This window comes from Streptomyces sp. XY006 (genome assembly GCF_002237655.1).
Taxonomy (GTDB): Bacteria; Actinomycetota; Actinomycetes; order Streptomycetales; family Streptomycetaceae; genus Streptomyces; species Streptomyces levis.
In genome coordinates, this window is sequence record NZ_NOKT01000012.1 from 1 (window position 1) to 57,671 (window position 57,671).

45 protein-coding genes (1 of these 45 running past the window's edge) are annotated in these 57,671 nt (G+C 72.8%); 27 read left to right on the plus strand and 18 right to left on the minus strand.

Annotation, left to right across the window (positions count from 1 at the left end; translation table 11 throughout):
- Positions 1-152: 152 nt before the first annotated feature.
- Complete coding sequence (locus CHR28_RS15365) at positions 153-1,178, minus strand: lactonase family protein (RefSeq protein WP_094054197.1); 1,026 nt, start codon at positions 1,176-1,178, stop codon at positions 153-155.
- A 354-nt stretch (positions 1,179-1,532) separates the two neighbouring features.
- Positions 1,533-3,023, minus strand: coding sequence for an FUSC family protein (locus tag CHR28_RS15370; RefSeq protein ID WP_094054198.1), 1,491 nt, complete (start codon positions 3,021-3,023; stop codon positions 1,533-1,535).
- Between the two features lie 216 nt (positions 3,024-3,239).
- Between CHR28_RS15370 and CHR28_RS15375 the strand changes: the two genes are divergently transcribed.
- From CHR28_RS15375 to CHR28_RS15385, 3 genes are all read left to right on the plus strand, one after another.
- Entirely contained in the window at positions 3,240-3,716 is a 477-nt protein-coding gene (locus CHR28_RS15375; RefSeq protein ID WP_094054199.1) for an Lrp/AsnC family transcriptional regulator, read from the plus strand.
- A 19-nt stretch (positions 3,717-3,735) separates the two neighbouring features.
- Positions 3,736-4,431: an HAD family hydrolase gene (locus CHR28_RS15380; RefSeq protein WP_094054200.1), complete on the plus strand. Its 696-nt coding sequence runs from the start codon at positions 3,736-3,738 to the stop codon at positions 4,429-4,431.
- A 281-nt stretch (positions 4,432-4,712) separates the two neighbouring features.
- The gene (locus tag CHR28_RS15385; RefSeq protein WP_094054201.1) at positions 4,713-5,477 is read left to right on the plus strand and encodes a DUF4142 domain-containing protein; all 765 of its coding nucleotides are present in this window, start codon (positions 4,713-4,715) and stop codon (positions 5,475-5,477) included.
- Between the two features lie 157 nt (positions 5,478-5,634).
- On the opposite strand, the gene CHR28_RS15390 is transcribed toward CHR28_RS15385, so the two are convergent.
- Complete coding sequence (locus tag CHR28_RS15390) at positions 5,635-6,471, minus strand: LysR family transcriptional regulator substrate-binding protein (protein ID WP_094054202.1); 837 nt, start codon at positions 6,469-6,471, stop codon at positions 5,635-5,637.
- 58 nt (positions 6,472-6,529) lie between these two features.
- Here CHR28_RS15390 and CHR28_RS15395 point away from each other — a divergent pair, with 58 nt between their 5' ends.
- Both CHR28_RS15395 and CHR28_RS15400 read left to right on the plus strand, forming a co-directional pair.
- Positions 6,530-6,913, plus strand: coding sequence for a DUF5997 family protein (locus CHR28_RS15395; protein ID WP_094054203.1), 384 nt, complete (start codon positions 6,530-6,532; stop codon positions 6,911-6,913).
- A gap of 271 nt (positions 6,914-7,184) precedes the next feature.
- Entirely contained in the window at positions 7,185-7,673 is a 489-nt protein-coding gene (locus tag CHR28_RS15400; protein WP_094054390.1) for a hypothetical protein, read from the plus strand.
- Here CHR28_RS15400 and CHR28_RS15405 read toward each other — a convergent pair.
- On the minus strand, positions 7,639-7,980 hold the full coding sequence (locus tag CHR28_RS15405; protein ID WP_094054204.1) for a hypothetical protein: 342 nt from the start codon (positions 7,978-7,980) through the stop codon (positions 7,639-7,641). The two genes, CHR28_RS15400 and CHR28_RS15405, sit on opposite strands and share 35 nt — an antisense overlap.
- Positions 7,981-8,264: 284 nt before the next feature.
- Here CHR28_RS15405 and CHR28_RS15410 point away from each other — a divergent pair, with 284 nt between their 5' ends.
- Both CHR28_RS15410 and adh read left to right on the plus strand, forming a co-directional pair.
- Positions 8,265-9,491 (plus strand): GAF domain-containing protein, encoded by a 1,227-nt coding sequence (locus CHR28_RS15410; RefSeq protein WP_094054205.1) that lies wholly within the window; start codon positions 8,265-8,267, stop codon positions 9,489-9,491.
- Positions 9,492-9,607: 116 nt separating this feature from the next.
- Positions 9,608-11,125: an aldehyde dehydrogenase gene (gene adh / locus CHR28_RS15415; protein WP_094054206.1), complete on the plus strand. Its 1,518-nt coding sequence runs from the start codon at positions 9,608-9,610 to the stop codon at positions 11,123-11,125.
- Between the two features lie 72 nt (positions 11,126-11,197).
- Here adh and CHR28_RS15420 read toward each other — a convergent pair whose 3' ends face one another.
- Complete coding sequence (locus tag CHR28_RS15420) at positions 11,198-12,526, minus strand: RICIN domain-containing protein (RefSeq protein WP_094054207.1); 1,329 nt, start codon at positions 12,524-12,526, stop codon at positions 11,198-11,200.
- Positions 12,527-12,557: 31 nt separating this feature from the next.
- Positions 12,558-13,997 (minus strand): endo-1,4-beta-xylanase, encoded by a 1,440-nt coding sequence (locus CHR28_RS15425; RefSeq protein ID WP_094054208.1) that lies wholly within the window; start codon positions 13,995-13,997, stop codon positions 12,558-12,560.
- 416 nt (positions 13,998-14,413) lie between these two features.
- Here CHR28_RS15425 and CHR28_RS15430 point away from each other — a divergent pair, with 416 nt between their 5' ends.
- From CHR28_RS15430 to CHR28_RS15445, 4 genes are all read left to right on the plus strand, one after another.
- The gene (locus CHR28_RS15430) at positions 14,414-15,883 is read left to right on the plus strand and encodes a non-reducing end alpha-L-arabinofuranosidase family hydrolase (protein ID WP_094054209.1); all 1,470 of its coding nucleotides are present in this window, start codon (positions 14,414-14,416) and stop codon (positions 15,881-15,883) included.
- A 122-nt stretch (positions 15,884-16,005) separates the two neighbouring features.
- Positions 16,006-16,485 carry a MarR family winged helix-turn-helix transcriptional regulator gene (locus CHR28_RS15435; RefSeq protein ID WP_256984263.1) on the plus strand — a complete coding sequence of 160 codons (480 nt, stop codon included), beginning with the start codon at positions 16,006-16,008 and terminating at the stop codon, positions 16,483-16,485.
- A 136-nt stretch (positions 16,486-16,621) separates the two neighbouring features.
- A complete protein-coding gene (locus tag CHR28_RS15440; protein WP_179272456.1) occupies positions 16,622-18,265 on the plus strand; it encodes an MFS transporter in 1,644 nt (547 codons plus the stop codon).
- 223 nt (positions 18,266-18,488) lie between these two features.
- Positions 18,489-19,346, plus strand: coding sequence for a hypothetical protein (locus CHR28_RS15445; RefSeq protein WP_094054210.1), 858 nt, complete (start codon positions 18,489-18,491; stop codon positions 19,344-19,346).
- On the opposite strand, the gene CHR28_RS15450 is transcribed toward CHR28_RS15445, so the two are convergent.
- Complete coding sequence (locus CHR28_RS15450) at positions 19,336-20,019, minus strand: VanZ family protein (RefSeq protein ID WP_094054211.1); 684 nt, start codon at positions 20,017-20,019, stop codon at positions 19,336-19,338. The genes CHR28_RS15445 and CHR28_RS15450 overlap by 11 nt on opposite strands.
- Before the next feature lie 162 nt (positions 20,020-20,181).
- On the opposite strand from CHR28_RS15450, the gene CHR28_RS15455 reads away from it, so the two are divergent.
- From CHR28_RS15455 to CHR28_RS15465, 3 genes are all read left to right on the plus strand, one after another.
- Positions 20,182-20,571, plus strand: coding sequence for a VOC family protein (locus CHR28_RS15455; protein ID WP_094054212.1), 390 nt, complete (start codon positions 20,182-20,184; stop codon positions 20,569-20,571).
- A 289-nt stretch (positions 20,572-20,860) separates the two neighbouring features.
- Positions 20,861-25,129, plus strand: coding sequence for a HAMP domain-containing protein (locus tag CHR28_RS15460; RefSeq protein ID WP_094054213.1), 4,269 nt, complete (start codon positions 20,861-20,863; stop codon positions 25,127-25,129).
- A gap of 103 nt (positions 25,130-25,232) precedes the next feature.
- On the plus strand, positions 25,233-27,728 hold the full coding sequence (locus tag CHR28_RS15465; RefSeq protein ID WP_094054393.1) for a SpoIIE family protein phosphatase: 2,496 nt from the start codon (positions 25,233-25,235) through the stop codon (positions 27,726-27,728).
- 33 nt (positions 27,729-27,761) lie between these two features.
- On the opposite strand, the gene CHR28_RS15470 is transcribed toward CHR28_RS15465, so the two are convergent.
- Complete coding sequence (locus CHR28_RS15470) at positions 27,762-28,415, minus strand: TetR/AcrR family transcriptional regulator (protein WP_094054214.1); 654 nt, start codon at positions 28,413-28,415, stop codon at positions 27,762-27,764.
- A 137-nt stretch (positions 28,416-28,552) separates the two neighbouring features.
- Between CHR28_RS15470 and CHR28_RS15475 the strand changes: the two genes are divergently transcribed.
- Positions 28,553-29,464 (plus strand): NAD(P)-dependent oxidoreductase, encoded by a 912-nt coding sequence (locus CHR28_RS15475; protein WP_094054215.1) that lies wholly within the window; start codon positions 28,553-28,555, stop codon positions 29,462-29,464.
- A 54-nt stretch (positions 29,465-29,518) separates the two neighbouring features.
- Here CHR28_RS15475 and CHR28_RS15480 read toward each other — a convergent pair whose 3' ends face one another.
- Positions 29,519-30,520: a pirin family protein gene (locus CHR28_RS15480; RefSeq protein ID WP_094054394.1), complete on the minus strand. Its 1,002-nt coding sequence runs from the start codon at positions 30,518-30,520 to the stop codon at positions 29,519-29,521.
- Positions 30,521-30,600: 80 nt separating this feature from the next.
- Positions 30,601-31,068, minus strand: coding sequence for a MarR family winged helix-turn-helix transcriptional regulator (locus CHR28_RS15485; RefSeq protein WP_094054216.1), 468 nt, complete (start codon positions 31,066-31,068; stop codon positions 30,601-30,603).
- A gap of 218 nt (positions 31,069-31,286) precedes the next feature.
- Between CHR28_RS15485 and CHR28_RS15490 the strand changes: the two genes are divergently transcribed.
- A complete protein-coding gene (locus CHR28_RS15490) occupies positions 31,287-32,000 on the plus strand; it encodes a hypothetical protein (protein WP_094054217.1) in 714 nt (237 codons plus the stop codon).
- Between the two features lie 4 nt (positions 32,001-32,004).
- Here CHR28_RS15490 and CHR28_RS15495 read toward each other — a convergent pair whose 3' ends face one another.
- Positions 32,005-33,519, minus strand: a complete 1,515-nt coding sequence (locus CHR28_RS15495) for an MFS transporter (RefSeq protein ID WP_094054218.1) — start codon at positions 33,517-33,519, stop codon at positions 32,005-32,007.
- Between the two features lie 232 nt (positions 33,520-33,751).
- Here CHR28_RS15495 and CHR28_RS15500 point away from each other — a divergent pair, with 232 nt between their 5' ends.
- Positions 33,752-35,248 carry an MFS transporter gene (locus CHR28_RS15500; RefSeq protein ID WP_094054219.1) on the plus strand — a complete coding sequence of 499 codons (1,497 nt, stop codon included), beginning with the start codon at positions 33,752-33,754 and terminating at the stop codon, positions 35,246-35,248.
- Between the two features lie 56 nt (positions 35,249-35,304).
- Here CHR28_RS15500 and CHR28_RS15505 read toward each other — a convergent pair whose 3' ends face one another.
- A complete protein-coding gene (locus CHR28_RS15505) occupies positions 35,305-35,958 on the minus strand; it encodes a DUF5701 family protein (protein ID WP_094054220.1) in 654 nt (217 codons plus the stop codon).
- A gap of 96 nt (positions 35,959-36,054) precedes the next feature.
- The gene (locus CHR28_RS15510; protein ID WP_094054221.1) at positions 36,055-36,507 is read right to left on the minus strand and encodes an Lrp/AsnC family transcriptional regulator; all 453 of its coding nucleotides are present in this window, start codon (positions 36,505-36,507) and stop codon (positions 36,055-36,057) included.
- 111 nt (positions 36,508-36,618) lie between these two features.
- Between CHR28_RS15510 and CHR28_RS15515 the strand changes: the two genes are divergently transcribed.
- Positions 36,619-37,263, plus strand: a complete 645-nt coding sequence (locus CHR28_RS15515) for a LysE family translocator (RefSeq protein WP_094054222.1) — start codon at positions 36,619-36,621, stop codon at positions 37,261-37,263.
- 72 nt (positions 37,264-37,335) lie between these two features.
- Here the strand turns inward: CHR28_RS15515 and CHR28_RS15520 are convergent, their stop codons facing one another.
- The 4 genes from CHR28_RS15520 to CHR28_RS15535 are packed head-to-tail and all read right to left on the minus strand — an operon-like array spanning position 37,336 to position 42,283.
- Positions 37,336-37,944 carry a sarcosine oxidase subunit gamma gene (locus CHR28_RS15520; protein ID WP_094054223.1) on the minus strand — a complete coding sequence of 203 codons (609 nt, stop codon included), beginning with the start codon at positions 37,942-37,944 and terminating at the stop codon, positions 37,336-37,338.
- On the minus strand, positions 37,937-40,771 hold the full coding sequence (locus tag CHR28_RS15525; RefSeq protein ID WP_094054224.1) for a sarcosine oxidase subunit alpha family protein: 2,835 nt from the start codon (positions 40,769-40,771) through the stop codon (positions 37,937-37,939). The genes CHR28_RS15520 and CHR28_RS15525 overlap by 8 nt, the downstream gene beginning before the upstream one ends.
- Positions 40,768-41,049 carry a sarcosine oxidase subunit delta gene (locus CHR28_RS15530; protein ID WP_094054225.1) on the minus strand — a complete coding sequence of 94 codons (282 nt, stop codon included), beginning with the start codon at positions 41,047-41,049 and terminating at the stop codon, positions 40,768-40,770. Before CHR28_RS15530 ends, CHR28_RS15525 begins: the two co-directional genes overlap by 4 nt.
- A gap of 13 nt (positions 41,050-41,062) precedes the next feature.
- The gene (locus CHR28_RS15535) at positions 41,063-42,283 is read right to left on the minus strand and encodes a sarcosine oxidase subunit beta family protein (protein WP_094054226.1); all 1,221 of its coding nucleotides are present in this window, start codon (positions 42,281-42,283) and stop codon (positions 41,063-41,065) included.
- Positions 42,284-42,380: 97 nt separating this feature from the next.
- Between CHR28_RS15535 and CHR28_RS15540 the strand changes: the two genes are divergently transcribed.
- From CHR28_RS15540 to CHR28_RS15580, 9 genes are all read left to right on the plus strand, one after another.
- Positions 42,381-43,058: a GntR family transcriptional regulator gene (locus CHR28_RS15540; protein WP_094054227.1), complete on the plus strand. Its 678-nt coding sequence runs from the start codon at positions 42,381-42,383 to the stop codon at positions 43,056-43,058.
- A gap of 162 nt (positions 43,059-43,220) precedes the next feature.
- Entirely contained in the window at positions 43,221-45,641 is a 2,421-nt protein-coding gene (locus CHR28_RS15545) for a SpoIIE family protein phosphatase (RefSeq protein WP_094054228.1), read from the plus strand.
- A 278-nt stretch (positions 45,642-45,919) separates the two neighbouring features.
- On the plus strand, positions 45,920-47,233 hold the full coding sequence (locus tag CHR28_RS15550) for an ATP-grasp domain-containing protein (RefSeq protein ID WP_256984265.1): 1,314 nt from the start codon (positions 45,920-45,922) through the stop codon (positions 47,231-47,233).
- 16 nt (positions 47,234-47,249) lie between these two features.
- Positions 47,250-49,298, plus strand: coding sequence for a CocE/NonD family hydrolase (locus CHR28_RS15555; protein ID WP_094054230.1), 2,049 nt, complete (start codon positions 47,250-47,252; stop codon positions 49,296-49,298).
- An 85-nt stretch (positions 49,299-49,383) separates the two neighbouring features.
- Entirely contained in the window at positions 49,384-49,794 is a 411-nt protein-coding gene (locus CHR28_RS15560) for a DUF779 domain-containing protein (RefSeq protein WP_094054231.1), read from the plus strand.
- Positions 49,795-49,923: 129 nt separating this feature from the next.
- On the plus strand, positions 49,924-50,496 hold the full coding sequence (locus CHR28_RS15565; protein ID WP_094054232.1) for a GNAT family N-acetyltransferase: 573 nt from the start codon (positions 49,924-49,926) through the stop codon (positions 50,494-50,496).
- A gap of 245 nt (positions 50,497-50,741) precedes the next feature.
- Positions 50,742-52,226, plus strand: a complete 1,485-nt coding sequence (locus tag CHR28_RS15570) for a cytochrome P450 (RefSeq protein WP_094054233.1) — start codon at positions 50,742-50,744, stop codon at positions 52,224-52,226.
- Positions 52,210-53,217: a (-)-alpha-amorphene synthase gene (locus CHR28_RS15575; protein WP_094054234.1), complete on the plus strand. Its 1,008-nt coding sequence runs from the start codon at positions 52,210-52,212 to the stop codon at positions 53,215-53,217. The genes CHR28_RS15570 and CHR28_RS15575 overlap by 17 nt, the downstream gene beginning before the upstream one ends.
- Positions 53,218-53,437: 220 nt before the next feature.
- Positions 53,438-56,335 carry an ATP-binding protein gene (locus tag CHR28_RS15580; RefSeq protein ID WP_094054235.1) on the plus strand — a complete coding sequence of 966 codons (2,898 nt, stop codon included), beginning with the start codon at positions 53,438-53,440 and terminating at the stop codon, positions 56,333-56,335.
- 42 nt (positions 56,336-56,377) lie between these two features.
- On the opposite strand, the gene CHR28_RS15585 is transcribed toward CHR28_RS15580, so the two are convergent.
- Positions 56,378-57,671, minus strand: the 3' portion of a protein-coding gene (locus CHR28_RS15585; protein ID WP_094054236.1) for an MFS transporter. 188 nt of this gene lie beyond the right edge of the window; the window shows 1,294 of its 1,482 coding nt (coding positions 189-1,482); the start codon falls outside the window, past its right edge — the gene reads right to left on this strand; it ends in the stop codon at positions 56,378-56,380.

Genomic DNA, 57,671 nt, shown 5'->3' on the forward strand with positions numbered 1-57,671 from the left:
CCCCCCAGGTCATCCGTTCGACAGGGGGGAACAGTCATGCCGGGCCCGGAGGCCAGCGGCCCTCTTGCAGGACCGCGGAAAACATAACGGGGGTCGCCCGGGAGCCGGTCGCCGGGAGGGCCGGTCGCGGGGGGCCGGTCGCGGGGGGCACGTCAGCCGAGGACCACGCAGGATGCCGCCGGCACGTGGATCGAGCCGCCGCGTCGCGGGATCCCGGTGGCCGGGTCCACGGCGAACCAGGTCACGTCGCCCGAGCGTTCGTTCGCGACGTACAGGAGGCCGCCGGCCGCCGTGAGGGCGCGGGGCCAGTGGCCGCCGCAGGGGACCGTCGTGACGAGCCGCAGTTCCTCGCCCTCGACGGCGAGCACGGACAGCACGTCCTCACCACGCGTGGCGGTCCACACGAAGCGCCCGTCGGCCGAGACGGCGATGCCCGAGGGGTAGGCGTCGCCCGCCGGAGCGCCGGGCAGGACCGGGATCTCGCTCAGCGGCGTCAGGACGCCGCCGGCGGCGTCCCAGCGGCAGGCCGTGACCGAGGGACTGAGTTCATTGACGACGTAGGCGCGGGTGCCGTCCGGGTGGAAGGCCAGGTGACGGGGCCCCGAGCCGGGCCGCAGGGCCGTCTCCCGGTGCAGGGCGAGGGCGCCGTCCGCGAGGGTGCACACCCGCACCGAGTCGGTGCCCAGGTCGACGCTGACGGCCCAGCGGCCGCTCGGGTCGGACTGCACCTGGTGGGCGTGCGGGCCCTGCTGGCGCGGCGTGCAGGGGCCGGCGCCGGTGTGCCGGAGCACGCTGGAGGCAGTCCGGGCGAGCGTTCCGTCGGGGCGGAGGGGCACGGCGGTGACGCTGCCGGAGCCGTAGTTCGCGGTGAGGACGTGTCCGTCGAAGAGGCCGAGGTGGGTGGGTCCGCTGCCGTCGACCGGCACGGGCGGGCCGGCCGGCTCCGGCCGGTCCCCGCTCACGCGGTACGCGGCCACCGCACCCCGGGTCGCCTCACTGACCGCGTACAGGGTCCGCCCGTCGGGCGAGAGGGCCAGGTAGGAGGGGTCGGGGAGGTCGTCGAGGGTGCCGAGCACGGTCAGCGCACCGGTGGTGTCGACCTCCGCGGTCACGATCCCGGGGCCGCCGGCCGCCGTGAACGATCCGATGAACGCCCGCTGCCGACCGCCGACCGCCACCGCTGACCCCTCTCGCCCGTGTGCCGCGCCGGCCCGGTGGACCGCGCAGCCGATCATGCGCGGTCTAGACCAACGGGTCAAGGGCGCGGGGGGCCGATCGGCTCACGGACCGACCGGAGGCGGACGGACCGACCGGAGGCGGACGGACTGCCTGGAGCCGGACGGACTGCCCGGCGGCTCACGGCCTGCCCGGGCACGTCCGCCGCGCGACCGGCAGCTGACGGACTGCCCGGGCACGTCAGCCGTGCGAGCGGCAGCTCACGCGCCTACCCGCGACGCACGTGCCTACCCACGACTCATGCGCCTACCTGCGCCTGAGCAGCCCTCAGCCACGGCTCGCGCACCACCCCCGGCTCACGCGCCCACCAAGGGCGAGCCCGACGGTGCGCGAAGGGGCCGGGCGAGTTCGGCCAGGGCCCTTTCCAGGCCGTGCAGGTGGGCCAGTGCGGGTTCCGTGACGGGCGAGCCGTCCGCGTGGACGGCGATGTCCCGGCCCTCGGTGAGGGCCTCGACCGCGGCCTCCACACGCCGGCAGGCCGTGGCCAGGCGGGCGTCGTGCGAGGCCTCCGGGTCGGCGGCGACGGCGACCAGGCCGCGGATCTCGCGGGCGCAGTCGTCGAGGAGGTCCAGGACGTGCCGGGCCCGGCGCTTGCGGCCGAGCATAGGGTTCAGCGGGTGCACCAGCGGGGCCACCGAGAGCCGCACCCGGGCGAGGAGCTGCTCCAGCTCGGCCACGCGCGGGGCGGGATCGGCGTCCGGCGCGCCGGCCAGCCGCCGGGCGGTCTCGACGGCACAGGCGTGCACACAGCGCAGGGCCCGCCGGATCCAGGCGTCGGTGATGCTGTGCGTCGTGACGGGCAGGACGAGGACGACGGCCAGCGCGGCACCGAGCGCCCCGACGCCGGTCTCGGCCAGCCGCAGCGCGAGCAGCCCGGGGCTGAGCACGCCGAGGAGGCCGTAGAGCAGCCCGGCGAGCAGGGTCACCCAGAGCATCATCCAGGTGTAGGAGACGGCCGCGGTGTAGAAGATGCCGAAGACGCAGAGGGCGGCGAGGGCGGCCGTGACGGCCGGGTCGCCGTGCACGGGCAGGGCGACGACCAGGCCGAGGGCGATGCCGATGACCGTGCCGAGCAGCCGGCGGAAGCCGCGCACCAGCGTCTCGCCGCGCGAGGTGGTGTTGACGAAGATCCACCAGGTGGCGCCGACGGCCCAGTACCAGCGCTGGCCGGACAGCAGCTGGCCGACGACGAGCGCGAAGCCCGCTCCGGCGGTCGCCTGGATCGCCTGCCGGGTGGTCACCCGGGCCAGGCCCGTGCCGCCCGGCGGGGCGGGTACCACGGGCGGGGGCAGGCGGCGCTCGTAGCACCACAGACCGAACCGCACCGCCGCGGCGGCGAGGACGGACAGCAGGACGGCGGCGTACAGCTCGGGCAGCCGGTCGGTGGTCGCGTGCAGGAACTGCGCCACGAAGAACGTCATGAACGCGAACACGCCGAGGCTGTGCCCGCGCGGGCCCCAGCGGCGGGCGTACACGCCCGCGCCGACCACCGCGAGGAAGGTGAGGTCGCGGGCCACGGGGTGGTCGTGGAGTTCGGCCGCGGCGGTGAGCACCGGCAGGCCGACGGCGGGCAGCAGCGCGGTGGTGACCGCCTGGCCGCGGACCGTGGCGTCGGTGACGGTGAACAGGGCGAGCAGGGCGGCCAGGCCGCCGGTGACGGCCCCGATGAGGGAGTGCCCGGCGAGGCCGCAGACGGCGACCGCGAGCGTGATGCCGAGCACGGCGCGCAGGGCGAACCGCAATCGCGTCCGCCCCGGATCCGGAGCCGTGAACACCCTCTTCAGCACCGTTTACCGCCCCCTTCGCGCATGGATCGGGAATGAGCATGAAAAAGGCGCCGCGGGGTCCGCAGCGCCATCGACGCCTCCATATCAGCACCTCGGGCACCACTGGCTCAACCGGCACCTTTTAGACTGGGCCATTGGTACAGCCCGGTCGGCCGGAACTCGGCCGCCGCAGAGCCAACGGACCGCCTGGGGACTGACGGACGAGGAGGACGCGGCATGCCCGTGGACGAGCTCGACACCCGCATCCTGCGGCTGCTGCTGGAGCAGCCGCGCACGAGCGTGCGCGAGTACGCCCGGATCCTCGGCGTCGCCCGGGGCACGCTGCAGGCGCGGCTCGACCGGCTGGAGCGCGAGGGCGTGATCACCGGTACGGCGCCCGCCCTCTCCCCCGCCGCGCTCGGGCACCCGGTGCTCGCGTTCGTGCACATCGAGGTCACGCAGGGGCATCTCGACGAGGTGGGCGACGCGCTGGCCGCGGTGCCGGAGATCGTGGAGGCGTTCTCCATCACGGGCGGCGGCGATCTGCTGGCCCGGGTCGTGGCCCGGGACAACGCGCATCTGGAGGACGTCGTCCAGAAGCTGATCAGCATGCCGGGCGTCGTGCGCACCCGCACCGAGGTCGCGCTGCGCGAGCGGGTGCCCCACCGGCTGCTGCCGCTCGTGGAGTCGATCGGGCGGTCGGCCCGCCGATGATCTTTGAGAGCATGACGGCATGAGCAGGCTCCGCGGAACTTCGGTCATCTTCGATCTCGACGGCACACTCGTGGACAGCGAGCCGCACTACTTCGAGGCGGGCCGCCAGACCCTCGCCGCGTACGGCGTCACGGACTTCACCTGGGCGGACCACGAGCGCTACGTCGGCATCAGCACCCAGGAGACCGTCGCGGACTGGAAGGACCGCTACGGTCTGCCCGCCACGGTGGACGAACTGCTCGCCGCGAAGAACCGCCGCTACCTGGAGCTGGCCCGCAGCGCCCCGCGCGCCTACCCGGAGATGCGCGCGTTCGTCGAACGGCTGGCGGCCGAGGGCGTCCCCATGGCGGTGGCCTCGGGCTCGTCCCCGCAGGCCATCGAGGCGGTGCTCACCGGTACCGGCCTGGACGCGCATCTGCGCACCGTGGTCTCCGCGGACGAGGTGGCACACGGCAAGCCGGCCCCCGACGTCTTCCTGGAGGCGGCCCGCCGGCTGGGCGCGTCCCCGGCCGACTGCGTGGTGCTGGAGGACGCCGCCCCGGGCGCCGCCGCCGCGCACGCCGCGGGGATGCGGTGCATCGCGATCCCCTACGTCCCGGCGCAGGCCGACGCACCGGAGTTCGCCACCGCGGGTCTGCTGCTGCGGGGCGGGCAGGCGGAGTTCACGGCCCGGGCCGCGTACGACTGGCTCACGGGCGTGGCCGGTCCTTCCTGAAGTCGCCTCGCCCGACCCGTTGACGCTCCCCCGTCCCCTCGCAGGAGCCTGGTCGACACAGCGTTCGGCGTGCTGCTGACCAGGGCGGACGGCGACGGGGTGATGCGGACGGCGGCCGCGGCCTCCTGACGGGCCCGAGCGCCGAAGCCGGGATCCGGCGTCGTGCCGCCCGCGGCGCCGGGTCGCGGACGTCACACGAACTTTTTTGCGGCAGCAGTGATTGTTTCGCTTCCGGCGTCCGTACCTCTGGGTGTTGGGCCGTTCATATCCCAGGAGGCACGATGCGCATCTCGCGCAGCACGGCAGGAACCGCGTTCGTGGGCGGTGCGTTGATCCTCACGCTCTCCGCGCTCGCCTACCCCAGCATGCTGGGCGTGCAGAACGCGGCTTCCGGCCAGGACCGCATCATCGCCAACACCCAATGGGGGCCGCTGACCGAGGCCGACCGGGACTTCGTGGTCCGTGTGCGCGCGGCAGGCCTGTGGGAGTACCCGCTCGGGCAGATGGCGATGACCAAGGGCACGACGCCGGCGATGAAGGAAGTCGCCAAGCACCTGCTCGTGGGACACGGCCGCCTCGACGCCTCGTGCCGCAAGCTCGGCACGGACCTGGGCATCACCCTGCCGAACGAACCGTCCCCCCAGCAGCAGCAGTTCGTGGCGACGGCGGAAGGCGCCACCGGCAAGGAGTTCGACTCGACGGCGGTGACCATCATGCGCGTGGCCCACGGGAGCATCTTCCCGACCGTCGCCAAGATCCGGGCGACCACCCGGAACACCCTCGTGCGGGAACTGGCCGACCAGACCAACGACACGGTGCTGGACCACATCTCGATCCTGGAGAAGACGGGCCTGGTCAATCACGAGCAGGTCGCCTTCCAGATCACCGCGCCGGCGAAGCTCCCCCAGGACCAGACGACGCCGCCGCCTCCCGCGGCGGGCGCGCCGGTCCGGGTGCTGCCGGTCCCCGAGGACCTGAAGGACTTCCAGACGGTCGCCCCCAACCCGTCCTACGCGCAGCCGCAGCCCTCACCGACGGTGGGGTGAGCGGCAACGGCGCCGCCGTCGGACGGCGCCGGAGGTGAGGGGCACGCGACCCCGACCGCGTGCCCTGCCGGGACCCCGGGCCCGTGGGGGCTCGTGCCCGCCGGGCCCCTGACTCGTGGAAGGGCACCCGCCCGCCGGGACCCCGGGCCCGTGCGGGCTACGGCCGGCGGGGCCGGCCCCGCTTGCCGCCGCTCCTGCCGCCACCCTTACCGGCGCTGCTGCTACCGCTCTTGCCAGAGCTCTTTCCACCGCCCTTGCCCGTGCTCTTGGCGCCGCCCGGGGTGCCGCCGCGTCGGGTGGCGCCGGGCTTTCCGGCCGTCGTCGGCTTGCGCCGGGAGCCGTCCTTGTCCGTGCGCCCGGGCTGGTCCGCCGGAGGCTGCACACGGCCCCGGGTGCTGTTGACCGTGCGGCCGCGGACGATGCCGATGAAGTCCTCCACCTGGTCGGTCGTCGCGTCCTCGGGCCAGGCGAGGGCGACGCGCGACTCGGGGGCGTCCTTGAGGGGCCTGTGCGTGAGGTCCTTGCGGTGGTGCAGGCGCGCGAGCGACAGCGGGACGATCAGGACGCCGATGCCCGCCGCGACCAGCTCGACCGCGTCGGCCGTCGTGGCGGGGCGTTCGAAGGCGGGCCGTCCGGGGAGCCCCTGCTCCCAGTCGAGGACGTCGTCCAGGGGGTGGAGCACGATGTCGTCGGACAGGTCCTCGGGCGTCACCTCGTCGACCGCCGTGACCAGGTGGTCCTTGGGGACGACGACGACCGTCTGCTCGGTGTAGAGGGGGATCGCGCTGAAGACCGTACGGTCCACGGGCAGCCGGACCAGTCCCGCGTCGGCCTCCCCGCCGCGCAGCTGCTCGGCCGTCACCGCGGCGGGCACCTGCGTGAGGGTCAGCGGGACGCCGGGATGCCGCTCGTTCCAGACGCGCACCCATTTGTCGGGCATCACCCCGGGGACGTACACGAGCCGGAACGGGGAGGGAACTTCCGAGCCTGTCACCTGGCCAGGTTACCGGCCGTGGTCAGGGCTCGTGCACACGCTCGATACGCTGGATGCCATGACGTCGCACCAGAGCACCCAGACGATGAAGCCCGCCACCGCGGCGAAGAAACTGGGTGTGTACCTCGAGGCCACCCCCGCCGATTTCCGGGAGGGTGTCGTCTCACGCGCCGAGCTGAACGAGCTCCAGGCGAACCCGCCCCAGTGGCTGCAGGACCTGCGGCGCAACGGCCCGCACCCCCGCCCCGTGGTCGCCGCGAAGCTCGGCGTCTCCATCGCGGGCCTGGCCCGCGGGGGTGTCACCGAGGCCCTCACCACCGAACAGATCGAGACGCTGAAGCAGGAGAACCCCGAGTGGCTGGTGCGCGAGCGCGCCACCCAGGCCGAGGTCCGCAAGGAGGCGGCCCGCGTCAAGAAGAAGCACGCCGAGCGCAACGACTGATCCCGCCTCCGGCATGACACCCGTCGCCCTCTCGCGCGGTGAGGGCGCCGGTCGCGCCCGGAGTTGACCGGGGGCTTTCGGACCGGCGCCTTCGCGTGCTCCCTTTCGACCGGGACAGGTCCGGCACAAAACGCCACACCGCGCCACCCCTTCCAGCCCGTAGAAATATCTACGACCATGGCTGTGGCCGGGCGGCACGCGGAACCCCGCGGGTCACCGGCCCGTGTCCCGCGCGCGCCACCGCGGCGCCGCCGACTGTGCTGGGGTGGCCATGCAGAGCGTCATGTGGAAGCAAGCCGTCGAGTGGCTCGCCGCGGCCGCGACGGACCCCCAGGAGTGCAAGCGCGAGTGGGACTACGGCACGGGCACGGCGCTCGTCGAGGCCGGGCGGTACTGGGACGTGCTCAGCGTGCCCGACCGGCTCGGCCTGCTCGCGCTGGACCTGTTGTGGCGTGACCCGTTGCGGGTGCCGGGCCCCACCCTGGTGGACTCCGCCGCGCGCAGAGTGGGGTTCTTCCTGCCACCGGATCCGGTCAGCGAGTGGGTGGGGTTCGGGGTCCGGCACCTCGGCCGGGGCTCCTGGGTCGCCGTGCCGCCGCCGTACCGGCCCGCCGGCCGTCTGGAGTGGCTCGTCCCGCCGGACGGCACCGGTGCGCTGCACGCGCCCGGCGACCTGGAGTCGGCCCTGCGCGAGGCCACCGGCACCCTCGCCGTACTGGCACCGGTCAGCGCGGAACCGGTGGTGCCGGACGGCTGGTGAGCCGGGCCGGAGCCGGGCCCATGGACGGGTCGCCTGCCGGGCGGGCCCCGGCCGTGGCGACCGGGCCCATGTGCGGGCCGGCCGTCCATGAGGGGACGGCGGTCCAGGTCTCGCTCTCGGCCGGCGCGGCGAAGGAGACCCACTGGCCGTCGCGGTGCTCCGGCACCGTGTGGCCTCTGGCCTCCCACTCGGCGACCAGGGCCGCGTAGATCGGCGGATGGCCCGCGTAGGCGCTGGTGATCTCGGCGTACGGACGGGGCGCGGCGTCGCCGTGGGGAAGGCGCCGCGCCGTGTCAGTGCTGTCCATGCCAGGGCAACGGGGCGCCGTGCGCCGGTGGTACGCGGGTGGGACGCCGTCCGTCGGGTCGAGTGAACCCGTCACCCGTACGGCGGCACGCGGGCACCGGACAAACATCCAGTCAGGCGGTCGCCCGTTCAGAGCGGGGGGCGATTCCCGGACGTTCGGGCACTTTCACGCCACGGGCCTTGTGGAGCGGCCGCTTCCGGCTGCGTCGGGCTCCTCGACCGGGCCGGGCGCATCCGGTAACACTGACCCCACGCCGAGAACCGGTACGACGGCAGGGAGAGGCCATGTCACAGCGCCCTGACCTCCAACAGCGCAGGGCCGTGCTGGAGCACGAGTGGTCGCGCTGGGTGCCGCGGCTGAGCGCCCAGGGCGCCCAGCCGGGTGGCACCGCGGCGCTGCGCCACGAGGTGACCGAGTCCTGGGCGCGTTCGCTGATCAGTGTGGATCCCGGCCGGGACAGCGCCCCGGTGACCGACGGGGGCCCGGTGCACCAGCGGTGGACGTCCTCGCCGCTGTACCGGCCGGTGACCGCGCTCGCCGGCGAACTGCGCAGCATCGCCGAGGACGCCGGGTTCGTCACGGCCGTCACGGACGAGTCCGGCACCATCCTGTGGACCTGCGGCGGGGCGACCATGCGCCGCCGCGCCGAGCGCGTCAACTTCGCGCCGGGCGGCCGCTGGGACGAGCAGGCCATGGGCACCAACGCCCTCTCCCTCGCCCTGCGCACCGGCCGCCCCAGCTCGGTCTTCTCGGCCGAGCACCTGGTGTCGGCGCTGCACGGCTGGGTCTGCTACTGCGCCCCGGTGCACGGCCCGGACGGCCGCGTGCTCGGCGTCCTGGACCTGTCCACCACCTGGGACCGCTCGCACCCGCTGGCCATGTCGACCGTACGGACGCTGGTGTCCACGATCGAGGCCCGGCTCGGCCCGGAGGCGGCCGCCCGCACGGGCCAGGTGCGGCTCACCTGCCTGGGCACCGAGCAGGCCACCCGCGAGGGCCGGCAACTTGCCCTGCGACCGCGCCAGTTGGAGATCCTCACGCTGCTCGCGCTCGAACCCGACGGCTTCGCGCCGGAGCGGCTGCGTGCCGCCCTGTACGGCGACCGGCCGGTCACCGCGTCCACCTTCAAGGCGGAGGTCTCCCATCTGCGCCGCGCCCTGGGCGGCGGCGTCTCGCCCCGCCGCTACGCCCTCACCGCCCCCGTGTCCTGCGACGCCGTGGACGTGCTGCGGGCGCTGGAACAGGGCGACACGGACACCGCCCTGCGGCTGTACGGCGGTCCACTGCTCCCCCGCTCCGAGGCCCCCGGCATCGAGGAGTGGCGCACGCGTCTGGACGTGGCCGTACGGGAGGCCGTGCTGGCGAGCGCGCGTCCGGAACACGCCCTGCGCTACGGCGAACGGGCGCCGTACGACGCGGAGATCCACGAGCACGCGCTGCGGCTGCTGGGCCCGGAGGACACCCGGAGGGCCATCGCGGCGGGTCGGCTGACGACGGCCCTGCGCGACTGACGGCGCGGCGCCGGGGACGTCCCCGCCGGCGCCAACCTTGCGCCAACCTGCCGGGAGCACAGTGAGGGCGTCACGACGGCGTGACCGTCACCCGCCCTGCCCCGAGGAGAGCCGCCATGGTGTACGCGCAGCCAGGAACCGACGGCAGCATCGTCGACTTCGCCCGGCGCTACGACAATTTCATCGACGGCGACTGGGTGGCCCCCGTCGAGGGCCGCTACTTCGAGAACCCGACCCCCGTGACCGGCAAGGTCTTCTGCGAGGTGGCCCGCTCCTCGGCGGCCGACGTCGACCTCGCCCTGGACGCGGCGCACCGGGCGGCCGACCGGTGGGGCCGCACGTCCACGACGGAACGCGCCAACGTCCTCAACCGGATCGCGGACCGCATCGAGCAGCACCTGGAGAAGATCGCGGTCGCCGAGACGTGGGAGAACGGCAAGCCGGTCCGGGAGACGCTGGCCGCGGACATCCCGCTGGCCGTGGACCACTTCCGGTACTTCGCCGGCGTGGTCCGCGCGCAGGAGGGGAGCATCGCGGAGATCGACGCCGACACCGTCGCCTACCACTTCCACGAGCCGCTGGGCGTGGTCGGCCAGATCATCCCGTGGAACTTCCCGATCCTGATGGCCGCCTGGAAGCTCGCCCCCGCGCTGGCCGCCGGCAACTGCGTCGTCATCAAGCCGGCCGAGCAGACCCCGGCCAGCCTGCTCTACGTCGTCGACCTGATCGCCGATCTGCTCCCGCCCGGCGTGCTGAACGTGGTCAACGGCTTCGGAGTGGAGGCGGGCAAGCCGCTGGCGTCCAGCCCTCGGGTGGCGAAGGTGGCGTTCACCGGCGAGACCACGACCGGCCGCCTGATCATGCAGTACGCGAGCGAGAACATCATCCCCGTCACGCTGGAACTGGGCGGCAAGAGCCCGAACATCTTCCTGCCCGACGTGATGGCCGCCGACGACGACTTCCTGGACAAGGCCGTCGAGGGTTTCGTGATGTTCGCCCTCAACCAGGGCGAGGTCTGCACCTGTCCGTCCCGTGCTCTGATCCCCGCGTCGATCTACGACGACTTCATGGCCCGCTGTGTGGAACGCACCCGGGCCATCGTCGGCGGTGACCCGCTCGACCCGGCCACCATGATCGGCGCGCAGGCCAGCAACGACCAGTACGAGAAGATCCTCTCCTACCTCGACATCGGCCGGAAGGAGGGCGCCGAGGTCGTCACGGGCGGCACCTCCCGGACGGTTCCCGGTCTGGAGGGCGGCTACTACATCGAGCCGACCATCTTCCGCGGCACCAACGACATGCGGATCTTCCAGGAGGAGATCTTCGGCCCGGTCGTCTCGGTCACCACCTACGACTCGGTCGACGAGGCCCTGAAGATCGCCAACGACACGCTGTACGGCCTCGGCGCGGGCGTCTGGACCCGCGACGGCAACACGGCCTACCGCCTGGGCCGCGAGATCAAGGCGGGCCGCGTGTGGACCAACTGCTACCACGCCTACCCGGCCCACGCGGCGTTCGGCGGCTACAAGAAGTCGGGCATCGGCCGCGGGACGCACAAGATGATGCTGGATCACTACCAGCAGACGAAGAACCTGCTCGTGTCGTACTCGGCGAAGAAGCTGGGCTTCTTCTAGGGGTTCGGACAGCCGTCCACGGAGGGGGGCCGGGGATGATCCCGGCTCCCCTCCGTGGTGCGGGGGAGGATGTCACTGGAACTGTGCGAAGAACCTCCAGATCTCTGCTTTGGTCCAGGTCGTCACGCCGCTCTCGCCGGAGGAGCCGTCGACCGGGCCGGGGATGTGGCCTCCGTCGAACGCGGCCCACTGGACCGGGTATCCGGCACGGCAGCCCGAGTAGGCGGTGGTGACGTGCGTGCGGCTGCCCGCCGCGGGCTCACGCGGGTTCTGCGGGGTGCAGCCGTTGTTCGCGACGAACTTGTCGCGCAGGGACCGTCCCTGTGCGATGCCGAGGACGGAGTCGCCGGTGCCGTGGATCCCGAAGTAGGCGATCGGCTGGGTACCGCCGTCGCATCCGCTGATCTGCGCGCCGGAGATGACCGCGACGGCCCGGAAGACGTGCGCCCGGCTGCAGGCGAGGGCGTAACTCATGCCGCCGCCCCAGCTGAAGCCCGTGGCGAACCGCTGGGCCGGGTTGACGCAGAGGCCGCTCTCGATGCGCCGGATCATGTCGTCGACGAAGGTGACGTCCTCACCGCCCGTGTTGGCCCAGCCGTTGCCCAGGCCCTGGGGGGCGACGAGGATGGCGCTGTTGTTCGACTGTTCCTGCTGGCCGTAGTAGGACCAGGCGCTGCCGCTCGTGCCGCCGGAGGCGACGTCGGTGGCGGTGCCGCCCCGCCAGTGGAAGGCGAAGATCAGCCGGTAGGGCCGGTTGTTGTCGTAGCCGGCCGGAACCCTGAGGATGAAGCTGCGGCTCTTGCCGCCGCTCTGGATGGTGTGGGTACCGCTCGTCAGGGCCGGGGCGCTGCCGCATCCGCTTGCGCCCCCGGCCGACAGCTTGACCATCTGCCACTGCTGGTTGGCGCCGCCCCAGTCGGTGTACTGCACGACGTTGCCGCCGTCGGCGGTGGAGGCGCCCTGCACCTCCACCGCCTTGCCGCTGGCGCGGTTGATCAGCCGGACGTGGCCCGCGTCGGAGTCGGCCAGTCGGAACTGCTGGTTGTTGCCGTTGTGGTCGGCCCACTGCTGGATCGTGGCGCCGTCCGCGGTGGAGGCGCCGGACACGTCGAGCACCTTGCCCGAGTGCCGGGCCTTGAGGCGGTAGTAGCCGCCGCCGGAGTCCACGAACTGCCACTGCTGGTGGGCCCCGTCGCCGCGCGTCCACTGGCCGAGCCGCGCGCCGTCGGCGGTGGACGCGCCGGAGACCTCCAGCGCCTTGCCGCTGTTGCGATTGACCAGGGCATACCAGGCGCTGGTGTCCACCGTCGCCGCCTCGGCGGGCGCCGGGTTCACCGCGGTGAGCGTGCCGATCGCGAGGGTCGCCGCCACGACGGCGGCGATCCGGGACCACCAGGTCATCGATGCTCCTTCCGTGGGTGGACCGGCCGTGTCAGGCGCGGGTCCAGCGCTGGTTGCCGCCGTTCGAGCAGGAGTAGAGCTGGATCTGCGTGCCGTTGGCGGTGCCGCTCCCGACCGCGTCGAGGCAGAGGCCGGACTGGACGCCGACGATGGTTCCGTCGGAGTTCAGGCGCCACTTCTGGTTGTCGCCGCCCCAGCAGCTGTAGATCTGCACCCTGCTGCCGTTGCCGGTGCCGGCGGCGTCCAGGCACTTGTTGCCGTAGACCCTGAGTTCGCCGGCACTGGTGAGCGTCCACTGCTGGTTGGTGCCGCCGTGGCAGTCCCACAGCTGGAGCTGGGTGCCGTCGGCGGTGGCGGAGTTGGGCACGTCGAGGCAGCGGCCCGAGGCGGCGCCCTTGATGGTGCCGCCGTCGGTGGGGGGCGTGGTGGTGCCGCCGTTGAGGGCGTTGAGGACGGCGGTGTAGGCAGGCTTCTTGCTGCCGTCGCTGTTGAACAGCAGCGGCGTGTGCTCCGGCCGCCAGGAGTCGCTGTCGCGGACGCCCCAGACGGTGACGCCGAGGCAGCGCGGGACGGCCAGGCAGTCGTTGACCACGTTGGCGTAGGTCGAGGACGGGGCGCCCTGGATGTCGAGTTCGGTGATGGCCACGTCGACGCCGAGGGCGGCGAAGTTCTGCAGGGTGGTGCGGAAGTTGCTGTTGTAGGGGCTGCCGCTGTTGAAGTGCGACTGGAAGCCGACGCAGTCGATCGGCACGCCGCGCTGCTTGAAGTCGCGGACCATGTTGTACATGGCCTGGGTCTTGGCCCAGGTCCAGTCCTCGACGTTGTAGTCGTTGTAGCAGAGCTTGGCGGCCGGGTCGGCGGCGCGCGCGGTGCGGAAGGCGACCTCGATCCAGTCGTTGCCGGTGCGCTGCAGGTTGGAGTCGCGCCGGGCTCCCGAACTGCCGTCGGCGAAGGCCTCGTTCACGACGTCCCACTGGGCGATCTTGCCCTTGTAGTGGCCCATGACGCCGTTGATGTGGCCGATCATCGCCTGGCGCAGGTCGTTGCCGCTGAGGCTCTGCATCCACCCGGGCTGCTGGGAGTGCCAGGCCAGGGTGTGGCCGCGCACCTGCTTGCCGTTCTGCACGGCCCAGTTGTAGACGCGGTCACCGGCCGAGAAGTTGAACTGGCCGCGCTGCGGTTCGGTGGCGTCGATCTTCATCTCGTTCTCGGCCGTGACCGAGTTGAACTCGCGGTTCGCGATCGTCGTGTACGTCGAGTCGCCCAGCCTGCCCGAGGCGATGGCGGTGCCGAAGTAGCGGCCGCTCTGCGCCGCCGCGGCGCCGAGCGTGCTCTCGGCGGATGGTGCGGCCTGAGCGGCGGGCGGTGCGGCCAGTGCGCCGGCCGCACCGAGGACGCCGACGACCAGCGTCGGCAGCAGGGCGCGGAGTTTCCGGCGGACAAGGGGTCCGGAAAGGGCGTGCAAGCCCATGACTGAGCCTCCAAGGTAGACATCACGAAAGTGTCTGGAGCGCAGGGGAAAGCGTCGTCCGCTACCACCGGGACGGATGCTTTGGTGCGAGCCTCACCGGAACGGCAATGCGCTCAGGATCGACGGGTTCGAAATCTCGAACTTTGGTCGGTCTTTCGAGAGGGATGATTGAGGGATTGACGGTGACTCGTCAATACTCCTCACCGGAGAAAGTTTCCGCCCCCTCATCGAAACATTCGAATACCCGCTGTTTGCAGCCAGAACGGCAAGAACCCTTGACCCGACAGCCCCTCCTTCCTAGCTTGTGGCGTCGAAGATTCGGGGACTCCTCGAAACTTTCGAGCTCCGCTACCACCGGCTCGGCTGCTCCGCGGTTCACCGGCGGCACCCCACACCGCCCCGAAGGAGGCCCTGTGATGTGGCATCGCCACCCGTCCCCGGTCCGTCTCAAACGCTTACTCGCCGTCCTGTCGCCCCTGCTGCTGGTGGCGGCCTTCCTCGGCGCCCAGCCCGCCGCGGCGGCCACCGTGGACCCCGACGCCTCGTACATCCTGGTCAATCGCAACAGCGGCAAAGCCCTGGACGTGTACAACATGGCGACCGGCGACGGCGCCCGCATCACCCAGTGGGCCCGTAACGACCAGGCCCAGCAGCAGTGGCAGTTCGTCGACGCCGGCGGCGGCTACTACCGCATCAAGTCCCGCCACTCCGGCAAGGTGCTGGACGTGCACAACTGGTCCACCGCGAACGGCGGTGCGATCGTCCAGTGGGCCGACCTGAACGCCACCAACCAGCACTGGCGGCTGGCCGACAGCGCGGACGGCTACGTGAGGCTCATTTCGCGCCACAGCAACAAGGCCCTCGAAGTACAGGGCGCCTCCACCGCCGACAACGCCAACGTCGTCCAGTACGACGACTGGGACGGCGCCAACCAGCAATGGCAGCTCGTCAAGGTCGGCGCCGGCAACCCCGGAACGTGCGACCTCCCGTCGGCCTACCGCTGGAGTTCGACGGGCGCGCTGGCGCAGCCCCGGTCCGGGTGGGTCTCGCTCAAGGACTTCACCGTCGCCCCCTACAACGGCAGGCAGCTCGTCTACGCGACCACGCACGACACCGGGACGAGCTGGGGATCGATGAACTTCAGCCCGTTCACCAACTGGTCGGAGATGGCCTCGGCCGGCCAGAACGCGATGTCGTCCTCGACCGTCGCACCCACGCTCTTCTACTTCGCACCGAAGAACATCTGGGTGCTCGCCTACCAGTGGGGCAGGACCGCCTTCTCCTACCGGACGTCGAGCGACCCCACCAACCCCAATGGCTGGTCGTCCGAGCAGCCGCTGTTCACCGGAAGCATCTCCGGCTCCGGAACCGGACCCATCGACCAGACGCTCATCGCCGACGGGTCGAACATGTATCTGTTCTTCGCCGGTGACAACGGCAAGATCTACCGGGCCAGCATGCCGATCGGGAACTTCCCGGGCAGCTTCGGCTCGACCTCCACCGTGGTCATGAGCGACACGACGAACAACCTGTTCGAAGCCCCGCAGGTCTACAAGCTGCAGGGCCAGAACCGCTACCTCATGATCGTCGAGGCGATCGGCGCGCAAGGCCACCGCTACTTCCGCTCGTTCACGGCCACCAGCCTGAACGGCTCGTGGACGCCCCAGGCCGCGACCGAGAGCAATCCCTTCGCCGGCAAGGCGAACAGCGGCGCCACCTGGACCAACGACATCAGCCACGGCGAACTGCTCCGCACCAGCCCCGACCAGACCATGACCGTCGACCCCTGCCGGCTGCAGCTGCTCTACCAGGGCCGCAGCCCCAACTCGGGCGGCGACTACGGCCTCCTGCCCTACCGTCCCGGGCTGCTGACACTGCAGCGCTGACGGCAGGACCCGCGTCCGGCCCCGCTGCCGTACGCCGAGTGGGCGCCCCCGGGAGATGCTCCCGGGGGCGCTCGGCAATCAGTATTTTGACATAGGTTTCTTTTCATAGGTAACTTGGCGGCGTGACCGGAAGCAGTGAGGCTCGCGAGAGCCGGGACGTCGACCAGGTGGCCGCGGGCCTCGTGGCCGGCCTGCCCGCACTGAACCGGCAGCTCAAGCAGCTCATCGACCGGGACCTGCCCTATCCCAGGCTGCCCGAGCGGCAGTTGGACCTGCTGCAGTACGTCGCCGAGCACGACGGTGCCACCGTCCACAAGGCCGCCCACGCGCTGCGCATGATGCCGAACAACGTCAGCGCCCTGGTCACCCGCCTCACCGAGGCGGGCCTGCTGGAGCGGCACCAGGACGACGCCGACAAGCGCGTGGCGCATCTGCGCGTCACCGCGCTGGCGCGCCGGCGCATCGACGAGGTGCACACCCGCGCGGCGGCGCAGCTCGCCTCCGCGCTGCGCACCCTCACCGACGGCGACCTCGACGCCCTCGGCTCGGCCCTCGGCGCCCTCGGGTCGCTCACCCGGAGCCTGCGCGACCGGTCCGCCTGACCCGTCCGGCTCCCCCTTCTCCACCGCCCCCGTCGCCACCGCGGCGGGGCCGGGCGTGCTGCCCCTTCGCGCGGCCCGCCCCTCCTGTCCACGCGCCCCACAGCGCGCGCCACCACGTCCCGAGGACATCTCACCCGTGTCTGTCACCGCTGCCTCCCCAGCGCCCACCCCCGTGTCCGGCCCCCGCCCCGGCGGTCCGCGCGCCAACCCCTGGCTGACGCTGGTCGCCGTCGCCTTCGGCCTGTTCATGGTCGGCCTCGACGGTTCGGTGGTCTCGATCGCCAACGCCGAGATCGCCCGTGATCTGAACGCCACCACCGCCGAGTTGCAGTGGGTCACCAACTCCTACCTGCTCGCCCTCGCCGCCACCCTCATCCTCGGCGGCAAGCTCGGCGACCGCTTCGGGCGCCGCACGCTCTACCTCGTCGGCGTCGTCGGGTTCACCCTCGCGTCCGTCGCGATCGGCCTCGCCGGGTCGATCGAGGGCGTCATCGCCTTCCGCGCCGTCCAGGGCGTCTTCGGCGCGATGCTCATGCCCAACACCCTCGCCCTGCTGCGTGCCGTGTTCCCGCCGGCGAAGTTCGGCATGGCGGTCGGCATCTGGGCGATGATCTCGTCCGTCTCCACCGCGCTCGGACCCATCGTCGGCGGACTGCTCGTCGAGCACGTCGACTGGGAGTCCGTCTTCTACATCAACGCCCCCATCGGCGTCATCGCGCTCGTCTTCAGCCTCATGGTCCTGCCGCAGTCGAGGAACGAGGCGGCCGCCGGCCAGAAGTTCGACGTCCCCGGCGTCGTGCTGCTCGCTCTCGGACTGCTCGCCGTCGTCTTCGGCGTCGTCAAGGGCGAGACGTGGGGCTGGACTTCGGGCGGCACGCTCGGCGCGATCGCCGCGGGCCTCGTCGCCCTGGCGCTGTTCGGCTGGTTCGAGACCCGCGTCGCGCACCCGCTCCTGCCGATGCGCCTGTTCCGCAACCCGGCCCTGGCGATCGGCACCGTCGTCACCGCGCTGAACTTCTTCATCCTGCTCGGCGTGATCTTCTTCGTGATGCTGTACCTGCAGAACGTCCGCGGCTTCACGCCGGTCGAGTCCGGTGTGCGCACCCTGCCGCTGAGTCTCGCCTCCATGGTGGCCTCGCCGCTCGGCGCGAAGCTCACGGAACGCTTCGGTCCGCGTCTGACGATGCCGCTGGGCATGGTGCTGCAGGCCGGAGCCGCGTTCTCGATGCTGGCGTGGAGCACCGACGCGTCGTACCACACCCTGTGGCCGCCGTTCATCGCGCTCGGTCTCGGTGTCGGCATGGTGATGTCCGCGTCGTCCGACGCGATCGTCGGCAACGCCCCGGTGCAGGACGGCGGTATCGCGGGCGGTCTGCAGGCCACCTCGCTCCAGGTCGGCGGGGCGCTCGGCACGTCGGTGCTCGTCTCCCTCATCAGCAGCCGCGTCGGCTCCACGCTCGGCGGCGCGCTGACCGACGCGGGCGTGCCGCACGGGGCCGCCGCCCGCTTCGAGGAGGCGAAGGACGCGGTCGCCATGGGCGTCGCCCCGGTCTCCGAGGCGATGCCGGCACAGCTCAGGGCCGCCGTGACCGAGGGCAGCCACACCGCCTTCATGAACGGTGTCCACACCGCCGTCCTCGTCACCGGTGTCCTCGCCCTCGCCGGCGCGGCCCTCGCGGCGCTGGGCCTGCGCGGCCGGAAGGACGGCCACGACGGGAGCGGCACGCCGGCGACGGACCCGGCCGCCGCCCGGACCTCCGTGGCTGCGACGGCCCCGTAGCCTCCGTCGCGCCGCAGCCTCAGTGGGCGCCACCGGGTACGCGGACGGCTTCGCCGCCGGGGCCCGGTGGCGCCCATCTCACGGGCGGCTCATAATAGTTGTATCCGCTTATCGCGAAAGTCGTCGATTTTCCCGCCGAGAACACCTCCATCGCCGGAAATCGCGAGCCGGCACAGGGACCTCGGAATTGGCCTGGGCAGGCAATTGAGACCGGAACAAGACGATGACAGACCTCGGCTTCGTGGGCCCCAGCCGGCCCGCCAACGACTACAGATTCCTGAGTGTCACCGACGGCGACACCCCCAACATCGCCATGGCGATCCGCATGGTGTCCGTCGACACCCCGGAAAGCGAATTCGGCGGCGCCCCCGACACCGCCCAGGCCGCGCTGAACCGCACCCGGGCCCGGCTGCTGGACGGCACCTACGACGCGCTGCCGCAGGGCTTGCGTGACTATCTCGTCTCCCGGATCACCCCCGACGCGGCGAAGCGGCACCAGGCCGCGGGCAAGGCGGCGGCCGAGGCGCACGCGGAGATGGTGGCCACGCGTCTGACCCGCCCCGACGGATCGCAGCGCAAGCTGGCCGTGATCGCCACGGGCGAGCTCGTCGAGAGCAACGGACGTCTTCTGGCGTACACCGCGCCCTGGTTCAGCGGCGGTTCCGCCGATCCGCTGCCGCCGCGCGACGACCCGCGCCGGCGCACGTTCAACCTGGACATGGTGGCTCTCGGCTGGGCGGCCACCTTCGTCATCTACCCCTCCATCCCGTCCGCCGCCGACCTGAATCTGCTGCTGGACGAGGCCGAGGCGGCCTGGACCCAACAGCTGGGCGCCTGGGCGCAGTTCGGCGAGGATCTGCTGCTGGGGTACGAGTACCGGGCGTGCATCAAGCTCGGCGCCCGCGAGGTGACCGATCCGGCCAAGACCATCGGGCAGGCGTACCAGAGGGTGTGCGTGGACCTGCGGACGCTGACCGAAGTGGGCCTGTACGGCTACCACGACGTGCCGCCCCACCAGCGCCTGTGGATCTGGGAGAGCGACCTGGAGCAGGCGCGCGAGGACCTGCCGATCACACCCTGAGCCTCTCACCCCCCGGTCCCGGCCGGCGCCACCAGCGCCGCGACGCCAGCGCGGCCAGCGCGGCGCCGGCGGCGTTGAGGAGGACGTCGTCCACGGAGGACACACGGTCCAGCCGCAGCACGTACTGGGCGCTCTCCACCAGGGCCGAGCAGCCCGCGCCGAGCGCGAGGATCCGCGGCACGGACGCCAGGGCCGCCCACCGCATCGGGGCGAAGAACCCCAGCGCCGCGAAGATCAGCAGGTTGCCCGCGATCCCGAGCGGCCCCATCGTGACGAGGTCCCGCAAGGGTACGAGGCTCACCCGGGCTGGGGCGGTGCCGGGGGCGGCGCCCGGCATCATGGTCATCCACACGAACGGCACCGTCCCGTGGACCATGCCCACCTCGGCGAGCGAGGTCCGCCACGGCGAGGCGAGCCCGGCGGCCCGTCGGCGGCGGGCCAGCGCCCGGACGACCGGCGCGGACAGCGGCAGCGCGACCAGCGTCATGAGCAGCACGCCGTTGAAGGTGTCGAAGCAGCCGTGCCACCGCCCGGCCGTGCACGCCGGAGCGGCCATGAGGAGCGGCCGCCGCAGCACGAACGCGACACCCGCGAAGCCGAGGATCACCAGGCCCGGGACCACAACCTGGCGCGTACGGCGGAGTGCCGGGGACCGGAGCGTGTCGGTTTTCATGCCCCCAGCGAAGACGGCGGACCGTTGCGACGGCGTATCCGCTTTTCGATACACCCGGGATACACCGTGATGCGCCGGGATACGCCCGCCCATTTCAGGCGCGGCAACGTGCCTCCCCGATAAAGGAATTGAATGTCGAGGCCGCCTTGCTACGCTGACCCGATGGCATCGATCAAGGAGTTCCAGGTCACCTTCGACTGCGCGGAACCCGAGCGCGTCGCTCGCTTCTGGTGCGAGGTGCTGGGGTACGTGCTGCCGCCGCAGGCGGAGGGTGAGAAGACGTGGTCCGCGTGCGTCGACCCCTCGGGTGCCGGCCCTCGTCTGTACTTCCAGCAGGTGCCCGAAGGGAAGATCGTCAAGAACCGGGTGCACCTCGACATCCGGGTCGGCACGGGACTCGTCGGGGACGAGCGCGTGGCCGTGCTCGAGGCCGAATGCGCCCGCCTGGTCCAGCTCGGCGCGACCCGGGTGCGGCTGCTGGCCGCCGACGAGGAGAACGAGTCGTGCCTGCTGATGCAGGACGTCGAGGGCAACGAGTTCTGCCTCGACTGAGCGTCGCGACGGCAGCGCGATCATCCCCCGGACGGATCCGTCCGGGGGATGACGCATGTTCCGGACCGAAGGGGGGACTCGGCCGGGTTCGGGGTGCGCGCATACCCAGGTGACCATTCCGGGCAGGCTTTGTGAGGGACTGGAAACGTGGGTTAGCCTGCGGCGTATTTCTCATCGAGCAGATCCGTGACTGCACACACGCATGCACGACAGCCGGGCCGCCGCCGCGGTCCGGGCAGTTCCGAGTCCTCGGCCACGGGGGCTCTTGGGGAGCGGAACGAGGGTGCGCATGACCAGCGAGAGCGCCGGGGCCGTGGACGCGGTGCCGGGCGACCAGGAGCTGCGGCGGCTGCTGGCCGGCCTGACCGCCGTACGGGACGGGGACTTCGGTACCCGGCTGCCCGACGACGCCGACGGCCTCATGGGCGACATCGCCAAGGTCTTCAACGGCATGGTCGACCAGCTGTCCGTGTTCACCTCCGAGGTCACCCGGGTGGCCCGTGAGGTGGGCACCGAGGGCACGCTGGGCGGGCAGGCCGAGGTGCCGGGGGTCTCGGGCACCTGGGCCGACTTGACCGACTCGGTCAACGCCATGGCGGGCAATCTGACCACGCAGGTCCGTGACATCGCCCAGGTGGCCACGGCGGTGGCCAAGGGCGACCTGTCGCAGAAGATCGACGTGCCCGCGCGCGGCGAGATCCTGCAGCTGAAGGAGACCGTCAACACGATGGTCGACCAGCTGTCCGCCTTCGCCGACGAGGTCACCCGCGTCGCCCGCGAGGTCGGCAGCGAGGGCCGGCTCGGCGGCCAGGCCCAAGTGCCCGGCGTGGCCGGTGTCTGGCGTGATCTGACCGACTCCGTGAACCACATGGCCGGCAACCTCACCAGCCAGGTCCGCTCCATCGCCCAGGTCACCACGGCGGTGGCCGAGGGCGATCTCTCGCAGAAGATCACCGTCGACGCGCGGGGCGAGATCCTGGAGCTGAAGTCCACCATCAACACGATGGTCGACCAGCTCTCCGCCTTCGCCGACGAGGTCACCCGCGTCGCCCGCGAGGTCGGCACCGAAGGACGCCTCGGCGGCCAGGCGGACGTCAAGGGTGTCAAGGGCACCTGGCGCGACCTGACCGACTCGGTGAACTTCATGGCCGGGAACCTCACCGGCCAGGTCCGCAACATCGCCCTGGTCGCCACCGCCGTCGCCAAGGGCGACCTGTCCCAGAAGATCACCGTCGACGCGCGGGGCGAGATCCTGGAGCTGAAGTCCACCATCAACACGATGGTCGACCAGCTCTCCGCCTTCGCCGACGAGGTCACCCGCGTCGCCCGCGAGGTCGGCACCGAAGGACGCCTCGGGGGCCAGGCGCAGGTGCGCGGGGTGTCGGGCACCTGGAAGGACCTCACCGACAACGTCAACGTGATGGCCTCCAACCTGACCGGCCAGGTCCGCTCCATCGCCCAGGTCGCCACCGCCGTGGCGCGCGGCGACCTCTCCAGCCGCATCACGGTCGAGGCCAAGGGCGAGGTGGCCGCGCTCGCCGAGGTCATCAACACGATGGTCGACACGCTGTCGGCCTTCGCCGACGAGGTCACCCGTGTCGCCCGCGAGGTCGGCACCGAGGGCCGGCTCGGCGGCCAGGCGCACGTGCCGAACGTGGCCGGCACCTGGAAGGACCTCACCGACAACGTCAACTCGATGGCCAACAACCTCACCGGCCAGGTGCGCAACATCGCGCTGGTGACGACCGCGGTGGCCCGGGGCGACCTGTCGAAGAAGATCGACGTGGACGCCCGGGGCGAGATCCTCGAGCTCAAGACCACGATCAACACGATGGTCGACCAGCTGTCGGCCTTCGCCGACGAGGTCACCCGTGTGGCCCGCGAGGTGGGCACCGAGGGCCGGCTCGGCGGCCAGGCCGAGGTGGAGGGCGTCTCGGGCACCTGGAAGCGCCTGACGGAGAACGTCAACGAGCTGGCGGGCAACCTCACCCGGCAGGTGCGGGCGATCGCCGAGGTCACCAGCGCGGTCGCCGAGGGCGATCTGACCCGGTCGATCAACGTGGAGGCGTCCGGCGAGGTCGCCGAGCTCAAGGACAACATCAACTCCATGGTGGAGTCCCTGCGCGAGACCACCCGGGCCAACCAGGAGCAGGACTGGCTCAAGACCAACCTCGCCCGGATCTCGGGCCTGATGCAGGGCCACCGCGACCTGCCGGTGGTCGCCGAGCTGATCATGGACGAGCTGGTCCCCCTGGTGTCGGCGCAGTACGGCGCCTTCTACCTCGCGGAGGACGGCGAGGACGGGCCCGAGCTGCGGCTCGTCGGCTCCTACGGCTATCCGGAGGACAGCGCCCGGCCCACCCGTATCGCCTTCGGCCGCACCCTGGTCGGCCAGGCCGCGCGCAGCCGGCGCACCATCCTGGTGGACGAGCTGCCGCCGGACTACGTCACCATCTCGTCGGGGCTCGGCCAGGTCGTGCCGACGGCGCTGGTGCTGCTGCCGATCGTGGTCGAGAGCCAGGTCCTCGGCGTCATCGAACTGGCGTCGGTCAAGGCCTTCACCCAGATCCACCGGGACTTCCTCACCCAGCTGATGGAGACCCTGGGCGTCAACCTCAACACCATCGTGGCCAACGCCCGCACCGACGAACTGCTGGAGGAGTCGCAGCGCCTCACGGTCGAGCTCCAGGCCCGGTCCACCGAGCTGCAGGTGCAGCAGGAGGAACTCCAGCGCTCCAACGCGGAACTGGAGGAGAAGGCCTCGCTGCTCGTGGCGCAGAACCGGGACATCGAGGCCAAGAACCTGCAGATCGAGCAGGCCCGGCAGGAACTGGAGACCCGCGCCCAGCAGCTGTCGCTGGCCTCCAAGTACAAGTCGGAGTTCCTGGCCAACATGAGCCACGAGCTGCGCACCCCGCTCAACAGCCTGCTGATCCTGGCCCAGTTGCTGGCGCAGAACCCGTCCCGCAACCTCACGCCCAAGCAGGTCGAGTACGCGCAGATCATCCACTCCGCCGGTTCGGACCTGCTCCAGCTGATCAACGACATCCTCGACCTGTCCAAGGTGGAGGCCGGGAAGATGGACGTCGCCCCCGAGCGGGTGGCGCTGCGCCAGCTCATCGAGTACGTCGAGGCCACCTTCCGGCCCATGACGACCCAGAAGAGTCTGGACTTCACCATCACGACCGCGCCCGGCGCGCCCGGTGACCTGCTCACGGACGACTCGCGGCTGCGCCAGGTGCTGCGCAACCTCCTGTCGAACGCGGTGAAGTTCACCGAGCAGGGCGGCGTGGAGCTGAGCATCGAGCCCGCGGCGGACGACGAGGTGCCCGAGGGCGTGGTCCGCGGCGGTGCGGTGGTGGCCTTCCGGGTGAAGGACACCGGCATCGGCATCCCGGAGCAGAACCTGGAGACGATCTTCGGCGCCTTCCAGCAGGCGGACGGCACGACCAGCCGCAAGTACGGCGGCACCGGCCTCGGGCTGTCCATCACGCGGGAGATCGCCCAGCTGCTCGGCGGTGCCGTCACGGTGGACAGCACGCCCGGGCAGGGCAGCACGTTCACGCTGTTCCTGCCGGTGGCCCGCCCCGACTTCGAGGAACTGCTCAACCACGGCAGGGCTCCGGAGCGGTCCTCGGCGGAGGCCCTGCCGGAAGGCGTGTCGCAGTCGGCGCCGGTCCCCCAGATCGGGCCCGGTCCGCGGCCGAGGCGTCTGCTCGTCGTGGAGGAGCGGCCGCGCGGTCTGCTCACGCTCGTCGCCGAGAGCGTGGTCGCCGACCTGTCGCACGGCAGGGCCGACGGCGGACGGCCCGCGGTCGACGTCATCACCGCCGTCGGCGCCCAGGAGGCGGCCGGTGCCCTGGCGGCCGACCCGTGCCACTGCGTGGTGCTGGAGCTGGGCATGGGCGACGGCGAGGCGTCCCGGTTCCTCCAGGCCCTGGAGGGCGACTCGGCGCTGACGAGCGTGCCGGTGCTGGTGCACAGCAGTCACCCCGCGGACGTCGCCCTGGAGGAGACGCTGCTGTCCCGCTCGGCGGGCGGGGCGCTGGAGCTGCTGTCCAGCCTCGACGAGCTGCGGGAGCGCATCGCCCTGCACCTGTCCGCGGAGGAGCCCGGGGACGTGCTGTCCCTGGTGCGGCCCGAGGAGACGCAGGCGCTGACGCCGCCGGTGGTCGACGACGCCTCGGCGGGCCGCACGGTGCTGGTCGTCGACGACGACGCGCGCAACCTCTTCGCCCTCAGCGGGATCCTGGAGCTGCACGGCTTCCGGGTCCTGCACGCGGAGAACGGGCGCCGGGGCATCGAGACGCTCGTGAACAACCCGGATGTCGCGATCGTACTGATGGACGTGATGATGCCGGAGATGGACGGCTACACCGCGACCGCGGAGATCCGCAAGATGCCGCAGTACGCGGACCTGCCGATCATCGCCGTGACGGCGAAGGCCATGCCCGGCGACCGGGACAAGAGCCTCGCCTCGGGTGCGAGCGACTACGTCACCAAGCCGGTCGACACGCGCGATCTCATGGCCTGCGTCCGCCGCTGGCTGCCCTCGTGAGCACGCCGGCGCCCGACCCGCACACCCGCGGGCCGGGGGCCCCGCAGGGCCAGCCGTTCCGCGCCTTTGGGCGCTGAAGCCGAGGAGCATCGAGACCGTGACCATGTCCGAGCAGCCGCGCGAGCCGCGTCAGGCCGAGGAGCCGGCGCGTCCGGCCGACGAGCCGCGGCGCGACTTCGCCGACGGGGCGTCCGACGAGCAGTGGGTGGTCGCCGACGGGCAGCTGGTGTCCCCGGATGCGCTGCTCGCGGAACTCGGCGGTGTCTCCGCCGCCTCACCGGTGGGGCGGCTGGCGGCCACCGTGGAGCGGCTCAGCCGGGAGGTCCGGGCCGCCCAGGCGGAGTCCGAGGGGCGTGCCCTGATCGAGCTGGCCAAGGGCGTCCTGGTCGAGCGGCTGAAGTGCGGACCGGCCCAGGCCGCCCGCCAGCTGACCGAGCTGGCCGAGCAGGCCCAGGTCAGCCCCCTGGAACTCGCCGTCGACGTCATCAACCAGGCCGCCCGGGACCGGATGTCGGAGGTGACGGACGCGTTTCTCGCCGCCACCAAGGCCGCCGACGAGGCGGAGGCCGAGTCGGCGGCGGTGCGGCTGCGCGTCGCCGAGAGCGGCGTGCTGGCGGCGGACGACACGCAGGCCGTGGCCGACGCCCTGCTGGAGCAGGCGTTGCGTCCCCTCGGCGCGGTGGCCGTGGCCATATGGGCCGCGGGACCCGACGGTTCGCTCACCCTGGCGGGCAGCGCCGGCTTCGCCCCCGCCGAGGCCACGCGCTGGCGCTACGTCCCGCCGGACGTGGTGACGGTGGCGCGGCGGGGCCTCGTCGAACGCGAGGGGCACTGGATCACCGCCTTGAAGGAGACCGGGCTGCCCACGATCGGGCTGCACCACCATCCGGACGGCGGCCGGGCCGCCCTGCCCGCCGGCACCGGGGGCCGCGTCCACGGCGTGCTGGAGATCGCCTGGCCCGCTCCGCTGGAGCCGCAGCCCCCGCAGGTCGTGCGCCAGGTGGAGGCGCTGGCGGAACTGTGCGCGCACACGCTGGAGATGTACACGCCGCAGCCGACCGGGGCGCAGGAGCCGCGTGTCGTGCCGGACGTCGCCGAGCTGATGGACCTGGCCGACGGGCTGCACGACCCGGCCCTGGTGCTGGTGCCGCATCTGGACGCCGACGGGCATCTGGTGGACTTCCGCATCCAGCACGTCAACAACCGCTTCCTCGACCCGGCCGGGCGGCCCCGGGCGGTCGTCAGCGGCGCGCTGCTGCTGGAGGCCTATCCGATGGCCGCCGGGGACAGCGAGCTGTTCCAGCGTGTCGAGCGCGTCTACGCCACCGGTGAGCCGTTCCGGACGCGGCGGATGAACCTCACCGCGCTCGTCGACCAGGTGCCGCTGTCGGCGGTCGCGGACATCAGCATCAGCCGGCACGGCACCTCGGTGCTCCTCATCTGGCGGATCGAGGACGAGACGGCGCGGCTGGCGAGCCTGCTGCAGAACGCGCAGCGGCTCGGCCGGATCGGCGGTTTCGAGGAGAACGTGCTCACGGGTGAGATCACCTGGAACGGGCAGCTGTTCGACCTCTACGGGCGCCCGCAGTCGAGCACGCCGGTGCCGCTGGAGGAGCTGCCCGCCCACGCGCACCCGGACGACGGGGTCTCCATCCGCCGCTTCCTGCGCACCCTGCTGCACCACCGGCGGCCGGCCGCCGCGGCCTTCCGGCTGCAGCGGCCGGACGGGGTGACCCGGCACATCCGGATCGTCGCCGAGCCGGTGCTCGACACCGACGACCGGCTGCTGCTGGTGCGCGGCGCCTGCCAGGACATCTCGGCGCAGCACTGGACGGAGGTGGCGCTGGCCGCCACCCGGGACCAGCTGGCGCACACCGAGCAGCAGGCCACCGAGCGCAACCGGCTGACCCTGCAGCTGCAGCACGCCATCATGCCGCCGACCCAGGCGCCGTTGCAGGTGGCCGGGCTGCAGGTGGCGGTGCGCTACCGGCCGGCGGAGACCGAGCAGCTGGTGGGCGGCGACTGGTACGACGCCGTCGTCCTGCCGTCCGGGCTGGTGCTGCTGTGCGTCGGGGACGTGGCCGGGCACGGCATCGAGGCCGCGACCAGCATGGTGGTGCTGCGCAACGCGCTGCGGGGTCTCGCGGTGACCGGCGCCGGTCCCGGACAGCTGCTGTCCTGGCTGAACATCGTGGCGCACCATCTGACCGGCGCCGTCACGGCGACGGCGGTGTGCGGGCTGTACGACCCGGAGCGGCGCACGCTGCGCTGGGCCCGGGCGGGCCATCTGCCCCCGGTCCTGGTCCGGGACACCGAGGCGGCTCCGCTGCCGCTGGGCAGGGGGCTGCTGCTCGGTGCCGTGCCCGAGGCCTCGTACGAGGAGAAGGAGATGCAGCTCGCCGCCGAGGACACGCTGTTGATGTACACGGACGGTCTGATCGAACGCCGTGACCGGCCCGTGGAGGAGTCGCTGACCCAGCTGCTGACCACCGCGCGCACGGCGCCCACCACCCTCGACCAGCAGCTGGACCGCCTGCTGACGTACAGCAAGTCGGACACGGACGACGACACCTGCATCGTGGGCATCCGGGTGGGATGACCGCCGGGCGGGGACGGGGCGTGCCGCGGCCGGTCAGCCGTCGGTGCGCCCCGCCGCGGCCGGGTCGGTGTGCGCAGCGCCGCGACCGGGTCGGTCGTCGGTGCGGACCGCCGCGTCGAGCAGCGGGCCGAGTTCGCGGGCCACGGCCGTCAGGGCGCGGACGTCCCGCTCGGCCCGGGCGAGGAGGATCGCTCCCTCCAGGGCGCTGATCATGAGTGTGGCGAGCTGTCCCGCCCGGTCCTCGGGCACGCCCGTCTCGACCAGGGCCCCGGCCACCGCCGAGGTCCAGGCGGTGAACGCGGCGGAGGCGGCCTCCCGGGTGGAGGGCACCGACTCGGCGCAGTCCACCGTGGCGGCGGCGACCGGGCAGCCGCCCGCGAAGCCGGCGGTCTCGTACTCGTCGGTCCACTGCTTCACCATGGCGGCGAACAGCCCGCTCGGGGTCGGCTCGGGCAGCGCGGCCAGGTACCGCGCGACCCGGTGCGCGGCGTAGCGGCCCGCCCAGCCGACGGCCTCGTCCACCAGCTGGGTCTTGCCGCCGGGGAAGTAGTGCTGGAGCGACCCGCGCGGCGCGGCGGCCTCGACGGCCACCTCGCGCAGGCCCGTGGAGACGACCCCGTCGCGCCGGATCAGCTGGGCCGCGCTGAACACCATCCGCTCGCGCGGCCCCCGCTCGGCCCCCGCCATCGCGCACCTCCGCCACGTCCGCCCGTCTCGCCGCCACTCTATGACCGGTGTCATAACGAGGGCTACTATGACCGCTGTCATAGCGGAGGGCGGCAGAGCGGATCGGCTCGCGCGAGAGCCGGACAAGGCGGTGCGTCGTGGACGTCGGTTTCATCGGACTGGGGGTCATGGGGCAGCCCATGGCGCTCAACCTCGCCCGTGCCGGGATGCGGCCGGTGGTGTGGAACCGCACCGCGGAGCGGTGTGCTCCGGTGCGTGCCGCGGGCGCCGAGGTCGCCGCGAGCGCGGCCGAGGTGTTCCGGCGGTGCGGCACGGTGTTCCTCATGCTGGCCGACGAGGCCGCCGTCGACGCGGTGCTGGGGCGGGGCGGCCCGGACTTCGCCGCGCGTGTCGCCGGACGCACCGTCGTCCACATGGGCACGACGTCCGCGGAGTACTCCAGCGGCCTGCAGGACGACGTCCGCGCCGCGGGCGGGCGGTACGTCGAGGCCCCGGTGTCGGGCTCGCGCGTCCCCGCGGAGCGGGGCGAGCTGGTGGGGATGCTGGCCGGCGACGACGACGCCGTGGCGGCCGTCCGGCCCCTGCTCGCCCCGATGTGCCGGGAGGCGTTCGGGTGCGGGGCGGTGCCGGGCGCGCTGCTGATGAAGTTCTCCGTGAACCTGTTCCTGATCACCCTGGTCACGGGGCTCGCCGAGGCGTTCCACTTCGCCGACCGGCACGGCGTCGACCAGCGGCTGCTGCGGGACGTGCTGGACGCCGGCCCGATGGCCAGCGCCGTCTCCCGGGTCAAGGCGCCGAAGCTGCTGGAGCGCGACTTCACGGTCCAGGCGGCCGCCGCGGACGTCCTGAAGAACAACCGCCTGATCGCGCAGGCCGCCCGCGCGGCGGACCTGGCGTCCCCGCTCCTCGACCTCTGCCACGCCCTCTACGAGGAGACCGTCGCGCGGGGCCACGGCGCCGAGGACATGGTGGCGGTCCTGCACGCCCTGGAGGCCCGGACGGCCGCGGCCCCCGCCCCGCCCACTCCCCCGGCCCGCCGGCCGCGCTGACGCCGTCGGGCATACGGTCGGCCCGGCCCGCGGCCTGTCCCACCGCGGGCGCCCTCACCCCGCCGTGCGCTCTGTCCCGCCGCGCGCCCTGCCCCGGGGTTTGAGCGGCGTGTTCGGCAGGGCCGGTGCCGGGAGGGGATCGCCGTCGTAGCCCTGGACGACGCCGAACCGGGTGCCCCGCGCCCAGTCCTCGCGTGCCTGCGCGATCTCCTCGTGCGAGCGGGCGATGAAGTTCCACCACATGACGATCTCCTCCTCGAAGGGAGGCCCGCCGAGCAGGATCGTCCGGGCGGGGGCGTCGGCGTCGTTCGCGAGCGTCAGGGTGCCGGATCCACTGGGGACGTAGCCGAGTTCGGCCGGTTCCAGCGGGGTGCCGAGGAGGCGGACGTCCCCGCTGTCGACGAGCAGGCCGTGTTCGAAGGCGGGGTCCACGGAGAGGGTGAGCGTCGCTCCCGGATCGAGGGTGATCTCGGCGCCGAGCAGGGGCGTGAACGTCCGTACCGGGGAGGTGCTGCCGGCGAGCGAGCCCAGGAAGACGCTGACGGCGGCGCCGTCGACGCGTACCGGCTCGGGCACGTGGTGCTGGAAGTCCCGGGCGGTGTCGCGGTGTTCGTCGGGCAGGGCCACCCACAGCTGGACGCCGTGCAGGACGTTCGTCGCCGGGGTGGAGACCTCCGAGTGGGCGATGCCGTGCCCGCCGGTCATGAGGTTGAGCTCGCCGGGGCGGACCAGGGCGTGGCTGCCGAGGCTGTCGCGGTGCTCGATCTCGCCGCTGAACAGCCAGCTCACGGTCTGCAGGCCGGTGTGCGGATGCGGGGGCACGACCATGCCCGTCGTGGTGGCGTCGACCGGGCCGTAGTGGTCGGCGAAGCACCAGGCGCCGATCAGCGACCTGGCCCGCTGGGGCAGCGTCCGGCGCACGGGCAGGGCCCGGGGGCCGCCGAGGGGCACCTCCCGCGCGGACAGCACCTCGACGTGCGGCGTCCCGGGCGTCGCCCCGCCGTCGGCGGTCGTGCCGCAGCGCAGCTCCTCCGGCGCGGTTTCCACGTTGCTCACCGGGACCACCCCTCACCCGCTCTAGTTGTCACATCAACTACTATGTCACGCGGGCGGTTGGATGACCACGGCGGACCTCGTCAGGTCCGGTCCTCGTCCATCCGGGCGAGGACGCGCTCGGAGATCTCGGCCAGGACCCGCAGCTCCGCCGGCGTGACGTGGTCGATGAACAATTCGCGCACGGCGGCGACGTGACGCGGAGCGGCCGCCTCGATCGCGGCGCGCCCGGCGTCCGTGATCACCACGAACGCGCCACGGCCGTCCTCGGGGCACTCCTCGCGCACCACCATGCCCCGCCCGGCCATGCGGGCGATGTGGTGGGACATCCGGCTCTTCTCCCACTCCAGGGCGCGGGCCAGGTCCTGGGGGCGACGGCGTCCGTCCGGGGCGTCCGTCAGGTGCACCAGGACCGCGAAGTCGGCGGGCGACACGTTCGACTCCGACTGCAGCAGACGCCCGAGGCGTCCTCCGAGCCGCTCCTGCAGCCGGACGAACCCCCGCCAGGCGCGCTGTTCCTGAGGCGTCAGCCATCGCGGTTCCTCTGCCATGGGCGCAGTCTACGCATGGTTGACACATCATCCAGTGCGCGAGCCGCCCGCGTAGGGGGGCACGGGGGAGATCGCGCCGGTGGTGGACCGGATGGGGCCCGGCTCGACGAGTGGGCTGATCGTTGGCATGATCTGCCGGTCGGAGGGGGTCACCGGCCCTCACGTGGTGACAGCGGCTGAACGGGCGGGGAACGGTGGGGTCGTCGGGGGGCGGTGCGATGAGGTCCGTCGTGTGGCTGGTGCTCTCGGGCGTGGCGCTCGTCGTCGGCGTGGTGTCCGCCGTCCAGGTGCGCGGCGCGCTGGAGCGGGAGCGGGCGTACCAGGCGGCGCCGGTCTGTGGCACGGCACCGGCGCGGGCAGCGGAATGCCGGTGGGAGCGGGAGTTCACCGTGCGCTCGGCGGACATGAACCGCGGGGAGCGGCACGAGTCCCCCGAGGCGGTGCTGGTGCCGTCCTCCGGCGCCGCCCGGCACGTGACGTTCCCGAACACGGAGCCCGTGCTGTCCGAGATGGCGCCCGGCGAGAGGGTCGTCGGGGTGATCTGGCGCGGGCGGCTCGTCGAGGTCCGGGACGCCGAGGGCCGGCGGCAGCAGACGGCCGACGGGCCCGTGGGGTGGCCGGCGGACCGGCTGGGCGGGGCGCTGGCCTGTCTCTCGTTCGGCCTGGCCGGACTGGTGGGCGTGGTGTGGCCGCTCCTGCGGCGCGGCGACCGCCGGCACGCGACGGCGGGGCAGGTCGTGCGGTGGCACGGTGCCGTCCTGGGCGTTCTGGCGATCCTGACGCTCTGGGCGCGGTCGGCCAACGACTGGCCGCTCTGGGCGATCCCGGCGATCTGGGGGCCGCTCGCCGTGCTGGGCCTGGCGTCGATGACGGCCTTCGTCCTGGCCGCCCTGCGCGGTGAGCTGTCGGACCCCGCCTCCGCCGACGCCTGACGTCTCAGCTCTGCCGGGCGTGTACCGGGCTGTTGGCGACGTCGTCCGGGCAGGTGCGGTGCGGCTGCCGGGCGCGCCGGTCGCGGCGCCAGTCGAACGCGGCGAGGGCCAGGGACGCCGCCATGCCGACGATGCCGGCGACCAGGGCGAGGAAGAGGGCGCCGCGGTAGTCGTCGTCGCGGTGGCCGAGCACCAGGTAGAAGAGGCCGGGCAGGGCTGCGGTGCCCACGGCGGCGCCGAGCCGCTGCCCGGTCTGCAGTGCGCCGCCCGCCGCCCCGGCCATGCGCACGGGCACGTCCCGCAGGGTCATGGTGATGTTCGGGGAGATCACACAGCCGCCGCCGAGGCCACCGAGGAACAGCGCCGGCGCCGCCAGCCAGGGCGCGATGTCCAGGGGCGCGAAGCGCAGCAGCAGCGCGGTGCCGCCGAGCCCGAGGATCACCCCGGTGAGCCCGCCCACGGTCAGCAGGCGCCCGAGGCGGTCCACCAGCCGGCCGGAGACGGCGGCCGCGCAGGCCGAGCCGACGGCGAACGGTGTCACGGCGAGGGCCGAGCGCAACGGTGAGAAGCCGAGGCCGTGCTGGTAGAAGAGGGCGAAGACCAGCCAGATGCCGCTGAAGCCGATGAAGTAGAGCGTGCCGACGCCGGCGCCGACGGCGTAGCCCCGCACCTCGGTGAACAGCCGCGGGTCGAGCAGCGGCTGGGTGCCCCGGGCCAGCAGCCGGCGCTGCCACAGGGTGAAGACGACGAGCAGGACGGCACCGGCGGGGAACAGCCACCACAGGCGGGTGAGACCGCCCGCCTCGGCCTGCACCAGCGGGTACATCAGCGCGAGGACGCCCAGGCCGAGGAGCAGCACGCCGGGCAGGTCCACGTGCTGCCGCCCGGAGCGCCGGGTGCGGGGCAGCAGGCGGCGGCCCAGGAGCACGGCGAGGATGCCGATGGGGACGTTGATGTAGAAGATCCACCGCCAGCCCTGGGGGCCGTCGGCCAGCGCGAGGATCAGACCGCCCGCGAGGGGGCCGACCGCGGAGGAGATGCCGACGGTGGCGCCGAAGAAGCCGAAGGCGCGTCCGCGTTCCGCACCCCGGAACATCTGCTGGATGAGCGCGGAGTTCTGCGGTGCCATGAAGCCGGCGGCCAGGCCCTGGGCGAGCCGGGCCGCCACCAGCAGGGCGATGCCGGGGGCCGCTCCGCAGGCCGCGCTGAACAGCACGAAGCCGCTGAGGGCGAGCAGGAAGATGCGGCGCCGGTCCAGCGCGTCGCCGAGGCGGCCGGCGGTGACGAGGGCCAGTCCGAAGCTCAGGGCGTAGCCGGACACCACCCACTGCACCTGCGCGGCGGAGGCGTGCAGCTCCTGCTGGATGGTGGGCAGGGCCACCGCCACGATCGACACGTCCAGCAGGCTCATGAAGCCGGCGACCAGGGTGACCCACAGGGCCCGCCAGCGGCGCGGCTCCGGCTCGTAGTCGCTCTCCGGTGCGCCCTGGCTCCCGCCGCCCGGCGCCGATGCCGTCACATGAGCTCCTTCCGCCAGGGACCGACCCGGGCGAACCAGGTTCCCCACCAGGGCACCAGCACACACGACCGGGCGCCCGTGCGCGACCCCGGGCGGGCGCCGGTCCCGCGCGGGGTCGCCCTTCCTCACGCGCGGTGATCGACCGGACGCCACGCGAAGGGGGTCGTTTGAGGACGCGAGATCTGTGCAGGCGTTCTGCTTGGAGTAGACCACTCGGCGAAAGGAACGACTGATGGCGGCGCCCGACAACGACGCATCGCTGGATCCGGCGGCGGTGAGACGGCACCGGGTGCTGTTCCGGGCGATCGAGAAGCGGCGCCACCCGAAGCTGCGCCGCAGCGACATCACGGTGACCGACGAGGCGGCGGTCAAACGCGCCACCAAGGCGGCCGCGCTCGGCAACGCGATGGAGTGGTACGACTTCGGCATCTACAGCTATCTGGCCTCGACCATCGGGAGGGTCTTCTTCCCGTCCGGGAACGACACCGCGCAGCTGCTGAGCTCCTTCGCGACGTTCGCGGTGGCCTTCCTGGTGCGTCCGGTCGGCGGCATGGTCTTCGGGCCACTCGGTGACAAGGTCGGCCGCAAGCGCATCCTCTCCCTCACGATGATCATGATGGCCGTGGGCACCTTCGCCATCGGCCTCATCCCCTCGCACGCCGTCATCGGTCTGTGGGCCCCGGCCCTGCTGATCTTCTTCCGGCTGGTGCAGGGCTTCTCGACGGGCGGGGAGTACGGCGGCGCCTCCACGTTCATCGCGGAGTACGCGCCGGACAAGCGGCGCGGCTTCTTCGGCAGCTTCCTGGAGCTGGGCACGCTCGCGGGCTACGTCGGGGCCTCCGGTCTCGTCGTCGTGCTGCAGATCCTCCTCAGTGACGAGCAGATGCTCTCCTGGGGCTGGCGGATCCCGTTCCTGGTCGCGGCGCCGCTCGGCCTCATCGGGCTGTATCTGCGGCTGAGGCTGGACGAGACGCCCGCGTTCCGGAAGCTGGAGGGCGGCCAGGCACAGGCGAGCGAGGCGGCCGAGAGCGCGGAGACCTCGGCGGCGGCCGATCTCGGCACGATCTTCACCCGGTACTGGCGGCCGCTGCTGCTGTGCCTCGCGCTGGTCGCGGCGTACAACATCACCGACTACATGCTGCTGTCGTACATGCCGGCCTATCTGTCGGACGAGCTGGGCTACGGCACCCACCACGGGCTGCTGATCCTGCTGCTCGTGATGGTGCTGCAGATGTGCGTCATCACCCGGGTCGGGCGGCTGTCGGACCGTTTCGGGCGCAAGCCGCTGCTGATGACGGGGATGCTGGGCTTCCTCTTCCTGTCGCTGCCGTCCTTCCTGCTGATCCGGCAGGGCGGCGTCGTACTGATCTCCCTGGGGCTGTTGCTGATGGGGCTGTCGCTGGTGGCGATGCTCGGCACGATGTCGGCGGCGCTCCCGGCGATCTTCCCCACGCATGTGCGCTACGGCTCCCTGTCGGTGGCCTACAACCTGGCCACCTCGGTGTTCGGCGGCACCACTCCCCTGGTGATCACGGCGCTGATCAGCACCTTCGACTCGACCCTGATGCCGGCGTACTACGCCACCGGCGCGGCGGCCGTCGGCGTCGTCGCCGTCCTGTGCATGCGGGAGACCGCCGACAAGCCCCTGGCCGGTTCCCCGCCGTCCGTCGAGACGGAGGCGGAGGCCGCGGAGCTCGTCGAGGCCCAGGCTCCGCGCCCCAGGTTCTGAGCCCCGCTTCCCGACGGGTGGTCCCCGGGCGCCGCGCGGCGCCCGGGGACCGCCGGCTACGCCCCGCGGTGCGTCGCCGAGGCGAAGCCGAGCCAGGTGTGGCGGTTGTTCCACCAGCACCAGCCGACCTTCGGGGCGTTGCGGCGCTCGCGGCCGTCCCGCCCGGTGCCGTTGCTGATCCAGATGGCCGGCGTACGGGCGTCCAGCGCGCCGTCGGCCTTGCGCAGCCGGGAGCCGATGGTCATGAAGCAGCGGTTGCGCTCCAGGGCCTCGGGCTGCTGGAGCAGCCAGTGGATGCCCTCGGTGAGGACGAGCGGGGAGCGGCCCTCACCGGTGAGCGCGGGCAGGGCCTCGGCCGGGCTCCAGTCGGCCATGCGGTCGCCCCGGTCGACGCCCATGAGGGCGTAGAGCGGCGCGTCGGGCAGTTCGACGCCGCAGGGCGTGAACCCGTCGACGTCCGGCATGTCGACGACGACGAAGCCCGGCTTGCCCTCACGGCGCAGCAGCGGCGCGAGGGCGGAGGCCGGTGCCCGGTCCGGGTGCACGGCCAGCAGGGCACCGTCGTCGGCTCCGGCGGCGACGGCACGGACCTCGTCGGCGGACAGCCCGGCGATCTCGTGCACCCCCAGCTCGATCAGCCGCTCGGCCTGCGCGCTCGGGGCCGGGAGTGCGGGCAGGGCGGTGGACGGGTCGGGCCGGGTGTTGGGCACGATGCTCCCTCGGATCGGCGACGCGGGTGAACTCCTCTGCAACGACCGGGCACTTCGGGGCGTTCCCGCCCGGGCGGGCAGCGGGCCCGCGTCCGGTCACTCGGGCAGCGGCCGGTCGTCCACCACGTGCTTCATGACGAGCGTGGAGTTCAGGCGCTGGACGCCGGGCAGCCGGGCGAGGCGCTGGTCGTAGAGCTGCTGGAAGGCGGCCAGGTCGGTGGTGGCGACGCGCAGCAGGTAGTCCGGGTCGCCGAACAGACGCTGGGCCTGCAGCACGTGCGGGACGGCGGCCACGCCCTCCTCGAACGCCGAGACGGTGTCGGCGTCCTCCCAGCGCAGGGTGACGAAGACGAGGGCCTCGAAGTGGAGGCCGACCGCGGCAGGGTCCACCACCGCCCGGTACCCGCGGATCGCGCCCTCGCGTTCGAGGTCGCGCAGCCGGCGGTGGCACGGCGAGACGCTCAGCTGCACGCGGGCGGCCAGCTCGGTGACGGTGAGACGGCCGTCCCGCTGGAGCTCGGTGAGAATTTTCCGGTCGAGGGCATCCATGGCGAAGATTCTGCCCCAGAAGACGCGATCATGGAGTAAATGCGGGAACACTTACGCGCTGATCCGGCCTAGCCTTCCTCTCGCACCGCGGCACGTGAGAGGGATCGCTTCATGGACACGACGACACTGGCGGCCTTCCTGGCCCTGGACCTGCTGCTGGTCTTCACCCCCGGCGCGGACTGGGCCTTCGCGATCACGGCGGGCCTCCGGGACCGGTCGGTCGTGCCGGCGGTCGCCGGGCTGATCGCCGGTTACGCGGGCTACACGCTGCTGGCCGTGGCGGGCCTGGTCGTGGTCGTGGCGAGTTCGGGGACCCTGCTGACCGCGCTGACCGTCGCGGGGGCCGGTTATCTGGTGTGGCTCGGCTGGGACGCGCTGCGGCATCCGGCCGAGCCGGCGTCCGCCGGACCGGAGGCGGGCGCCGGACCGGAGGCGGGCGCCGCCGGCTCCTCGCGGTTGCGGGTCATGCTCAAGGGCGCCGGGACCAGCGGGCTGAACCCGAAGGCGCTGCTGCTGTACTTCTCGCTGTTCCCGCAGTTCATCGACCCGGGAAGCGGCTGGCCGGTCGCCACCCAGACCGGTCTGCTCGGCGCCCTGCACATGACCGCGTGCGCCGTCGTCTACCTCGGGGTCGGGGTGCTGGCCCGCACGGTCCTGAGGACCCGGCCCACCGTGGCCCGGGCGGTCACCCGGGCCTCCGGTGTGCTGATGATCGTCATCGGCGGTCTGCTGCTGGTGGAGCGCCTGGGAAGCTGACGGCCCACCCTCGGCCCGAGCACCGCGACCGCCCTCCTCACGCCCCCGGCCCGAGCACCGCGACGGTCCCGGTCACGGCACCGGCGGTCCGCCGAACTCGGCCATCGCGTCGATGAGCCACCGCGCCAGGTGGTCGGCGAACGAGGAACGCGGGAACAGGCGGTAGACCGGCCGGTCGTCGACCTGCCAGAGCAGCACGGCGACGGGGCCGACCGTGGTCGACACCGCCCGGCCGGGCCCGAAGGCCCGGGGGTGCAGATCCAGCGGGCAGCCCTTCTCCAGGACCTGCCGGGCGGCCGGGCCGCCGAGCTCCAGGGTGGTGCGGTGCGCGGAGACGTCGACGACCGACCCGGAATCCGGCCCGAGGGCCTCCCGCAACTCGGCGGTCAGGGCCGCCCCGTCGGCCGCGGAGAACACCAGCCACTCGTCGGGGCCGAGCCAGAACAGCGCATGGCGTCCGGACGCGGTGGTGTGTCCGCAGTGGTCCGGGAGCCGCGCGCCCAGGGTCTTCGCCAGGCGCTCGGCGGCGTCGGAGACCGGGTCGGCGCGCAGGTTCACCAGGGTGCGGAACGGCAGCTCGGTCAGGGTCACGCCCCGGGGGCCGGTGACGGCGGCGGCGCGCATCCGCTCCGCCAGGTGGGCCAGGGGGCTCACCCGTGCGTCGGTCATGGGCTCAGCCATCGCGCTTGGTCCCTTCCGGGTCGTAGAGGACGCAGTCGGTCACCTCGACGGGCACCAGTTCGTCGCCGACGGGGGCGAGCAGGGTGCGGCCGATCCGGGACCGCCCGCCGGCGACGAGCGCGAGGGCGAAGGGGCGGCCGAGGGCCGGGCTGTGGTAGCTGGAGGTGACGTGCCCGAGCATCGGCACGGGCACCGTCTCCAGGGAGACGTCCGGGGCGACCAGCTGGGTGCCCTCGGGCAGGCGGGTCGTACGGTCGACCGGCAGCAGGCCGACCAGCTGCTTGCGGTCGGCACGGGCGGTGTCGGCGCGGGAGAAGGAGCGTCTGCCGATGAACTCCTTCTGCTTCGACACGGCCCAGGACATGCCCGCGTCCTGCGGGGTGACCGTGCCGTCGGTGTCCTGCCCGACGATGATGTAGCCCTTCTCGGCGCGCAGCACGTGCATGGTCTCGGTGCCGTAGGGGGTGATGCCGTACGGCTGCCCGGCCGCGTGCACCCGCTCCCAGACGGCCTGGCCGTACCAGGCGGAGACGTTGATCTCGTAGGCGAGTTCGCCGGAGAAGGAGATCCGGCAGATACGGGCCGGGACGCCGCAGGCCAGCGTGGTCTCGCGGAAGGCCATGAAGGGGAACGCCTCGGGCGACAGGTCCAGCTCCGGTGCGAGCGGGGCGAGGACCTGACGCGAGCGCGGGCCGACGACCGCGATCGTCGCCCACTGCTCGGTCACCGAGGTGCAGTACACGTCGAGGTGGGGCCACTCCGTCTGCAGCCACTCCTCCAGCCAGTCCAGGACCGCGGCGGCGTTGCCGGTGGTGGTGGTCATGAAGTAGCGGCCGTCGTCGAGGCGCAGGGTCACCCCGTCGTCGAAGATCATGCCGTCGGGCTTGCACATCACGCCGTAGCGGGCGGTGCCGGGCTTGAGCTTCTTGAAGGCGTTGGTGTAAACGCGGTTGAGGAACTCGCCCGCGTCCGCGCCCCGGATCTCGATCTTGCCGAGGGTGGAGGCGTCCATGAAGGCCACGCCCTCGCGCGCCGCGCGGCACTCGCGGGCCACGGCCGCGTCCATGTCCTCGCCGGGCCGGGGGTAGTACCGGGGCCGCTTCCACTGCCCCACGTTCTCGAGCACCGCCCCGTGCGCGACGTGCCAGGCGTGCAGGGAGGTCGTCCGCTCGGGGTCGAACAGCTCGCCGCGCTCCCGCCCGGCCAGGGCGGCGAAGGCGACCGGCGTGTACGGCGCCCGGTAGGCGGTGGTGCCGATCTCGCCGGGCGAACCGCCGAGGATCGCGGCGAGCACGCCGATGGCGTTGACGCCGGACGTCTTGCCCTGGTCGTTGGCCGTGCCGAGCGAGGTGTAGCGCTTGACGTGCTCGACCCCGCGCATGCCGGTGCCGGTGGACCGCCGCACGTCGGCGACGGTGACATCGCGCTGGAGGTCGACGAAGTGGGTGTCCCAGGTGCCGTCGGTGCCGGGGACGAGCCACAGGGGGCGCGTCGGGGCGGCGGGCGGCGCGGTGGCGGGCGGCGGCACGGGCACCGGGAAGCCGGCCTCCGTCGCGGCCAGCGCCCCGGCCCGGGCTCCCTCGGCCAGACAACCCTCCAGGTCGTAGGTCCCGTTGGCCGCGCCCACGACGCGCTGGCCCTTCACGGCCCCGTCGGGGACGAAGGCGGCCCGGTCCTCGTCCCAGCGGAGCCGGCCCTGGCGCTGGCTGTGCAGGTGCACCACGGGGTTCCAGCCGCCGGAGACGGCGAGCAGGTCGCAGTCGAACGACTCGGGTGCTCCGGTGGGTGCGCCGTCCGCGTCGATCCCGTGGACCGTGACGGAGGTGATCCGCGTCTCGCCGGCCGTGCCGGTGACCGCGCTCGCCGTGCGGATCCGTACGCCGGTCGCGGCGGCGACCTCGGCCGCCCGCGCGGAGCGTTCGGCGCGCGCGTCGACGACCGCCGCCACCTCGACGCCCGCGGCGTGCAGGTCCGCGACCGTGTCGTAGGCGCTGTCGTGGGTGGTGCTCACCACGGCCCGCGCACCCGCCGCGACGCCGTACCGGCCGAGGTAGGTACGGACGGCCCCGGCGAGCATCACCCCGGGCCGGTCGTTGCCGGCGAAGACCAGCGGCCGCTCGTGCGCGCCCGTCGCCAGCACCACCCGGCGCGCCCGGATGTGCCACAGCCGCTGGCGGGAGACGCCCTCGGGTGCGGCGGGCCCCAGATGGTCGGTGCGCCGCTGGAGGGCGAGCACGTAGTTGTCGTCGTACGAGCCGACGGCGGTGGTGCGCGGCAGGACGACGGCCTCCTCGGCGGCGTCGAGCGCGGCGCGCAGTCCGGCGACCCGGTCGAGGCCGCCGGACAGCAGCGCACCGCCGGGCTCCGGCTGGTCGTCGAGCAGCAGCACGCGGGCACCGGAGCCCGCGGCGGTGGCGGCGGCCGCCAGGCCGGCCGGTCCGGCCCCGACGACCAGGACGTCGGTGTGGACGTACTTCTTGTCGTAGACGGCCGGGTCGGGGCTCGGGTCGAGCCGGCCCCGGCCGGAGAGGGTGGTGGCGGACAGGCCGTCGTACAGCTCGACCGTCGTGGCCGGGAGCATGCTCTCCGCGCACGGTCCGTCGAGTCGCAGCAGGGCGTTGGGTTCCTCGACGCCCGCGGCGACGATGCCGCGCGGGCGCCCGCGGTACAGGGAGGGGGCGGCCCCGGTCAGGCCGTGGGCGAGCAGGGCGGAGGCGACGGTGTCACCGGGGTGGCCGGTCAGCTCCCGTCCGTCGACGGTGAACCGCAGTACGGTGCCGCGGTCGATCCGCCCGCCGTGCGGGAGCCGGAAACGCTGGTCGGTCATCGGGTCCCTCCGGGGCGGGGCTCGTCGGGCCGGTAGGAGGCCAGCACCTCGTGCGTGGCGGTGTCGCGCAGCACGTTGAACCAGCGGCGGCAGCCGGTGCCGTGCATCCACCGCTCGGCGAACTCGCCCTTGGGGTTGTCGCGGTAGAAGACGTAGGCGGCCCACTCCTCGTCGGTGAGGCCGGCCGGGTTCTCGGGGTACGGGACGTGGGCCTGGCCGCCGTAGTGGTACTCGGTCTCGTCGCGCGGGCCGCACCACGGGCAGGTGATCAGCAGCACGGTGGTGTCCTCCTCAGTGGGCCACGGCCGCCGCGCCGTGTTCGTCGATCAGGGCGCCCGTCGTGAAGCGCTCGAGGGCGAAGGGCGCGCTGAGCGGATGCTGCTCACCCGTGGCGAGGGTGTGCGCGAAGGTCCAGCCTGCCGCCGGGGTGGCCTTGAAACCGCCGGTGCCCCAGCCGCAGTTGACGTACAGGTCCGTCACGGGGGTGCGGCCGATGATCGGGGAGGCGTCCGGGGTGACGTCGACGATGCCGCCCCAGGTGCGCAGCACGTGGGCGCGGGCGAAGACCGGGAACAGCTCGACGGCGGCGGCCATCTGCCGTTCGATCACGTGGAACGAGCCGCGCTGCCCGTACCCGTTGTAGGAGTCGACGCCCGCGCCCATCACCAGTTCGCCCTTGTGCGCCTGGGAGACGTAGACGTGCACGTGGTTGGACATGACAACGGTCGGGTGCACCGGCTCGTGCAGCTCGGAGACCAGTGCCTGGAGCGGATGGGACTGCACGGGCAGCCGGACGCCGGCCCGGGCGGCCAGCACGCTGCTGTGGCCGGCCGCGGCCAGGCCGACCCGCCCGGCGTGGATGCGGCCGCGGTCGGTCTCGACGCCGACGACCCGGTCGCCGTCCTTGAGGAAGCCGGTGACCTCGCAGCCCTGGATCAGGTCGACGCCCAGGGCGTCGGCGGCGCGGGCCAGCGCCCAGGCGACGTGGTCGTGCTTGGCGATGCCGGCCCGGGGCTGATAGGTGGCGCCGAGGACCGGATGGCGGGTGCGGGGCGAGACGTCGAGGATGGGGCAGACCTCGGCGACCTGGTCCGGCTCCAGCCACTCGGCGTCGACGCCGTTGAGCCGGTTGGCGCTCGCGCGGCGCACGCCCTCGCGGACGTCCTGGAGGGTGTGCGCGAGGTTGAGGACGCCGCGCTGGCTGAACAGGAAGTCGTAGTCCAGCTCCTCGGGGAGCCGCTCCCACAGCTTCAGGGCGTGTTCGTAGAGGGCGGCGCTCTCGTCCCAGAGGTAGTTGGAGCGGATGATCGTGGTGTTGCGGGCCATGTTGCCGCCGGCCAGCCAGCCCTTCTCCAGCACGGCGACGTCGGTGATGCCGTGGTTGCGGGCGAGGTAGTAGGCGGTGGCCAGGCCGTGGCCGCCCCCGCCGACGATGACGACGTCGTAGGAGGAGCGCGGCTCGGGGTTGCGCCAGAGGAAGTCGGGGTGCTCGGGCGGCGGTCGCTCGGTCATGCCGGGGCTCCATCCTGACGGCCGACTCATGCACAACTGATATATCAGACTGTGCGGTACGGTATGGGAGCTCGCCGGACAGGTCAAGGGGGCCTTCATGCAGCAGCTGGCGACCGAGCCCCGGGGCAGTGAACCCGGCGGCGAGGAGCTGTCTCTCGCCGAACGCGCCTACCGCGCCGTCCGGGACCGGCTCGTCATGCTGGAGATCCGCCCGGGCGCGCCGATCCACGAGGAGCAGCTGGCCCAGTCCCTCGGCGTGGGCCGCACGCCGGTGCGCGAGGCGCTCAAGCGCCTCCAGTACGAGCGGCTGATCACGACGTATCCCCGGCGCGGCACCTTCGCCACCGAGGTCAACATCACGGACCTGGCCCACATCTCCGAGGTGCGCCTGGAGCTGGAGCCGCTGGCCGCCGCCCGCGCCGCGCGCCGCGCCACGGCCGCGGACCGGGCGGCCCTGACCGCGCTGCGGCAGGAGCTCACCGGCGCCGCTCCCGGCCGGCAGGACGCCGAGCTCATGCACCTCGATCTCACGGTGCACCGCGCGATCTACGCGGCCGCGCACAACCCCTACCTGGAGGACACCCTCGTCCGCCACGACAACCTCGCCACCCGCATCTGGTGCCTGTTCCTGGACCGCCTGCCCGGCATGGCCGGCCATGTCGAGGAGCACGGGCCGCTGATCGAGGCGGTCGTCGCGGGTGAGCCGGAACGGGCGGCGCGGCTGGCCCGGGAGCACGTCGAGGGCTTCGAGCGGGCCATCCGCGCCGCCCTCTGAGGCGCGCCCGCCGCCACGTCCTCACCGGTCGCCTGGCTTCACACTGCTTTTGCAGGGTGAAGTGGAGCGTCCCGGCCGGCAGACGCGCCCCGCGCAGGCGGGAGCGGGACAATCGGGGCAGAAACATCATGAGCAGCCGAGGGCGTCATATCCGGAGGCACCGTGGAGGGACGCGTACCGGAGGACCTGGCGGTGGTGGTCGACGCCGACCGGGCCGTCCTGGTGTGGAGCGACGGCGCACGCCGTCTGCTCGGACACGAGTCAGCAGAGATCGTGGGCAGGCCGGTCACGGAGCTGCTCGCCGCCGCCCTCCCCCCGTCCACGCGACGGCATGTGCGCGACGGGCAGCCGTGGTCCGGCGAGGTCGCGCTGCGGCACCGGGACGGCGACCGGGTCGTGGTCCGGCTGCAGGGGACGCCGTTGCTGGACGCGGCCGGCGGGCGGCTGTGGCTGGTGACCGGCAGCGCCCCGGCCCACCTGGCCCGGCGCACCGGCCACCGGCCGAAGGCGCTGTGGGACCTCACGCTCTCCCAGCTCCCCGTGCCCGTGGCGGTCTACGACCGGCAGGCCCGGCTCGTCGCCGCGAACGAGATCATGACGCAGGTCATGGGCCGGACCGAGGAGGAGATGCGGGGCAGTACGCTGCGGGAGATCCAGCCCGGCCCGCCCTTCGAGGAGTACGACCGGCTGCAGCGGGAGGTGCTGCGCACCGGCGAGATGATCTTCCACGAGGACCACAGCCAGGCCCCGGGCGAGACCCGGCCGCACGCCTGGTCGATGTACCTGTCGCCGGTGAAGGACGAGGCCGGAGCCGTGCGGGGCATGTCCGCGACCGTCTTCGACACCACGGAGCAGTACTGGGCCCGGCGGCGGCTGGCGGTGCTCAACGAGGCGAGTCTGCGGATCGGCACCACGCTGGACGTCACCCGGACGGCCGAGGAGCTCACCGAGGTGGCCGTCGGCGGGTTCGCGGATTTCGTCACCGTGGATCTGCTGGAGTCCGTGGCGCTGGGCGCGGAGCCGGGTCCGTTGCCGGCGGACACGCCGGTCACCGTGCGGCGCACCGCGCAGCGGTCGGTGCTCGGGGGCTGCCCGGAGTCGGTGGTCGCCGCCGGGGAGGCGACCCGCTACCCGGTGGGGACGCTCCCGCTGCGGACCCTGGCCGCGGGCCGGGCCACCCGGCGCCGGCCGGGCGATCCGGAGCTGCGCCAGTGGCTCAGGACGTCCCCGGCCCGTGCGGAGTCCATGACCCGGCACCTGATCCACTCGGTGATGATGGTGCCGCTGCGCGCCCGGGGCCTGACCCTGGGCCTGGTGCACTTCCTGCGGCACCGGACCCCGGAGCCGTTCAGCGAGGACGACCTGCTGCTCGCGGAGGAGATCGTCGCCCGTGCGGCGGTGAGCGTGGACAACGCGCGCCGCTACACGCGTGAGCGCCGCACGGCGCTGGCGCTGCAGCGCAGCCTGCTGCCCGAGCGGCCTCCGCGGCTGGCGGCGCTGGAGGTCGCCTACCGCTACCTGCCGACCGGCTCCGGTCCCCCGCAGGCCGCGCCGGGAGCGGACATCGGCGGCGACTGGTTCGACGTCATCCCGCTCTCCGGCGCCCGGGTCGCCCTGGTCGTGGGCGACGTGGTGGGCCACGGCATCCAGGCGTCGGCCACGATGGGCCGGCTGCGGACCGCCGTGCGCACGCTCGCGGACGTGGACCTCGCGCCCGACGAGCTGCTCACCCAGCTGGACGACCTCGTCATCCGGCTGGACCGGGAGGAGGGCCCGGAGACGCGCGGCGCCGAGGAGACGTCGGGGCAGATCGGCGCCACCTGTCTGTACGCCGTGTACGACCCGGTGTCCCGGCGCTGCACCATGGCCCGCGCGGGACATCCGCCGCCCGCCCTGGTCACGCCCGGCGGCGACGTCCGCATCCTCGACCTGCCGGCCGGTCCGCCGCTCGGCCTCGGCGGGCTGCCGTTCGAATCCTCCGAGGTGCTGCTGGAGGAGGACAGCCTGCTCGCCCTCTACACCGACGGCCTGATCGAGGCGGCGGGCCGTGACGTCGAGGTGGGGGTCGCCCTGCTGCGCCGGGCGTTGAGCGACCCGGCCGACAGCCTGGAGGAGGCCTGCGACCGGGTGCTGCGCGCGGTGCCGGCCGGCCGTCCCGCCGACGACATCGTGCTCATGCTGGCCCGCACGGCCGTGCTCGGCGAGGAGCGGGTCCGCACCTGGCAACTGCCGCCCGAACCGGCGGCGGTGTCCCGGGCCCGCAAGATGGCGGGCGGCCAGCTGGCCGAATGGGGCCTGGCGGAGGCGGAGTTCGCCGCCGAGCTGATCGTCAGCGAGCTGGTCACCAACGCGCTGCGGTACGGCGGCGCCCCCATCGAGCTGCGGCTGATCCGCGACGCGACCCTCATCTGCGAGGTGTCCGACGGCAGCAGCAGCGCGCCGCATCTGCGCCGGGCGCGGGTCTTCGACGAGGGCGGACGCGGTCTGCTCCTGGTCGCCCAGCTCGCCGAGCGGTGGGGCAGCCGCCAGACGGCCACGGGCAAGACCATCTGGGCGGAGCTGCCCCTGTCCGACGGGGAGTGAGCCGGGTCACGTCGTGTCGACGATGCCGCCGGTCACGGCGGTGGCCTCCCCGACGGTGTAACGAACGTCTACGCCTACTTCCACCCGCTCATGGCGGCCCTGCCCGTCCGTTCCACGGCATCCCGGCAGAACGCCGGGCCGGTGAGGTCGCCGGGCAGCAGCAGACAGCGCCTCCAGGCCGGGCCGCGCGGTGCGCCGGCGGAATGCCGGCAGGCACAGCGGGTACTCCGACGATCTTGCAATCTCCGGCCCCCGGGCCGGACGTCGGAAGGAGAGCCGTGTCGGACGAGACGGTCAAGAACATCTTCGTGATCGGGCTCGACGAGGCCAACGTGCCGACTCTGCGGCAGGTACCGGGAGCCGAACGGCTGCGCTTCCACCAGCTGCTGACCATCGAGGAACTCCAGGTCGGCGAGGTGCACCTGCCCACGCTGCTCGACAAGGCGCAGCGCGTGCTGGACGGCTTCGACGGCAGCGTCGACGCGATCGTCGGCTACTGGGACTTCCCCGTCAGCACGCTCGTGCCGATCCTGAGCGAGCGCTACGGCACCCGCAGCACCAGCCTGGAATCGGTCGTCAAGTGCGAGCACAAGTACTGGAGCCGGCTGGAGCAGCGCAAGGCCACCGACCGGCACCCGCGCTTCGGCCGGGTCGACCTGTCGGCCGATCCGCCCCGGCCGCCGGAGGGCGTGGCGTTCCCGATGTGGGTCAAGCCCGCCCTGTCCTACTCCTCCGAACTCGCCTTCGGCGTCGCCGACGAGGAGGAGTTCCACAAGGCCGTCGCCGAGATCCGGGAGGGCATCTCCCGGATCGGCCGGCCCTTCGAGCACATCCTGGAACGCATCGACGTGCCACCGGAGATGGACGGCGTCGGCGGCCGGGTCTGCCTCGCCGAGGAGTCGATGTCCGGCGTCCAGGTCGCCGTCGAGGGCTACGTCCACCAGGGCGAGGTGACCGTCTACGGCGTGCTGGACTCCATCAACTACCCGGACTCCTCCAGCTTCCTGCGCCACCAGTACCCCTCGATGCTGCCGCCACCGGTCGTCGCGCAGCTGCACGACGTCAGCAAGCGCGTGATGCGGCAGATCGGCATGGACTCGGCGACCTTCAGCATCGAGTACTTCTACGACCCGCACACGCAGGAGATCAATCTGCTGGAGATCAACCCCCGGCACTCCCAGTCGCACGCGGAGCTGTTCCGCTACGTCGACGGCGTGCCCAACCACCACTGCATGGTGCGCCTCGCCCTCGGCGAGGACCCGCGCATGCCGCAGGGCGAGGGCGAGTACGCGATGGCCGCCAAGTGGTACCACCGCTGGTTCACCGACGGCGTGGTGCGCCGGGTGCCGAGCCGTGAGGAGATCGACCGCGTCGAGCGGGAGACCCCGGGCGTGCGCATCGAGGTGATCCCCGAGGCGGGTGACCGGCTCTCCGACCTCCCCGGACAGGACAGTTACAGCTACGAGCTGGCGCACATCTACACCGGCGGGGCCGACGAGAAGGAGCTGCGGGAGAAGTTCGACCACTGCGTGGCCGCCCTGGGCCTCGTCTTCGAGGACGCCCCGCCCGAGGCCGGCGCCACGCGGAAGTGAGGAGCACGTGGGTTCCATGCGTTACGTGACCAACCTGCCGTACGCGACCAAGGAGGAGGAGCACGTCACGATCCCGATGTCCGACGGGGTCCGGCTCTCCGCGCGCATCTGGCGCCCCACCTCCTCCGACACCGAGCCGGTGCCGGCGGTGCTGGAGTACATCCCGTACCGCAAGCGCGACCTGACGGCCGTACGGGACTCGATCCACCACCCCTACCTCGCCGGGCACGGCTACGCCTGTGTCCGGGTCGACCTGCGCGGCACCGGCGACTCGGAGGGCGTGCTGCGCGACGAGTACCTGGAGCGGGAGCAGGCCGACGCCGAGGAGGTGCTGGCCTGGCTGGCGGAGCAGCCGTGGTGCGACGGCGGCACGGGCATGATGGGCATCTCCTGGGGCGCGTTCGCGGCGCTGCAGGTGGCGGCCCGCCGGCCGCCGAGCCTGAAGGCCATCGCCATCGCCTCCTTCACCGACGACCGGCACGCCGACGACATGCACTACATGGGCGGCGCGCTGCTGTCGGACAACCTCGCCGAGGCGGGCACCATGTTCGCCTACGGCACCTGCCCGCCCGACCCGGCCGTGGTGGGCGAGCGCTGGCGCGAGATGTGGCACGAGCGGCTGGAGCAGACCGAGCCGTGGGTGCTGCCGTGGCTGCGCCACCAGCGCCGCGACGACTACTGGCGGCACGCCTCCGTGTGCGAGGACTACTCCGCCGTGCGCTGCCCGGTGCTGGCCTCCAGCGGCTGGGCGGACGGCTACTCCAACGCCGTGACCCGGCTGCTGGGCCACCTGGACGTGCCCCGCAAGGGCCTGATCGGCCCGTGGTCGCACAAGTTCCCGCACCTCGGGGAGCCCGGCCCGGCGATCGGCTACCTCCAGGAACTGGTGCGGTGGTGGGACCACTGGCTCAAGGGCGTCGACAACGGCGTCATGGACGGGCCCATGCTGCGGACCTGGATGCAGGACAGCGTGCCGCCCTCCACCTCCTACGAGGAGCGGCCGGGCCGCTGGGTCGGCGAGCCGCACTGGCCTTCCCCGCACATCCGCCAGGTGACGCACCCGCTGACCCGGCACACGATCGGGCCGCCGCGGGACCCGGACGGCACCGGCCCGGACGGGGACGGCGACGGGGAGGCGATGACCGTGCGGTCGCCGCTGTCCGTGGGCCAGTTCGCGGGCAAGTGGGCCTCCTACAACGCTCCCCCGGACCTGCCGTACGACCAGCGGGAGGAGGACGGCGGCTCCCTGGTCTTCGACAGCGAGCCGCTGACCGAGCAGTTGGAGATCCTCGGCTCGCCGACCGTGGAACTCGACCTGTCGGTCAGCGAGCCGGTCGCGATGGTGGCCGCGCGGCTGTCCGACGTGAGTCCCGACGGCGCCGCGACGCGCGTGTCGTACGGCATCCTCAATCTCACCCGCCGCGACAGCACGGAGTCCCCCGAGCCGCTGGAGCCCGGCCGGCGCTATCGGGCGACCATTCCGCTGAACGGCGTGGCGCAGGCGTTCCCGCCGGGGCACCGCGTGCGGCTCTCGCTGTCCACGTCGTACTGGCCGCTGGCCTGGCCGCCGCCGAAGCCGGCGCTGCTCAGCGTGTACGAGCGGTCCAGCACGCTCACGCTGCCGGTGCGGCCGGTCGACGAGCCCGACGAGGTGCCGTCGTCGCCGTTCGGGGAGCCGGAGGGCACTCCCCCGCTCGAGACGCGTCAGCTGACGCCGCCCGAGGAGCGCTGGGAGGTCAAGCGCGACCTGGTCGGCTACCAGGCCGAGCTGGACATCGTGAAGGACCGGGGCACGGTCCGCTTCGAGGACACCGGCATCGAGGCCGGCCGCCGGGCCCACGAGCGGTACACGGCCGTCGCCGACGACTTCACCTCGGCCGCGGGCGAGTCCACATGGACGATGGCGTTCCGGCGGGACGACTGGGACGTGCGGGTGGTGACCCGTACGCGGCTCAGCTGCGACGAGACGGACTTCTTCGTCGACGCGACGCTGGACGCGTACGAGGCGGACCGCCGGGTGTTCTCCCGCACCTGGAACGAGAAGGTGCCGCGCGACCTGTTGTAGGAGTTCCGGCGTCCGCGCCGGTCCGATCCGGGCCGCCAGGAGGTACGTTCGTCGCAGCGGTCGCCGGCCCGGACTGGAGGAACGCATGACCACGCGCACGGCACGTGTCGAACTGACGCCCGCGGCGGAGGAGTTGCTGCGGCGGCTGACCGGGGCGCACGGCCCGGTGATGTTCCACCAGTCCGGCGGCTGCTGCGACGGCAGCGCGCCGATGTGCTACCCGCGCGGCGAGTTCCGGGTCGGCGCCTCGGACGTCCTGCTGGGGCACGTCGCCGGGGACGTCCCGTTCTGGATGAGCGCGGACCAGTACCGCTACTGGTCGCACACCCACCTCACGGTGGACGTCGTCCCCGGCCGCGGCAGCGGCTTCTCCCTGGAGGCCCCGGAGGGCGTCCGCTTCCTGCTCCGCTCCCGCCTCCTCACGGACGAGGAACTACGCCGAGTGGACGCGGAGCCGCCACTGCCCACGGGAGCGGACGTGGCGGACGGGGTGTAGGCGACCGGGGCAGAACCGTTTATGGCCCTGGAGAAGCGCGCCTGCCCTGTCGAGGCGGACCTCCTGTAGGTCCGCTCCCCTGATCACGGTCACGGATCACTGGCACGGGCGTGCGATAGGTTGCCGGTCATGACCGGACTCGGGCCCGTCGCCTGGCCACTTGACCCGATCAGGACCGAACGGCTCGTGCTCCGCGCCTCCGAGGCCCACGACCGTGCGGCGTTCATCGAGCTGTTCGCCTCGCCCGAGGTGGGGACGTACCTCGGCGGCCCCCGGCCCCGTGCCGAACTCGAGCGCCTCGTACCGGAGATACCCGGCCGGCGCCCCGGCGTCTTCGTGGTCGATCTCGGCGGGGAGATGATCGGCACGGTCTCGATCAAGCGGCGCGAAGCGGATCGCCCGGGCCGCTTGAGCCCGCAGGGCGGTGAGGCCGAGCTCGGTTACATGTTCCTGCCGCGGTCCTGGGGGCGCGGGTACGCCGCCGAGGCGTGCGCGGCGGCGCTGGACTGGTGTGCCGGCGCGCTGCCGGGTGAGCCGGTCGTGCTGTGCACCCAGACCGCCAACCTCCCCTCGATGCGCCTCGCGGCCAAGCTGCGGTTCCGTGAGGTGGAGCGCTTCGAGGAGTTCGGCGCCGAGCAGTGGTTCGGCGTGAGGTACCCGACGCGGGGACCGCGGATAAATGAACGCCCTGAGCCTTCCTAGGGAAAAGACACCGGGACACCTGGAACTCCGGGATGAATGGAGTTTCTCGAGTGGTGGGAGGGGATCGGATGGTGTGGCGTGCTTCGGAAGTGATGCGTTCAGCGCTTCTCCGTGCACCTGTGCGCCCCCCTGGAGAAACCGTTCATCAAGTCGGCGGCCCGCGTGAACTGGGCAGGAGACGGTGCAAGTGCCATGTACGTGTAACGGCACCGTATTTTCTGGCCGACCGAAGCAGGTGGTATGCGATGAACAGCCGCGTTCCGAATCCGGCACCCACATGGACAGTTGGCACTGCTCCAGGCATATTCCCATCCATCGGCCACGGTATCGCCTTGTTCCGCCGGCCGCTGGATTTCCTGAATTCTCTTCCCGCGCAGGGTGATCTGGTCGGGATACGCCTCGGCCCCCAGCGCGCGTGGATGGTGTGTCACCCGGAGCTGGTCCACCGCATGCTCCGGGACAGCCGCACGTTCGACAAGGGCGGGCCGCAGTACGAGAGGCTGCGGGCCCTGATGGGCGGCGGCGTCGTCACCTGCCCCCACTCCGAGCACCGCAGGCAGCGCCGGCTGCTGCAACCCCCTTTCCGTCCGGCCGCCGTCGCCGGGCACACGGACCTGATGGCCGAGGAGGCGGCGTCGCTGTGCCGTGACTGGCAGGACGGGCAGCGGGTCGACGTCAGCGCGGCGATGCTGGGCCTGACGACACGGCTGATCAGCCGCGTCCTGCTGTCCGACGCGCTCGGCCCGGCCGCCGCCGACGAGGTGCGGCGCTGTCTCGCCGTCATCGTCCGCGGCCTGTTCGTCCGCACGGTCGTCCCGGTCGACGCGCTGTTCCGCCTTCCCACCCCCGCCAACCGCCGCTACCGGCGGGCCGTGCAGCGCACCCACGAGCTCGTCGACGCGGCGATCGCGCAGCGCCGCCGCGGGGCTGCCCGCGAGGATCTGCTGGGGCTCCTGCTCGCGGCCGCCGACCGGGACGGCGAGGAGACGCCGGTCACCGACCAGGAGATCCACGACCAGTTGGTGTCACTGCTGCTGACCGGGTCCGAGAGCCCTTCGATGTGCCTCGCCTCCACCTTCGCCCTGCTGGCCCGGCACCCGGAGGCGGAGCGGCGGCTGCACGCCGAGGTGGACTCCGTCCTCGCCGGGCGCTTACCGGAGGCCGGTGACCTGCCGCGCCTGGTCTACACCCGGGCCGTCCTCACCGAGACGCTGCGTCACTCACCGCCCGGCTGGCTCTTCACGCGCGTCACGACCCGGGACACGGAGCTCGCCGGACGCCGTCTGCCGCGCGGGACCACCGTCCTGTACAGCCCTTATCTGCTGCATCATGACGCGACGTCGTTCCCCGAGCCGGAGCGGTTCCGGCCCGAGCGCTGGCTGGAGGGCGAGGCCGCGGCGGGTCCGCACGGGGCTCTGATCCCGTTCGCCGCGGGCAGCCGCAAGTGCATCGGCGACCTGTTCTCCCTGGCCGAGATGACGGTGGCCCTCGCGACCCTCGCCGGCCGCTGGCGGCTGCGCCATCCGCCCGGGCCCGTCGCTCCCCCGCGCCCCGGGGCGACACTGGGCCCGCGGTCCCTGACGATGATCTGCGCACCGCGGGACCGGGCAGCGGGCGGTACGGCCGTACGGGCCGCCGCCCTGGCACCCGGCGCCCCGGCCGCCCCGGCCGTCGCCTCGGCGGCGGGAGAGACCCGGAGGGACGGTGAGCAGGATGTCCACCACGCATGAGGACGTCCCGGCCGTCGCGCAGAGCGGCCGGCCGGCCTCCACCCTGGTGGAGCTGATCGACGCCCAGCTGCACATGCCGTTCCCGTTCCGGCGCCATCCGCGCGAGGCCGCGGCCGCCGCCGACGTCGACCACTGGCTGCGCGCGACCGGCCTCAGCGACGAACCCGGCGTCGCGGCGATGATCTCCCTCACCCGCCCCGCCGAACTCGCCTCCTACAACAGCCCGGACGTCGACGAGGGGATCCTCCGGCTCGTCGCCCGGCAGATCGCCTACCAGTTCGTCTTCGACGACCGCGCCGAGGAGGTCGGGCGGCACCGGCCGGGCGACCTGCTGCCCATGCTCTGCGAGAGCGTCGCGATCCTGCGGGACGGCGCCGCGCCCGCCACCCCGCTGGGAGCGGCGCTCGCGGACCTCCACCGGCAGGTACGCGAACGGTGCACCCCCGCCCAGGCCGCGCGCTGGGCGGACAAGAGCCGCGAGTACGTGCACGGCCTGCTCCACGAAGCGGTGGCCCAGAGCCATCCCTCGCCCGTGCGGTCCGGCATCTGCACCTCGATACGGTCCCTCACCGCGGGCGTCGAGCCGTTCCACCCGCTGTGCGAGGCGGCGCAGCCGTGCGAGCTCACCGACGGGGAGCTGTACCACCCGCTCATGCGGCATCTGAGCCGGCTGTCGGCCGACGCGGCGGTGTGGATCCCCGACCTCTTCTCCGCGGTCAAGGAACAGCGGGCGGGCGAGCTGATCAACCTGGCTCTCGCCTACCAGCGGGCGCACCACTGCCCCCTGCCGGTGGCGGTCACCCTGGCCATCCGGCGGATCAACCGGACGATCCGGGAGTTCGAGAGGCTGTACGAGGAGATCCGGCCGGAGTTGAGCCCTTCGGGCGTCGGCTACGTGGAAGGCATGGCCGGCTGGATCCGCGGGTGTTACTACTGGTCCCGCACCGTGCCCCGGTACGCGGACGCGGGGACGGCTGCGGCCCTGGGGTGAGGACGGCCGCCGCGGGCCCGGCCGGAGGGGCGAGGTGCCGGCCCGGCCGCGAGGCGGACATTCGGACCACGCTACCCGCGTGGTCCGCACTCCACTCCCTGACAGCAGGTCATTCACCCTTCCTCGTCGTGCTCGTACCGGAATCCGGTCAGGTGCCCTGTCGGGAGGCGTACGCTCTGCGCTGCCTCCCGATGGCCGACGACAGGAAGCGGTACGGCACATGGCGAATGAGCTGCGGCAACCCCCGCCCGACTCGCGGCCGTTGCTCGAACGCCGCAGGGAGCTGAAGGCCCTCGACTCGGCGCTGGCTGCCCTGCGGGACCGTGCCGGCGGCGCGCCCCGGACGCCCCGTGGCGGACTGCTGGCCTTCACCGGACCGGCCGGGATGGGCAAGACGGCCCTGCTGACCGAGGCCCGCGCCCGGGCCCGGGCCGAAGGCTTCACGGTGCTGTCGGGGCGGGGCGGCGAGAACGAACAGGAGCTGGCGTTCCACGTGGTGCGCCAGCTGGTGCAGCCCGCGCTGGCGGCCATGGACGAGGCGGAGCTGCGCTCGTTCCTGGGCGGCTGGTACGACATCGTCGCCGCCGCGCTCGGCCTGGCGGCCCCGGGCGGCCACGCGCCGGACCCGACCGGGGTGCGCGACGGCCTGGACTGGGTGATGACGCGCCTCGCGGTCAAGAAGGCACCCGTGGTCCTCCTCCTGGACGATCTGCACTGGGCCGACGTCGAGTCCCTGACGTGGCTGGCGTCGTTCGCGCCGCGGACCGCGGACCTGTCCCTGCTGATGGTCGTCGCCTACCGGCCCGAAGAACTGCCGCTCGCGGGCGACTCCTTCGGCACCGCCGAGCTGGGCCACCGCCCCTTCGCCCTGGAGCCGCTCAGTGCCACGGCCGTGGCGCGGCTCGTCCGGGACGAGGTGGGCGAGCAGGCCGAGGACGGGTTCTGCGAGGAGTGCTGGGAGGTCACCGGAGGCAGCCCGTTCGAGGCCGTCGAACTCGCCATCAGGCTCGGCGAGCGCCGGCTGCGCGGCACCAACGAGGACCTGGCCGTCATGCGCGATCTGGCCGCCGCGGTGACGGGCCCGGGGCTGATCGAGCGCCTCCACGGCTTCGGCACCACGACCGTCCGGTTCGCCTACGCGGCCGCCGTGCTGGGCCAGGCCATCTCCCAGGAGCTGGCCGCCCGCATCGCGGCCATCGGCAGCACGGCGGCGGCCGAGGCGGCGGACCGGCTGCGCACCGCCCGCATCCTCACCGACGGGGAAGGGGACGGGCTGGAGTTCGTCCACCCCACCATCGCCACCACGATCTACCAGGCCATCGGCACGGGTCTGCGGGAGGGCATGCACAACTCGGCCGCGGAGGTGGTCCGCGCGGCCGGACTCGGACCCGTGGCGGCGGCCCGGCATCTGCTGGAGGTTCCCTGCGAGGGCAACCCCGAGGCCGTGGCCTGTCTGCGGCAGGCCGCGCGGGCGGCGCTGCACTCCGGCGCCCCGGAGGCGGCCCGGCGGCTGCTGGACCGCGCACTGCAGGAGCCGCCCCTGCCCGAGGAGCGCGCCGCACTGCTGCACGAACTGGCCTGCGCCACCTTCCTCATCAAGCCCACGGCGACCGTCGCGCACCTGCGGGAGGCGCTGGCGGAGGGCGACATCGATCCCGAACTGCGTGCCTCGATGGTGTACCGGCTGACGCAGGCGCTCGCCCACACGGACCGGATGGCGGAGGCCGCGACGGTGGCCGCCGACGAGGCGCGGCGGGCGCACGGCCATCCCCGCATCCGGCTGCGGATGCAGGCCGACCACTTCGTCTGGAGCGCGTTCCGCACCGACGAGCAGGACTCGGCCGGCCGTTCGCGCAGGCTCGCCCGGCTGGCCGACCGTCTGACCGGCCGCCGGCTGGAGGAGCGCTACATCCTCGGGCTGCGCGCCTGGGACGCCATGATGTGCGGCGAGCCCCGGCAGCAGGCCCTGGCGTACGCCGAGAAGGCCCTGGACGGCGGGCTGAGCTGGACCGATGAGAACCGCGGCTTCGAGGTGCCGGTCTCCGTCGCCCTGGTGTTCATGTACTGCGACCAGCCGCGCCGGGCCGAGGAGCTGTTCGCGAAGGGCATGGCCGAGTGCGCGTCCAAGGGCTGGCGCGGCTCCCATCTGGCCCTGGGCCAGACCCTGTCCGCGTACATCCGCTACCGGCGGGGCAGTCTGGCCGAGGCCGAGAACCTGGTCCGGGAGGGGCTCGGCATCGCCGACCGGGTGGAAGGGGCCGTGCCCGCCCAGTGGTTCGCCATCGGCATCCTCATCGAGACCCTGCTGGCCCGCGGCCGGGTGGTGGCGGCCCGCCGGATCGCCGACCGGTACCGCTACGGGGACGTCATCCCGAACGCCGTCATCTACCCCGACCCGCGCACCGTCTACGCCGAGCTGCTGCTGGCCGAGGGCCGGACCGACGAGGCCGCCGCCCTGCTGTCGGAGGTGGGCGAGTGGCTGGAGGGCCGGGACTGGCGCAACCCCGCCTGGTGTCCGTGGCAGCTGGGTCTGGCGAAGGCCCTGTCGCGCCGGGCTCCCGACCGGGCCGTGCAGCACGCGCAGGACGCCGTGAAGCGGGCCCGGGACTTCGGCGCGGCCTCGGCGATCGGCCAGGCGCTGCACGCCCAGGCGGAGGTGACGGGCGGGGCGGCGGCGCTCGAACTGCACGCGCAGGCCGTCGACCATCTGCAGCGCTCCCCCGCCGCGTACGAGCTGGCCCGGGCCCAGGTCGGCCACGGTGCCGCGCTGGCCCGGGACGGCCGTCTGCACGACGCCGCCGACCGGCTCTACCAGGGGCTGGAGGGCGCGGTGCACTGCGGTGCCGAGGGGCTGGCCGCCCGGGCCAGGCGGGAGCTGTCCGCCGCCGGGCTCCGTCCGCTCCCCCTGCGCTACGCCCACACGGACATGCTGACGGCCCAGGAGCGCCGGGCGGCCGAGCTGACGGTCCAGGGCCACCCGGCCTCCGTGGTCGCCAAGGACCTGCGGATCACCGAACAGGGCGTCCGCCAGCAGTTGTCCTCCGTCTTCCGCAAGCTCGGCACGGACGCGGCGGGCCTGGCCGACGCCCTGGCCGCCGGCCCCCGCACGGGGCGCTGACCCGACCGGCACGGCTCCTCGCCATCGCGCGGCGGCGTGGTCTCACATGGGGCCGGGGCCCGCCCCGCCCTTGAGGCGTTCCAGGTCGGAGGGGCGGACCTGGATGACGAGCAGGGCGATCACCGCGGCGACGGCGGTGAAGATCGCCGCCATGATGAAGGCGGCCGAGACGCCGGCGGTGAGGATCTCGTCCGACCACGGTTTGGGCACCTGCCCGGTGCGTTCGAACCGCAGGCGCTCGACCGGCGTGGCCTGCTGCAGGAAGGCCGGGATCTGCTTGTCCGCCTCGTTGGTGCTGGCCGTGCCGTACATCGTCACCAGGATGGACAGGCCGAGCGAGCCGCCGACCTGCTGGGTGGCGTTGAGGAGGCCGGAGGCCGCGCCGGTCTCCGGGGTGGGCACGTTGGAGAGCGCCATGAGGGTCAGCGACACGAACTCCATGCCCATGCCGAGGCTGAAGACGAGCATCGGCCCGAGGACGCTGCCGGCGTAGGTGGAGTGCACGTCGGTCAGGGTGAGCCAGGCCAGTCCGGCCGCCGCCAGGATCGCGCCGAGCACCATGAAGGGCTTGGGCCCGTAGACGGGCAGGAAGCGGGAGGCCAGGCCGGCGCCGATGGCGATGACCGCGCTGACCGGCAGGAAGGCGAGGCCCGCCTGCAGAGGGCTGAACTCCAGCACGTTCTGCACGAAGAGGGTGAGGAAGAAGAACATGCCGAAGATCGCGGCGGCGAGGCACAGCATGATGCCGTAGGTGCCCGCGCGGTTGCGGTCGGCGAACATGTGCAGGGGTGTGATGGGCTGTCTGGAGCGCCGTTCGATCAGGATGAACGCCACGAGCAGGACGACCGCCCCGGCGAACGAGGCCAGCGTGAGCGCGTCCCGCCAGCCGTCCTGCGCGGCCCGGATGAACCCGTAGACCAGCAGCACCATGCCCGCGGTGGAGGTGAGCGCGCCGGTGATGTCGAAGCGCCCGGGGTGGCGTTCGGACTCCCTGATCCACTTGGGGGTGGCGAGCACGATGAGCAGGCCGATGGGCACGTTGACGAACAGCACCCACCGCCAGTTCAGCCACTCCACCAGCATCCCGCCCGCGAGCAGGCCGATCGCGCCGCCGCCCGCCGAGACCGCGGCGAACACCCCGAAGGCCCGGTTGCGTTCGGGCCCTTCGCGGAAGGTCGTACTGATCAGGGCGAGGGACGTCGGGGAGGCGATGGCTCCGCCGACGCCCTGCAGGGCACGGGCGCCGAGGAGTTGACCGGAGTTCTGGGCGAATCCGCCGAGCAGGGAGGCCAGCACGAAGAGCAGCACGCCGAAGATGAACACGCGCCGCCGGCCC

Bases quoted from the DNA above. Each gene is read 5' to 3' on its own strand.
- CHR28_RS15520 (WP_094054223.1), bottom strand. From the start codon at position 37,944: ATGGCTGAGCCCATGACCGACGCACGGGTGAGCCCCCTGGCCCACCTG.
- CHR28_RS15580 (WP_094054235.1), top strand. From the start codon at position 53,438: ATGGCGAATGAGCTGCGGCAACCCCCGCCCGACTCGCGGCCGTTGCTC.
- CHR28_RS15395 (WP_094054203.1), top strand. From the start codon at position 6,530: ATGACGTCGCACCAGAGCACCCAGACGATGAAGCCCGCCACCGCGGCG.
- CHR28_RS15500 (WP_094054219.1), top strand. From the start codon at position 33,752: ATGGCGGCGCCCGACAACGACGCATCGCTGGATCCGGCGGCGGTGAGA.
- CHR28_RS15485 (WP_094054216.1), bottom strand. From the start codon at position 31,068: ATGGCAGAGGAACCGCGATGGCTGACGCCTCAGGAACAGCGCGCCTGG.
- CHR28_RS15380 (WP_094054200.1), top strand. From the start codon at position 3,736: ATGAGCAGGCTCCGCGGAACTTCGGTCATCTTCGATCTCGACGGCACA.
- adh (WP_094054206.1), top strand. From the start codon at position 9,608: ATGGTGTACGCGCAGCCAGGAACCGACGGCAGCATCGTCGACTTCGCC.
- CHR28_RS15460 (WP_094054213.1), top strand. From the start codon at position 20,861: ATGACCAGCGAGAGCGCCGGGGCCGTGGACGCGGTGCCGGGCGACCAG.
- CHR28_RS15405 (WP_094054204.1), bottom strand. From the start codon at position 7,980: ATGGACAGCACTGACACGGCGCGGCGCCTTCCCCACGGCGACGCCGCG.
- CHR28_RS15420 (WP_094054207.1), bottom strand. From the start codon at position 12,526: ATGACCTGGTGGTCCCGGATCGCCGCCGTCGTGGCGGCGACCCTCGCG.
- CHR28_RS15445 (WP_094054210.1), top strand. From the start codon at position 18,489: ATGACAGACCTCGGCTTCGTGGGCCCCAGCCGGCCCGCCAACGACTAC.
- CHR28_RS15490 (WP_094054217.1), top strand. From the start codon at position 31,287: ATGAGGTCCGTCGTGTGGCTGGTGCTCTCGGGCGTGGCGCTCGTCGTC.
- CHR28_RS15570 (WP_094054233.1), top strand. From the start codon at position 50,742: ATGAACAGCCGCGTTCCGAATCCGGCACCCACATGGACAGTTGGCACT.
- CHR28_RS15385 (WP_094054201.1), top strand. From the start codon at position 4,713: ATGCGCATCTCGCGCAGCACGGCAGGAACCGCGTTCGTGGGCGGTGCG.
- CHR28_RS15555 (WP_094054230.1), top strand. From the start codon at position 47,250: ATGCGTTACGTGACCAACCTGCCGTACGCGACCAAGGAGGAGGAGCAC.
- CHR28_RS15375 (WP_094054199.1), top strand. From the start codon at position 3,240: ATGCCCGTGGACGAGCTCGACACCCGCATCCTGCGGCTGCTGCTGGAG.
- CHR28_RS15400 (WP_094054390.1), top strand. From the start codon at position 7,185: ATGCAGAGCGTCATGTGGAAGCAAGCCGTCGAGTGGCTCGCCGCGGCC.
- CHR28_RS15575 (WP_094054234.1), top strand. From the start codon at position 52,210: ATGTCCACCACGCATGAGGACGTCCCGGCCGTCGCGCAGAGCGGCCGG.
- CHR28_RS15515 (WP_094054222.1), top strand. From the start codon at position 36,619: ATGGACACGACGACACTGGCGGCCTTCCTGGCCCTGGACCTGCTGCTG.
- CHR28_RS15540 (WP_094054227.1), top strand. From the start codon at position 42,381: ATGCAGCAGCTGGCGACCGAGCCCCGGGGCAGTGAACCCGGCGGCGAG.
- CHR28_RS15425 (WP_094054208.1), bottom strand. From the start codon at position 13,997: ATGGGCTTGCACGCCCTTTCCGGACCCCTTGTCCGCCGGAAACTCCGC.
- CHR28_RS15535 (WP_094054226.1), bottom strand. From the start codon at position 42,283: ATGACCGAGCGACCGCCGCCCGAGCACCCCGACTTCCTCTGGCGCAAC.
- CHR28_RS15455 (WP_094054212.1), top strand. From the start codon at position 20,182: ATGGCATCGATCAAGGAGTTCCAGGTCACCTTCGACTGCGCGGAACCC.
- CHR28_RS15560 (WP_094054231.1), top strand. From the start codon at position 49,384: ATGACCACGCGCACGGCACGTGTCGAACTGACGCCCGCGGCGGAGGAG.
- CHR28_RS15465 (WP_094054393.1), top strand. From the start codon at position 25,233: ATGTCCGAGCAGCCGCGCGAGCCGCGTCAGGCCGAGGAGCCGGCGCGT.
- CHR28_RS15450 (WP_094054211.1), bottom strand. From the start codon at position 20,019: ATGAAAACCGACACGCTCCGGTCCCCGGCACTCCGCCGTACGCGCCAG.
- CHR28_RS15565 (WP_094054232.1), top strand. From the start codon at position 49,924: ATGACCGGACTCGGGCCCGTCGCCTGGCCACTTGACCCGATCAGGACC.
- CHR28_RS15510 (WP_094054221.1), bottom strand. From the start codon at position 36,507: ATGGATGCCCTCGACCGGAAAATTCTCACCGAGCTCCAGCGGGACGGC.
- CHR28_RS15525 (WP_094054224.1), bottom strand. From the start codon at position 40,771: ATGACCGACCAGCGTTTCCGGCTCCCGCACGGCGGGCGGATCGACCGC.
- CHR28_RS15430 (WP_094054209.1), top strand. From the start codon at position 14,414: ATGTGGCATCGCCACCCGTCCCCGGTCCGTCTCAAACGCTTACTCGCC.
- CHR28_RS15470 (WP_094054214.1), bottom strand. From the start codon at position 28,415: ATGGCGGGGGCCGAGCGGGGGCCGCGCGAGCGGATGGTGTTCAGCGCG.
- CHR28_RS15410 (WP_094054205.1), top strand. From the start codon at position 8,265: ATGTCACAGCGCCCTGACCTCCAACAGCGCAGGGCCGTGCTGGAGCAC.